Below are 57,671 nucleotides of genomic sequence, written 5' to 3' on the forward strand. Positions count from 1 at the left end.
CGAACATAATCACGACCTGCGCAATGGTGGCGCCGGCAATCTCCAACAACATACGCGCAAAAATGGTATCCAAAACGCGTACATTTCGGTGATACAGCAAGCTTGTATTGGCCGAAATCGAACCGATGGCACGATTAGAAGCATTACGCCACATCATCATCATCGGATAGCCTGTCAGCGTGAATGCAACGATATTCAAAGCTGACACGTTGTGCATGCGGAAAAATTTCCACATCAACACCATAACCAAAGTCAGCAGCAAAGGTTCGACAAACAACCACAAAAAACCAATGTTATTACGACCGTAGCGAGTAATAATTTCACGCATTAAGAGTGCGCCGATTACCCTTTTTTGAATAAGCAGCGACTCCAAAAACGATGTTTTATGTAGCTCTTTCATCAGTTTTTATGCTCACGGATACTTGCCGTCAGCAACACGGCTATGCCATAGACAATCAAACCGATGACAAACGTTGCCACGATGTTGTACAAACGGTTTGGCTCATGTGCCAAGTCAGGTTTGTTCGGCTGGGAAATCACTTCCAAATACAATTGCTGACGATCTGCTTCCGCTTTTGCACTTTCCAAAGAAGTCATCGCCGCAGCCAATTGTTTCTCAGCCAATTCGTTTTCCAAATACACGCGCTGATATTCCGCCGCCTGATTGGACAATGATCCCTCGCCACCGCCGGAAATCGCTTTCATTTGTTGCGAGATTTCTTTACGCAAGCTCTTCTCACGCGCAATCAAACCTGGAATTTGCGGGTTTTCAGGCGTAACAGCTTTTACCTGGTCAAGCTGGGTTTGAATGACAATCAACTCATCCTGCAATTTGGATACCAAACCCATTTGCACATCGGATTGCGCCTTCAAGTCGAAAATACCGTTGGAAACACGGAATTTTGTCAATTGGGCAGAAGCTTCTTTAACTTTCTCCTCAGCCGAATTGACCACTTCTTGAGCATAACGAATCGTATCCTGACGAGCACGTTCGTTCAGCTGGTTGATCAATACCTCGCCCTGTTTGAGCAAAGCATCATTGATCTTTTGAGATTCACCGGCATTGAACGATATAACGCTCAAATTGGAAATGCCTGAGACAGAGTCAAAATGGATGGATACCTTATCGCGGTAGTATTGATAAAACGCTTCATCCTCGCCACGCAGGCCAAAACCATTAAAACGGCTGAAGATGTCGCCTTCTTTTTCATAAAAATCACGAACGGGCATTTTCTTACGCAACGCGTCCAAAGCTGAACGCGACTGCATATATTCCTGCACGGTATAAATATCGTCTTGCGCACGAGAGAAACCAGACCCCTGCAAAATGGCACCCAAGCCGTTCAAAGACGATTGGCTCTTAGGAGAGCGCACCACAAAGCTGGACTGGGATGTGAACTGATCGGAAGCAAATATTCCGTAATACACACCGGAACACAAAGTCGGCACGATAACCGTTACCCAAAGCAACGGATTAATCTTACGTAACCAAGACTTTTTGGCCTTTTTCTTTTCGGGAGCCGGTTGTTCCGGTTTCACATCCACATTTGCAGAAACTTGCTCAGACATTATTTTCCCCATTAGTTCACTAAATTATTAATACTGTTCGCACTGCTCACCACAGGTGAGAACACAAATGACAAGAACTTGCGTACTTCAGCCATCGGCGCATTCGATACGTACACCACGTCCTTATCCTTCACAGGGAAACGCTGCATCCAAAACATAGAATTCGCATCTGCCAGGTTCAAACGGTAGACCACAGGAATCTCCGCACGATCGCCATAACCCTTTTCAACCCATTTAGATTGTTTCTCAGGAGGCAGCTCGGATAAAGGCGCATAACGGAATACAAATACACCGCGCGCATCTGCACGATAATCCTGCAAACCGCCCATACGTCCCACAGCCTCAGCCAAAGACAAGCCCTTCACAGAGAAACCAATCTGCTGCGTATGACCAACCGCACCCATAGACGTAAACGTGCTCGGATTTGTAATCATCGTGATCACGTCACCGCGACGCAACAAAATATTTTGACGCGGATGCGCCACCAAATCTTCCAGAGCAATCGTTCTGACAACATTACCGCGTGTCAGCTGTACGTTCGTATCCTGAACATTCGCAGTCGAACCGCCCACCGCAGCCACCGCATCCAACACACGCTCGCCTGCAGCCGTCAAAGGCATACGCACACTGTTGCCCGCACGGATAACCGATACATTCGCCGCATTATTTTGCACCATGCGCACCATTACCTGCGGCTGGTTCGCCATTTTTTTCAGACGGCCTTTAATAATGTTTTGCACCTGAACCGGTGTTTTACCAAGGACAGACACATCGCCGATAAACGGCACAGAAATCGTGCCTGAAGAGCTGACCATCTGTTCAGGCAGCTTCGTTTGCTGCGCATTACCCGAACCGGTAGACGACAAAGCTCCGCCGAACAACACAGCCGGAGGAGCTTCCCAAATCGTAATGTCCAGCACATCACCTATATTGATAGCCCCTATTGATGACGTACCATCGCCCAACTGAGCAAATGACTGATTAACTTGCGCTTGATATAGCGACTGAGCTACCGCACCATTCACATCAATCAATTCCACCTCCGGTACTTCGGCTGTAGCCTGCTGTTGCCCCAAAGCAACAACATTTCGTGTACTTGGGCCGGAAGTAGGAAGAGAAGAGCATGCAGCCAACAGACTGACACACAACAATAACATGCCCCTGCGGGTAAGACATTCTGCTTTCAACATTGATTAAATCTCACTATACTTTTAATTACGCACAGCCATTATAACACCTGATGAAATATTAGGCCGTCTGAAAACCTGACATAAGCATCAAAAGACATCACATTACAGCGAATACCGTCATGAGAAAACTTAAAAAACTGATTCGACAACCAGGTGTATTCTTCCGCGACTATCTCAACAAAAGATACCCTGTCCGAAACGCCGAACAGCGTACAACAGAGTCTGACGAACCGGTCATTATCGACAACAGCCTGTATTTAGCCGAAATTGAAAATAGTATCGACCTTCCCCCTATTAAAGTTGATGTCGTTTTCACATGGGTAAATAACCAAGATCCCAAATGGCAGCAACACCGCCGCCAATATAGCCCTACTGCCGAAAAAAACGCACTTCACAATAATGACGAAGCTCGTTTCAGCAACCACAACGAACTTTACTATTCACTTCACAGCGTGCGTACCTTCCTGCCGTGGGTTAACCATATCTACATCATTACCGACAACCAACGCCCCGATTGGCTCAACCCTGCCGACTATCCCAATGTCAGCATAATAGATCACAGTCAAATCATTGACCCGCAATACCTGCCCACCTTCAATTCGCATGTAATCGAAGCACACTTGCACAACATTCCCAATCTAAATGAGCACTTCATCTATTTTAACGATGATGTATTTGTTGCCCGACCATTACCGAAGGAACATTTTTTTCACGCCAACGGGATTGCTTCACTTTTTATTGCAGACAAAAGCCTAAAACAAATGTCCGAAAGAGGAACCGACACACCCACTCTTTCCGCCTCAAAAAACTGTATCGCACTATTACAACAGCACTACGACTGCCACATCGACCGTCCGTTAGTACACACCTATATCCCACTGCATAAAAGCAGCTTTCAATTTGCTTGGCAGCACTACCGTACTGAGATTGAAGCCTTTTTATCCAACCGTTTCCGTTCTAACCACGATCTCAACCTTGCCACCTTCCTCGTACCTTGGCTGATGTTTTTAAACAGGAAATCTACAGTAGGTAATGAAATATGTTATTATTTTAATATCCGCTCCAACAAAGCGCCTGCCCAATATATCAAGCTCTTAGAAAATAAAAAAAATGGGCGGCAGCCACACTCTTTTTGTGCCAACGATTTTCACAGCCAGCAACAGATTGAAAACTACCAGGACAAACTGATTCAAATGCTGGAAAATTACTTCAAAACCAAATAAAAATAAAAGGTCAAAAAAATGAACAATAAAAAATTTCGGAAGCTCTTACGAGACCCTAAACTCTTTTTCCGCGACATGTACGCCAAACGCGTAATGAAACTCAAAAAATACCTTCCCTTAAAATACGAAGGTAATAATCAATTTACAATCGTTTCAGCCGTTTATAACGTCGAAAAATACCTTGATGAATACTTTGACAGTATCGTCAAACAAAGCTTGAATTTCAAAAAACACATTCAAATCATTCTAGTAGATGATGGGTCAACCGACCATTCAGCAGAAATCATCAAACGATGGCAAGCCAAATTTCCTAAAAATATCCATTATTTTTACAAAGAAAATGGCGGCCAGGCCTCGGCACGCAATCTAGGTTTACAACATACACAAACGGAATGGGTAGTATTTACTGACCCTGACGATTATCTTCACCCTGACTACTTCAAATCAGTAGATACTCAAATTAGCCAACATCCGTCGGCAGTAACCGTAGCTACCAATATGATTTTTTTCTTTGAAAATCAAAATATTATAAAAGATAATCATCCTTTAAAATTCCGTTTTGATAAAACCCACGTTATTGATGTTGCTAAGCTCGATAAATTTATCAATATGTCAGCTGCCTCCACCTTTTTCAGAGTCAGCCATATTAAAAAACAGAATTTGGTGTTTGACCACAATGTTAAGCCAAACTTTGAAGATGGCAAATTTATTGCAGACTATTTATTAGATTTGCAGGATGCAAAAGCTGTGTTTGACAGAGATGCCGTCTATTTCTATCGCAAACGTGAAAGTGGCACATCCACTTTAGATACTTCTTGGCAAAAAGTAGAAAAGTTTTCTAATGTTTTTGAGTATGGCTTCTTGCCTATGCTTCAAAACTATAAAAACCGCTTAGGGCATGTACCCTCCTCAATACAAAAAACCGCATTATATGATATGGCTTGGTATATCCAAAAATTGCTTAATAGACCTGAACGTCTAGATTTGTTGGATGCCAAACAAAAATCACATTTTTATGATCTAATGCAGCAGGTTTTTAATTATATTGATCAAAAAAATATTATGGAATTTGGCTTAGCGGGAGTATGGCTATTCCATAAAGTTGGTATGCTTGGAATGTTCAAACAGAGCGAGCCACCATTCCAAATCGCCTATATTGAAAACATTGATCGTGAACGCAAACAGTTCCTTATCAGCTATTTTACCTATTTCGACCAGCCATATTCTGTGCAGGCTGATGGGCATGATCTTATTCCTGTCTATGTAAAAAGCGTAGTTAATAAGCTAAATGAACAATTATTTGTTTACGAAAAACGTTTGTGGGTTCCCTATGGGGATGTTGCAGACAACGCCAAAATTAATATTCTACTTAACAAAAAAGCAATGCGAATTTCGATTAAAGGTAAAACCTTTATGCACGGCATCGCATTAAATGAACTTATCGGTTTATTTACGCCGTCTGAAAAATACCTTTCAGACGGCAGTTGGCTCTTGATGGACAGGGAAACCAAAGCTGACGACAACGCTGAGCATTTTTATCGTTATATGATGCAGAACCACCCTGAACAAACTTGTTATTTCGCACTCAACAGAACCGCCTCTGACTGGAACCGTCTCGAACAAGAAGGCTTTAAACTTGTAGAATTTGGTGGTAGAGAATACGAACAACGTTTGCGTAAAGCTGAAAAAATCATTTCCAGCCATCTAGAAAAACACATTAACAATTATTTTGGTGATTTGTACGAACACAGCAAAAAATTCGTCTTCCTTCAACATGGAGTCACCCAAAACGACCTTTCTGCATGGTTCAATACTAAAACTAATCTACATTGTTTTATTACTACTGCCACCCCTGAATATCAAACAATCATAGCTAACCCTAGCCGCTATAAGCTAACAAAAAAAGAAACAGTGTTAGCAGGCTTTCCTCGTTATGATAGTTTAGTATCAAAAAATATTGATCAAAGTAGAAAAATCCTAATTATGCCTACTTGGAGAAACAATATTGTAGGACAAAATATTGGTCGCGGTAGCAACACACGTGCGTTAAATAGTGATTTTATGAAAACTTCCTATGCGCAACATTGGTTTAATTTTTTGCACTCTATAAATTTAAGACAATTAGCAGAAAAGTTTAACTATGAAGTTATATTTGCTCCACACCCGAATATTGAGCCTTATTTAGACTTCTTTGATATTCCTAATTACATTCAGGTTTGGAAAGGATCAAGTGCTATAGAAAGTATACAAACCTTATTTGGCCAATCATCAATTTTAATTACTGACTATTCCTCTGTAGCCTTTGATATGGCATATCTGAATAAATCTATTATCTATTATCAATTTGATCAAAAAGAATTTTTCTCTGGAGCCCATACCCTTCAAAGGGGATGGTTTGACTATGAAAGTTCTGGCTTTGGGCCAGTCACGTTAACTGAACAAGAAACATTTAATGAACTAGAAAATATTCTCAAAACGGGTTTAAAACCAAAATATCTTGAACGTATCCGTGCTACCTTCCCATTTCAAAAAGGTGGTAACTGCGAACGTGTGTATCAAGCTATTATCGCCCTTGATCATGCCGAAACTGTCGACAACCTACCGATTCTGGTCGATATGATTGAGCAAGCAGAAAATCATCAGGCATGGGATTTGGCTGCAAGCCGTATTCAAACTCTGCTTGATACAGGCCGTCTGAATGCGGAAGAAACAGCTGATTATCGCCATCGTTATCTGAACGCTTTATTTGAGAGCAAACAGTTTGATACTTTGCAAAACCTGTTACCTGATTATCCCGATACCGCAGGTTACTGGAATGCGAAAATGGACTTATATATCGGTAATGCCGTTAAAGGGGCGGAATTTTTTGCTGAAAACGAGCATATAGGAACGCAAAATGATTTACTTATAGCATTACTTGCAGCCTCGTTTCATCAAGCAAAAAGGCTGTCTGAAAAACTGTTTGCCCGGATAGGTACAGACTTATCCGACTCATATCAACCTTTGTTGACCGTAGCACAAAAGCTATCGGAGCAGAATTATTTTGTAGCATTGGCTTTACTGAAAACGTATATTGATAGCTTGGACGATCGCACAAAAGGTTATCTAAAACCCGAGCTATTGGCTTCTTACCTCTGCATGAAACTTGGTAACTTACAAGGCGCGCATCAGTATTTGGTTTCTTTTGAAAACCATACTCAGAATGATCCAAGTTGCCGTATCGCCATTGCAAGACTGGCAAAATTACGCGGTGATTCTGAAAAACTATTTACCCAGCTTAACCGTGCCTTTGAAGAAAATCTGCTCTTCATTCCTGAAGATTTAACAGTCGATTATCTGAAAAAAATGTACGCTACCGGCAACACTGACGGCGAAGGATATCTATTGGCTCAACTGCGCCAAAAATATCCTGAGAATCCGTCTTTGGCCTTGTATGAAGCTGAAAAACTAGCCCAAAACCAAGATTGGGAGTCTGTCACCAAAATATTGGCTGATTTTGCACAAACCTCACCGGAAACGATGTATCTTTATACAACTGCTTTATGCCGTCTGAAAAACCATCAAACAGCACAACGTTATTTTGACAGTCTCTCTCTACAAGACACAGCAGCATATTGGAAACTGGCAGCTGAAATAGCCGAAGCGAAAGGTGACAAGGCATTACAGGCTGAGTGTCTGAAAAAACAATTGGCTTGTTTAGAGTAATCTCTGTCTTATCTTAAAAAAGGCCGTCTGAAAACTTTTATGTTTTCAGACGGCCTTTACTATTAGATGCACTAATCAAGTTCTACTGTTGAATTGATATAGGTAACATGATTCATTTCTGCCAAATCCTTACCTTCATCTATATCTGTGTATAAAACATTATTGCGTTCCCAAAATACATCTTTGCGTATGACTTTAGCCGGCACGCCTGCAATAACACAGTTATTAGGAAAATGTTTTTTCACTACCGAAAATGCACCAACAATACTACCGCTACCAATCTTTGTACCACCCCAAATTGTTGCGCCATAGGCTACCCACACTCTGTCTCCAATGGTAACGTCTTTAGAAACATTTAAACGTTTGCCAGTATGAACATTATAAATCGGGTGTGCATCATCAGTACGGATTTGATTATTCGTGGCAAACATACAATCTTCACCAATGGACAAGGTTGTATGTTCGGCAACAGTAATATAAACCGGATTGGTACTGGTAGTTTTACTGCCGATGTTAATCGTACAGCCTACTCCCAAACACCATTGGCCTTGCATAGAAACATTCTCGCCAATATAGACTTTGCTGTCCTTGCCTAAAAATTCCAAAAACACATTACGCAAGTTTGCATTAGGGTGGATAACAACTTCATTCCCACCTCCTCCTAGAAATTGGAAATGACAGTTTCGCAGATTATCAGGTGCAGTAATTTTATTTCCGGAAGTATCAATATAATTGCCTGACATCACTTCTTTTTTACGGCTGTTAACTACTGGCCGTTCAGAAAAATATTGTTCCGCACGTTCGGCCAATTTGATAAAGACTGCACAGGTTTGGGCAAAATCCAAAGCACTGACATCATAAATGTATACATTATCCCCATCCTGCTTAGATAAACTGAAGTTTGGAAACATTTCTCCGATATTATCTATCTCACTTTTATTACGATAAAACAGGAAAATCTTCTGCCAAACTAAATTTAAACTGACAGAAAATGGTGTTTCACGGTCAGATTTGAAATTGCAGTACACATTCTGCTGATAATAAATATCAACAGACGTATTTTTTAATTTGATATTTTTAAGAATTTCTTGCTGAAATTCTTCAGTCGTTTTATCTATCATTACATTCCCCAAACATGATAAATATGGTTCAAATATTAAAAAAATAGACAGTAAATTTTAAACTTACTGTCTATTTACTTCGCATTTAGTTCAGATTAATGTCCGAATCAGTGATATGGATGTCCAACAGCAAATTATTGATAATGGTATTGGACAAGAATACTGTGTTGCCTGAAAAATCTATGTGCTTTTGAATTTTTTCAAAGTCAAATTCACATAATACAACTGTAGGCAATGCTTCTTTCAGCTCTTTAATATCCGGATAAAACTCTGATACCTTAGCCGATGAAATGACCACTTGATTTTCAAGGTTATGATCAATTACATCCGGTAGCTTTTTGAAAGTCTCCAAAATCGGCGTACGGATAGAGTGCAGATACAATGGATCTTTGCCACCATAGTATTTATGGTTGCCCAAAAATGGGTCGATTGCAAAGGTTTTGTACCCACCAATTAAGCCGTGATATACCGCTCCTGTACCGCCTGATGATGCACCGCAAATGACTACGTTTTTCTTATCTACGCCATAAATATTCATCAGGCTCTTAATGAAACGCTGGATATTGTCTTCGATATTTTCATCAAACTTTGTATTCAACCCGTGACTGCCAAACGCGTCTGATACATCAGCCATACGGATGATATAAGTATTTGGCATAATGCTGTTGCTGATAAATGGAAATGGGTGGCTATAATAACGGTCAACCATATTCTCATTGCTCTTATTGGTATAAGAGAACAACACCAATAGATTTTTCTTGTTGGCACTCAATACTTTCGGTGCTTCAACAGTATAAATAACATTTTCCAACTCATGGAAAGAGTCTGGGAAATAAGCCAAAAGATCTTTATAACTGTGCTTGTTCACACGACGGAACACACTTACACCCATTTTGTGTTCAACAGCTAAAAAGCCTCTATTATTTAGCTCATAGACATAATCACTTAGACCATGATTCCGAGCATAGCTTAGGAAAAACTCATTACTGTCGCCTTTAACACCAATGTATTCAACTTCCGGCTTATCCAAGTACTCGGCTAAATTAATGCCTTTATTTTTTTCAACATTCAGGATGTAGCACAGTTCGCTGCCAAGATAAATGGAAGTAACTTCTAAAATCTCACTAAATTTATCCTCAATTTTTGCCCAATCGGCTTCAGCAAATTTAAAAGACAATACTGTCTTTTCTTGATTAACCGATTGCGGGTAACTTCCATAGACTTCTGAAATATATTTCAAAAATTTTGGAAAACCAGAAATTTGAGAAACCTTGCTCTTATTACGCTCAATAAAGTTAAAGGTTTGTCCTACTACCGTATAACTGACGCTGACAAAATAGTCGTTCAACAGAAAATCAAACACTATACTTTGATTGTTATAAATCCAAGCGTTAACCTTTTGAGGATCAATCTTGGCTTTTCGTAAGATGTTTTGCTGAATTTTATATAAATCCATTTTATAAACCCTGTTGATATTTTTCCAACAATGCTTTTTTGTCGGTTTTGTGGTTGGTGCTGACTGGAATTTCATCAATGTGAATAAATTCAGACGGCATCATGTAAGACGGTAAATTTTGTACTAATGCGTCTTTGATCGCCTGAGTATCTGCACTTTGCTTGGCTGTATAGAAACACACCAAACGCAATACTGCGCCTGTGTTGCGCTTCAACGCCACTACTGCCACATTATCAAAGGCAAATTCCTTAAGGTTAAGGATTTTTTCTTCAATTTCTGAAAGTTCGATACGGTAGCCATTGAGCTTAATCTGCTCGTCTTTACGGCCTTGTACATAGAACAATCCATTTCTTTCAAAACCGTAGTCACCTGTTTTATAAGTGCGGTTATCTGCACTGTGTACTACCAAGCGTTTGGCATTTTCAGTTTCGTTGTTCAGATAGCCACGCATCACATGATTACCACTAATCCAAATCTCTTCGTCAACAATCTCTAATTTGGAATTAAGCACGGCAATGCCTACAGGCAACTCTTCTTCTGCCGCCAGCATATCAGGCGTAATATCAACGTAAGTTGTTGCTACAGTAGCCTCAGTCGGACCATAGGTATTGATAACACGGACACCGGGAAATTTTTGAAAAATCATATTTACTACAGGTTTGCCAAGTTTTTCGCCACAGAACAAAAATTCCTTCAAACTCGGTAAAGTAGCCTGACTACATTTAGGGTTGAGCAGCTGCTGCATGGCAAAAGAAGGCGTGGAAACCCAAGTAGTAATTTGTTGTTTGACCAAAAAATCAATCCAGGTGGCAGGATTAGAAATAGCATCACGACTGTTCATGACAATGCAACCACCGTAAGCCAAGTTGCCAAAGATTTCGTACATTGACAAATCAAACGCAAACGGAGCCTGATTCATAAACACATTAGGTGCGGCTAAATTAAGCTGCTCTTTCATCCATTTCATCAGGTTGAATACAGCTTCACGACCGATTTGCACCCCCTTAGGTGCGCCGGTTGTTCCTGAAGTAAACATGATGTAAGCCAAATCTTTTTCAGCCAACTCTACTTCTTCATCAGTCTGCTTTTCAAAAGTTTGCGTTGCCGAACGGTACACAAAACGTGCTTTCGACAGTTGGCAGATATTGTTCAAACGGCTTTCAGGATAAATACTATCCACCGGAATAAAAGGGATTTTGTTTAATAAGCAGGCATAAATTGCCACTGCAAAATCAATTTCTTTATGGCCGTGCAACACCAAAGGAATGTTTTTGGTAATATCTGCTATGCTTTTGTAAGCCTCGATAAATGCGGCTATTTTTACGCGCAACTCTTCCCAAGAACATTCCTGAGTATCATTAACTAACGCTTTTCCCGAAGTTTGGCTGAAACGGTATTCCAAAAAATCATCAAGATTTTGGAATTCATTTAATTGTTTCATGATTTAGCCTTTGTAATTATTTTCAACATATTGAATGATATTGGCTGAGTTTGCCAAAATATCAACCAGTTGCTCAAACGGCAAATCAACATCAAATTTTTGTTTGATGGCCATAACCAAATCCATTGCGCTCACAGAATCAATAAGTCCCGTAGACAACAATTCTTCATTTGCTGACACTTGTTTTTGTGCAACTTGTGAAATCAACGCCAAAACTTCGTTAGATACTGACATGGTAAGATCCTTTTATTAAAATTGAAATGATAACGCTTTGCACCCTGTGCATAACATTGTGATTATCCCATATTTTTTTACTTTTCAGGTAACTAAATATACAATAACCAAATAAAGCAATCCCTCTTTGACAACACTTACACCAAGCCATCTGAAAGCGTTTGTATTTTCAGCCAACCGGTTTCACGACTTCCAAACACAATTTTAATTAAGGAAAACCAATGACTATTCTTATCACCGGCGGTACCGGTTTTATCGGCTCGCATACCGCTATTTCGCTGATTGAAGCGGGCTACAATGTCGTAATTCTTGACAATCTGTGCAATTCCAGTATCAACATTCTGCCACGTCTAAAAAAAATCACTGGCAAAGATATTCCTTTTTATCAAGGAGATATCCGAGATCGCGCTATGCTGCAAAAGATTTTTGCCGAACATAAAATCCAAACTGTGATGCACTTTGCCGGTTTGAAAGCGGTAGGCGAAAGCAATACACTACCTATGAAATATTACAATTACAACGTATCGGGTAGCTTGATTTTGGCAGAAGAAATGGCTAAGGCAGGAGTATTTAGTATTGTATTTAGCTCATCTGCTACAGTATATGGTGACCCTGCACGTACGCCAATTACCGAAGATATGCCAGTAGGAGGTACAACCAATCCTTACGGCACATCAAAATATATAGTCGAACGTATTTTGACTGATATTCAAAAAGCCGACCCACGCTGGAGCGTGATTCTGCTACGCTATTTCAATCCTGTAGGCGCACACAAAAGTGGTTTAATCGGAGAATACCCAAATGGTATTCCAAATAACCTCTTACCGTATATCTGCCAAGTCGCTTTGGGTAAACTGACAGAGTTGTCAGTATTCGGAAACGACTACCCTACCCCTGATGGCACAGGTGTGCGCGATTATATCCATGTTGTTGATCTGGCCGATGGCCATTTGAAAGCTATGCAAAGCCATTCAACCAAGTCCGGTGTACATATATTTAATTTAGGCACAGGTAACGGCTATTCCGTACTAGATATGATCAAAGCCTTTGAAACTGCTTCAGGCCTGAAAGTTCCTTATCGAATTAAAGACCGTCGCCCTGGTGATATTGCTGTTTGTTACGCCGACCCTGCCTACACCAAAGCGCAGACCGGTTGGGAAACCAAACGCAATTTGGCGCAGATGATGGAAGACTCATGGCGTTGGGTCAGCAACAACCCAAATGGCTACGACGATTAAGTTGACTTAATACAGGCCGTCTGAAAGAGATGTTTTCAGACGGCCTCTTTATCTGAAAAACACACATTCTGTCTGCTATAATCCGTTTATATTATTTTGACTATCCTATGAAACTTATGAAAAAAATCCTTGTTACCGGCGGTGCGGGCTTTATCGGTTCTGCCGCTGTCCGTCATATTATCCAAAACACCCAAGACTCTGTCGTCAATGTCGATAAGCTGACTTATGCCGGCAATTTGGAATCTTTGACTGAGGTAGCCAATAATCCTCGCTATGCTTTTGAGCAAGTAGATATTTGCGACCGTGCAGAACTCGACCGCGTATTCGCACAACACCAGCCAGATGCCGTGATGCACTTGGCTGCGGAAAGCCATGTCGACCGCTCTATCGATTCGGCAGGCGAATTTATCCAAACCAATATCGTCGGCACATTCAATCTGCTTGAAGCGGCCCGCGCCTACTGGCAACAAATGCCGTCTGAAAAGCGCGAAGCCTTCCGCTTCCACCATATTTCTACCGATGAAGTCTATGGCGATTTGCACGGTACGGACGATTTGTTCACCGAAACCACGCCATACGCGCCGTCCAGCCCCTACTCTGCTTCTAAAGCGTCCAGTGACCATCTCGTCCGCGCATGGTTGCGTACTTACGGTTTGCCGACCATCGTAACCAACTGCTCCAACAACTACGGCCCTTACCATTTCCCGGAAAAACTCATTCCGCTGATGATTCTGAACGCGCTTGACGGCAAACCGCTGCCCGTTTACGGCGACGGTATGCAAATCCGCGACTGGCTGTTTGTCGAAGACCACGCACGCGCGCTGTATCAGGTTGTTACCGAAGGTGTTGTCGGCGAAACCTACAATATCGGCGGCCACAATGAAAAAGCCAATATTGAAGTCGTCAAAACCATCTGCGCCCTGCTGGAAGAGCTTGTTCCTGAAAAACCGGCCGGCGTGGCGCGTTATGAAGATTTGATTACTTTCGTACAAGACCGTCCCGGCCATGACGTGCGCTACGCCATTGATGCAGCCAAAATCGGCAGGGAGCTGGGCTGGAAACCTCAAGAAACATTCGAATCCGGCATCCGCAAAACAGTGCAATGGTATTTGGACAACAAAACCTGGTGGCAAAACGTATTGAACGGTAGCTACCGTTTGGAACGTTTAGGCACCGGAAAATAAGTTTTCAGACGGCCTGTTCCCATATTAGGCCGTCTGAAAATCATGCAAACACACACTACTCAGGAGAAAACCCATGAAAGGCATCATCCTTGCCGGCGGCAGCGGCACACGCCTCTACCCCATCACGCGCGGCGTATCCAAACAACTGCTGCCCGTGTACGACAAGCCCATGATTTACTATCCCCTGTCCGTATTGATGCTGGCAGGAATCCGCGATATTTTGGTAATTACCACGCCTGAAGACAACGCCTCTTTCAAACGCCTGCTCGGCGACGGCAGCGATTTCGGCATTTCCATCAGTTATGCCGTGCAACCCACTCCGGACGGCTTGGCACAGGCATTTATCATCGGTGAAGAATTTATCGGTAATGATAATGTCTGCTTGGTTTTGGGCGACAATATTTTCTACGGCCAATCGTTTACGCAAACATTGAAACAGGCCGCCGCCAAGACCCACGGCGCAACCGTATTCGGTTATCAGGTCAAAGACCCCGAGCGTTTCGGCGTGGTTGAATTTGACGAAAACTTCAACGCCCTGTCTATCGAAGAGAAACCGCAACAGCCAAAATCCGATTGGGCGGTAACCGGCTTGTACTTCTACGACAACCGCGTCGTCGAGTTCGCCAAACAAATCAAACCGTCCGCCCGCGGCGAATTGGAAATTTCCGACCTCAACCAAATGTATTTGGAAGACGGTTCATTGTCGGTACAACTTTTGGGACGCGGTTTTGCATGGCTGGACACCGGCACTCACGAGAGCCTGCACGAAGCTGCTTCATTCGTCCAAACCGTGCAAAACATCCAAGACCTGCAAATCGCCTGCCTGGAAGAAATCGCTTGGCGCAACGGTTGGCTTTCCGATGAAAAACTGGAAGAGCTGGCGCACCCGATGGCGAAAAACCAATACGGCCAATATTTGCTGCGCCTGTTGAAAAAATAATGTTTGAGGCCGTCTGAAACTTTTCAGACGGCCTTTAGATGAAAGATAAAACGATGAACATCATTGATACCGCCATTCCTGACGTAAAACTGCTTGAGCCGCAAGTCTTCGGCGACGCGCGCGGCTTTTTTATGGAAACCTTCCGCGACGAGTGGTTCAAAACCCAAGTCTGCAACCGCACCTTTGTGCAGGAAAACCACTCCAAATCCAGCAAAGGCGTATTGCGCGGCCTGCACTATCAAACTGAAAACACACAAGGCAAACTCGTGCGCGTGGTTGTCGGCGAAGTATTCGACGTAGCCGTCGATATGCGTAAAGGCTCCCCCACTTTCGGCAAATGGGTAGGCGAGATCCTGTCCGCAGAAAACAAACGCCAACTGTGGGTACCCGAAGGTTTCGCACACGGTTTCTATGTACTGAGCGACGAAGCCGAGTTCGTCTATAAATGCACGGATTATTACAATCCCAAAGCCGAACACTCGCTGATTTGGAATGATCCGACCGTCGGCATTGACTGGCCGTTGCAAGGCGAGCCGAACCTGTCGCCTAAAGACTTGGCAGGCAAAGTATTGGCCGAAGCCGTCACGTTTTAAAAAATAATTCGGGCCGTCTGAAAGAATGTTCCTCTTTTCAGACGGCCTACAATCCATTAATAACAATAATCGACGAAAACGCATTGTGAAAAACGCCTACATCCCCTCTCGCGGCATCCGCAAAATCCCCCATCTCTCCATCCTATTGCCTGAATTTCATATCTGCAAAGACGGAAAAGGAGCAGAGGCTGTTGTCGGCTGGGGTTTGCGCCCAACGACACACAAAGCGCGTGCTTTTGCCGCTGAACACCAGCTTCCCTTTATTGCTTTGGAAGACGGTTTTTTACGTTCGCTCAGCCTGGGCGTCGCCGGCTATCCGCCCTACTCCATCGTCTATGACGACATCGGTATCTACTACGACACCACGCGTCCTTCGCGTTTGGAACAACTGATTCTCGCCGCTGATACCATGCCGTCTGAAACCTTGGCTCAGGCGCGACAGGCGATGGATTTCATACTGCGACATCATCTATCCAAATACAACCACGCGCCCGAACTTTCAGACGATCATCCTTTGCGTTCCCCATCCAAACCCGAAACTGTCCTTATCATTGATCAAACCTTCGGCGATATGGCCATCCAATATGGCGGCGCAGATGCCTCTACGTTTGAACTGATGTTTCAGACGGCCTTGAATGAAAATCCGCAAGCCGATATCTGGGTAAAAACCCATCCCGATGTTTTGTGCGGCAAAAAACAAGGCTATCTGACCCAGCTGGCGCAGCAACACCGCGTCCATCTTTTGGCAGAAGACATCAATCCGATTTCTTTGTTGCAAAACGTCGATAAAGTTTATTGCGTTACCTCACAAATGGGCTTTGAGGCACTTTTGTGCGGCAAACCACTGACCACCTTCGGCCTGCCGTGGTATGCCGGATGGGGCGTGAGCGACGACCGCCATCCAAAAATCGACAGCCTTGTTCAAACCCAACGCCGCGCCCGCCGCAACTTGCTGCAACTCTTCGCAGCAGCCTATCTGCAATACAGCCGCTACCTCAACCCCAATACCGGCGAAGCAGGCAGCCTCTTTGATGTCATCGACTATCTGGCGACGGTCAAACGCAAAAACGACAAATTACGTGGTGAGTTATATTGCGTCAGCATGTCTTTGTGGAAACGCGCGGTTGCCAAACCGTTCTTTAACGTACCTTCATGCCGTCTGAAATTTATCTCCTCTACCCAAAAACTGGCAGGGGTCAAACTGTCCGATGATGCACGCATCCTAGCTTGGGGCAACGGCAAAGAGACCATCGTCCGTTTTGCCGAACAACACCACATCCCCCTGTTGCGCATGGAAGACGGCTTTATCCGCTCGGTCGGGCTTGGTTCTAATTTAGTCCCGCCGCTGTCGCTCGTTACCGACGATATGGGCATTTATTTCAATGCCGAAACCCCGTCACGTCTTGAACACATCCTGCAAAACCAAAACTTCAACGATCAAGACTTTCAGACGGCCTTGAAGCTGCAAAAAATGCTGACCGAAAACCACATCAGCAAATACAACGTCGGCAGCTCAGACTTCACCGCCCCATCAACCGACAAAACCGTAATCCTCGTTCCCGGCCAAGTTGAGGATGACGCGTCTATCCGCTACGGTTCGCCCCAAATCTATCGCAATCTGGATCTGCTCCGTACTGTACGCGAATGCAATCCCGATGCCTATATCATCTACAAACCGCATCCCGATGTAGTCAGCGGTAACCGTATCGGCCAGATTTTTCCTGAAGATGCTGCACGATATGCCGACCAAACCGCCGAACAAGCCGATATCCTGACCTGTCTCCAATACGCAGACGAAGTACATACCATGACTTCGCTGACCGGTTTTGAAGCCTTGTTGCGTGGCAAAAAAGTCAGCTGCTACGGCCTGCCTTTCTATGCAGGCTGGGGGCTTACCCAAGATCTGCTCCCCATTCCGCGCCGCAGCCGCAGGCTTGAGCTTTGGCAGCTGATTGCCGGTACGCTCATACACTATCCCGACTATATCCATCCCGAAACCCATCAGGCCATCAATGCGGAAACCGCTGCCCAAATCCTGATACGACAAAAAAATATGCAAAAAAACAACAACGGATTACATCGCGGGTACTTTGCTAAAAAATTAGGTAAAATCAAACAACTATATCGATCTTTCAAATAAACACCATCTAAATTAACGACACGTCATAAACTTGCCTCTATTGCGGCATCATTGCCTTTGCATCGTTAATTCTCTTGGCGTATGCTTGAAAGTTCAACCTAAAACTATTACATAAAAAACAAAACCACATTGCGACATGAAACAGACCGTCCTCAAAAACAACCTGCAAAACCTGCTTGAAAGCGCAGAAAATATCCTGCTGCTTCAAGGACCTGTCGGCAATTTTTTTCTGCGTCTTGCCAATTGGCTGACTGAAAATGGCAAAACTGTACATAAATTCAACTTTAATGCAGGCGACGACTATTTTTATCCGCCCACTCAAGCGCATACCGTTGTTTTTAACGACAACTACGATGCCTTTCCTGAATTTTTGCAAGAATACATCGTTCAACATCACATCCAGGCCGTTGTCTGCTTTGGTGACACACGCCCTTATCACGTCATTGCAAAACGCATTGCAAACGAAAACCAAGCCAGTTTCTGGGCGTTTGAAGAAGGCTATTTCCGCCCCTACTACATCACCTTAGAAAAAGACGGCGTCAACGCATTTTCCCTATTACCGCGCCGTGCCGACTTTTTTTTGGAACAATTCCCTAAGCTTGCCCAGCAGGAATACAAAGCGCCGACGCCGGTACGCGGCGGGTTTATGCCCATGGCCAAAAATGCCGTCCGTTACTATATCGAATTGTTCCGCAACCCGAACAAGTACCCAAACTACATCCACCACCGCGCATCCAATGCCGGCCATTACCTCAAACTGTGGTCAATCTCCATCCTCAAGCGTTTGAACTACTACATTGAAGACATCCAAATCGCCAAACGCGTGGAGGCGGGCAAATACGGCAAATTTTTTATTGTTCCCTTGCAGGTATTCAACGACAGCCAAGTCCGCATCCATTGTGACTTTTCCAGCGTCCGCAGCTTCCTGCTCCATATTTTAGCCTCCTTTGCCGCGCACGCGCCTGCCGATACCAACCTCATCATCAAGCATCATCCGATGGACCGCGGCTTTATCGACTACTCGTGCGACATCAAACGCTTTATCAAAAAACACCCCAAACTCAAAGGCCGTATCACTTACGTCCATGATGTCCCCCTGCCCGTTTTCCTGCGCCATGGCCTCGGTATGGTCACCATCAACAGTACCAGCGGCCTGTCCGGACTGATTCACAATATGCCAGTTAAGGTTCTCGGCCGTGCCTATTATGATATTCCCGGCATTACTGACCAAAATACCTTGGCGGAATTTTGGAATCATCCGACACCGCCTGACAAAGAGCTGTTCCATACCTACCGAATGTACCACCTCAACGTGACCCAAATTAACGGTAATTTCTACAGTCAGGTCTTTTTCCCTAACAAAAAAACCTCCGACTCTTCCACTCCAACAACCTGACTTAGCGAAAGAAAAGTTTAGGCCGTCTGAAATGTTTTTCAGACGGCCTGAAGCAATCAATATACCTTAGCTACTGCCATGTAAATAAAACACAAAAACCTGCATTTATCATTAACAATAAATTACAAAGACAGTATAATGACCGAGCTGTCATGAGCGCATACCGACTCAAGCTGAGCCTTTTGTAACACACAAAATATGGATGTATCCCTAGGCAAAACAATATAACAAGCCAAACATCCTAAAGATAAGCCAGCAAGACAATACACTCTACAAAACTATGCCGAGCAAAATTTTTACAAAGCTCTCAACCGGTATCGCCGCCCATATGCCGCAACATCCGTCTTCCACTTTATATCCGCCCGCAAACCATGACCGCTGCTCCTGAAATCCTCTACCGGCAAGCCGCCGCCCTTTTGGAACAATCCAATACTACCCAAGCCCTGCCCCTGCTGCAACAGGCCGCAGAGCAGGGATATACGGAAGCTGCTTTCGTATTGGGCGACCATCTGCTGCAAAACGGTCATCCGGAGCAGGCACTTCCATGGCTGGAAGCCGCCGCGGCCCAACGCCATCCCAAGGCACTCTTTATCCTGCTGCAACAACGCGAACGCAACGGTACCCCGACTGGACATCTTCTTAACGAATACGCCTGGCTGGGTGAGCAAGGTCACCTTGAAGCCCAATTAATCCTCATGCGTTACCATGCGCAACGCAACGATCCACAATCGCTCTACTGGGCAGAGCTTGCCGCCGCGCAATATGCCGCGCCTGCATATTACCATCTGGCACGTCATCATCAACGCCAAGGCGACGTTGCAACAGCCATCGAACAATACGAAAAAGCGGCCGCGCTCGGCGTGACTGTCGCCTACTGGCAACTCGGTCAAATTTACTTCTACGGCACAGGTGTCAACCCCAACCACGGACAAGCCGAACAATACCTCGAACAAGCCGCGCAAGCCGGCCACATCGCCGCACAAATCCTGCTGGCCGACCTTCTTGCCGCCCAACGCAAACCCGAAGCCTTAGAATGGTATCGTCGTGCCGCCGATAAGGAGCAAGCGGAAGCACAGGCCAAGCTGGCCCAATACGCCCTGACCGGCGAACTTTCCGAACGCGATCCGTTCCAAGCGGCACGATATGCCAAAGCCGCTGCCGAGAAAAACCATCCCGAAGCGCTGAAAATCATGGGCGACCTCTACCGCTACGGCCTCGGCATTAAAGCTGACAACCATGTCGCGCATGATTACTACCACCGTGCTGCCGCGCTGGGTTCTGCCGCTGCCGCACAAAAACTCATCAGCGACGCCGCGCTGTACCATCCGCAACAATACGAACAAATCAAAACAGCCGCCCTGCAACAGCAACAAACCGAAACCATCTACCATTTGGCAGAAGCACAAGCCCACGCCATCGGCCGTCCTGCCGACTACAATGCCGCGCGCAAAAATTACATGGAAGCGGCCGAGTTCCATCATAAAAATGCGGCGGCAGCCTTAGGTCGCATCTACCATTACGGCCTCGGTACGGCACAAGACCCTCGGGCGGCCGCCCACTGGTACGCCATCGCTGCCGAACAAAACCACCCTTCCGCCCAATACCACCTCGCCTGTTTTTACTATCACGGACAAGGTGTAAGCTGCCATGTTCCGACCGCCTGCTACTGGCTGCAGGCCGCCATCAGCAACGGCCACACTTCGGCCGAATCATTAACATCCCTATTAGAACAATGGCGCCACGAAGTGCACCATACCATCGGACAAAAGGCCGTCTGAAAATATTTACACTCGCATTTTTTGACAATCTTTAACTATTCCCCTAATATTTGCCAGTTATTTTTCACGGACACGTCATTGTTTTCATTTCTTTCTGAAAACGCCTTGTCCGCGCATCAATACCATGACACTCGGCGGATAACGCCAAGCGTTGAAACACACTACATCCGGAACAAAAACGGATGCTCGGAAAAACATTTCTAGGAGGTGAAACAACATGGAATGGGAATTCAACAGTTATTACACACTGATTGCCGCCACGCTCGTGTTGCTGGTTGGTAAATTTCTGGTTCAAAAAATCAAATTCTTAAGAGACTTCAATATTCCCGAGCCGGTCGCCGGCGGTTTGATTGCCGCTATCGTCCTGTTCGCCCTGCACGAAGCCTACGGCGTCAGCTTCAAATTTGAAAAACCGCTGCAAGATGCGTTCATGCTTATCTTCTTTACATCCATCGGTTTGAGCGCCGACTTCTCCCGTTTGAAAGCGGGCGGTTTGCCTTTGGTTATCTTTACCGCCGTGGTGGGTGCATTTATCATCGTCCAAAACTTTGTCGGTGTCGGCTTGGCGAGCGCATTGGGCTTGGATCCGCTGATTGGCCTGATTACCGGTTCGATTACCCTGACCGGTGGTCACGGTACCGCCGGTGCATGGGGTCCTGACTTTGAAAGCAAATTCGGCCTGACCGGCGCAACCGGCTTAGGTATGGCTTCTGCAACATTCGGCCTGGTATTCGGCGGTTTGATCGGTGGTCCTGTTGCACGCCGTCTGATCAACAAAATGGGCCGTAAACCTATCGTCAAAACTGCCAAATCCGACGACAACGATGCTACTGATGACATCTTCGAACAAGCACAGCGCACCCGCCTGATTACGGCTGACTCCGCTGTCGAAACGCTCGCGATGTTTGCCGCATGTTTGGCTTTTGCCGAAATCGTGGACAGCTACGACAAAGCCTTCTTCGACTTGCCTAAATTCGTATGGTGTCTGTTTGCAGGCGTGGTCATCCGCAACGTCTTGACTGCCGCCTTCAAAGTCAATATGTTTGACCGCGCCATCGACGTATTCGGTAACGCCTCCCTGTCCCTCTTCCTGTCTATGGCTCTTCTGAACCTGAAACTGTGGGAATTGACCGGTCTGGCAGGCCCTGTAACCATCATCTTGGCCGTACAAACCGTCGTGATGATTCTGTACGCCACTTTCGTTACCTACGTCTTCATGGGTCGCGATTACGACTCTGCCGTATTGGCAGCCGGTCACTGCGGCTTCGGTTTGGGTGCCACCCCGACTGCCGTTGCCAACATGCAGTCCATTACCCAAACTTTCGGCCCGTCTCACAAAGCCTTCTTGATTGTGCCTATGGTGGGTGCGTTCTTCGTTGACTTGCTCAACGCCGCCATCCTCTCCGGCTTCATCAGCGTCATCAAAGGCTGATACGTCTGACATAGAAAAGCACTTGCCGCATTTACTTGCTGCAAGTGCTTTTGTTATGATAAGCACGTCAGGCCGTCTGAAAGGCCGTCATCTTCAGGAGTACCCATGTACAAAAAAACCGCTTCCGTATTGATTTTAAGCACGATTCTTCTTGCCGCATGCAGCAAAGAAGAGCCGAAAGCCGCGCTTGATTGCGCCCAACCGGCCACACTGCAAAACATCCGTACCACCATCGAAGACACCCTCAAACAACAAGCGCGCTCCTTTGCCCGCAATGACAACCGCCAATTCGTCGATGCCGACAAAATCATCGCCGCCGGCCTCGAATTAGAAACCCTGCTTGAAGACCCCAAAGAAACCGAAGACGACGGCAAAGCCATCTGCCGTGCCAACCTCAAAATCCGCATTCCCGACACCATCCTCAAGACGGCCATAGACAACAGCCCGCTGATTTACGGCAGCACCCCGTTGTCCGACATGCTCGAACAAAAACTGATGGGCAGCAACCTGACCTTTGAAAACAACACGTTCAGCACCACCCTGCTCTACACCCCCGACAAAGACGGCAAACTGATTCTCGAAGACAACACCCTGAGCACCACCGCCCAAACCCTTTCCGCTACCCTGCTGCCCTACGGCGTGAAAAGCATTGTTATGATAGACGGCAAGCCTGTATCCAAAGAGCAGGCCATCAAGCTGCTGCAAAACCAAAACACGGAAGAGCCGCCGACTGTCAATCCGCAAGACATCCTTGAAAACAACGCCGCCAGCCAAGCTGCCGGCCTGACCGATGACGGCGACGATTCAGATTACGAAGTCCTGCGCCCCGACCATGAAACCCAACGCAACGAGCCGCCCGGCCTCAGCCAAAGCGAACTCGACAACGCGCGCGCGCAAAACCGTCAGGCGGACGGCGAAATCAACGACCTCTGGGGCGGCTTAGACAGCGATGTCAAACAACAAATCCTCGGCGAACAACGCGCCTGGATTCAAAGCAAAAAACTCAACTGCCAACAAGCAGCCGCGTCCGCAGACAACTCCGCACAAGCAGAATACCTGCGCCTGCAGTGTGAGACCCGCATGACCCGCGAACGTACGCAATACCTGCGCGGCTATTCCATCAACTAAAACCGATAAGGCCGTCTGAACATTCAGACGGCCTACAAGAAAGCACATCACATCATGCAATACCGAATCCACCGTGAAGGCAATGCCCAAAACACACCCTCTTCAGCCTCCACACCCGTCGACAACTGGGAGCGCAACACCCTGCGTGAAGTCCTCCTCGCCGCCTACCAAGAACAGCGCCGCGCCCGCATTTGGCGCAATATCTGGCGCGGTGTCGCCGTCCTCATCTTCCTCAGCCTGATCTTCGGCTTCGCAGAAGAAGAAGGAAAAACCACGAGCATCCAAGCCCGCAGCGAACACACCGCCGTTATCGACCTGACCGGCGAAATCGGCAACGACATCGACGACCAAGTCCAAATCCTGCGCGACAGCATGGAAGCCGCCTACAACAACGGCAACGCCAAAGCCATCATCATCCGTGCCAACAGCCCTGGCGGTTCGCCTGTCGTGTCCAACACGGCCTTTAACGAAGTCCGCCGCCTCAAAGCCGAACACAAAGACATCCCTGTCTACCTCGTTGCCGAAGACATGTGCGCTTCCGGCTGCTACTACATTGCCGCCGCAGCCGACAAAATTTACGCCGACCCTTCCAGCATTGTCGGCAGCATCGGCGTGATCGGCGGCGGTTTCGACTTTACCGGCCTGATGGACAAAGCCGGTGTCAAACGCCGTCTGAAAACCGCCGGCAGCAACAAAGGTATGGGCGACCCTTTCACGCCTGAAACCCCGGCACAAACCCAAATTTGGGAAACCATGTTGGGCGATATTCACCAAGAATTTATCAAAGCCGTCAAACTCGGCCGCGGCGCAAGGTTGAAAGACAAACAGTATCCTGACGTTTTCAGCGGCCGCATCTATACTGGCAAAGAAGCCAAACAGGTCGGCCTGATTGACGACTTCGGCAGCATTTACAGCGTTGCCCGCGATGTCGTCAAAGCCCCCGAGCTGGTCAACTACACGCCGCAAGACGATTTCAGCAAAATGCTCAGCCGCCGCTTCGGTGCGGAAGTGAAGGCTAAAGTCAAAGAAACTTTGTCTGAAATTTGGTAAACCAAAAAACCCAAAGACCGTCTGAAACCCAAAACATGGGGCTTCAGACGGCCTTTTTATATGGTTTTTAAAATAAAACGCTGATTATTGTCCAAGCATCCATCGGCTTCATCAAATCGGCAGGCAGATGCTCCCTGATGATGCTGTTACAGGAACACATTACGCCTGCGAACGATTAAACCTTCACGCTTCAGACGGCCTGCTGCATATTGTGCGCCATATCAAGCGCGGCACGAACGGCGGTAATCAAACTGCCGGAGTCGGCTTTGCCCGTGCCTGCCAAGTTCAAGGCAGTACCATGGTCGACGGAAGTGCGGATAAAGGGCAGGCCGAGGGTGATATTCACGCCTTCGCCGAAACCGGCGTATTTGAGCACCGGCAGCCCTTGGTCGTGATACATGGCGAGGACGGCATCGGCATCTTTGAGCAGGAAGGGTTGGAACACGGTATCGGCCGGATAAGGGCCGCGTGCGTCTATGCCCTCGGCCTGCAGGGCATGAAGTGCCGGAATAATGGTGTCAATTTCTTCGTGTCCCAAATGGCCGCCTTCGCCCGCGTGGGGATTGAGGCCGGTAACGAGGATGACCGGTTTGGCTATGCCGAACTTATGGCGCAGGTCGTGTTCAAGAATGCGGACAACCGACTCGATTAAAGGCTTCGTGATGGTGGCGGAAATATCTTTCAGCGGCAGATGGGTGGTGACCAATGCCACACGCAGGCCGCCGCCGGTTAACATCATGACGACTTGTTCGGTATGGCTTTTTTCGGCGAGGTATTCGGTATGACCGCTGAAAAAGCCGTTGCCTGCGTGGGCATCGTTGATGATGCCTTTATGCAGCGGCGCAGTAACCATACCGGCAAACAGGCCGTCTGAAATGCCTTGATACGCCGTATCCAGCAGCCGGAGAACATACGCGGCATTGGCAGGATTGAGTTCGCCTGCCCGACACTCGGCATCTAAAGGAATATGCAGGACTTCGAGTTCGCCCTTAGGCAACGGTTCAGCCGCTTGGGCTTGAAAGTCGCGCAGGATGACGGATTTGCCGAGCTGTTCGGCCCTTTGCGCCAACAGGTTTTTGTCGCACAAAACAACGGGGCGGCAAGGAAGGTCGGCGAAAGCCAAATCGAGGCAGATGTCGGGGCCGATACCGGCCGGTTCGCCGGAAGTGATGGCGAGAATGGGAGCAGTCATGGTGTTTCTCGGTATGGTTTACAGTATTTGGACAACGTCAGGCAAAATGCCTGCCCTACTTTTGCAGATTAACACAAATACAAAAAGGCCGTCTGAAAACAGTTTTTGCTTGGTCAAACTGTTTTCAGACGGCCTTGTCTGTTTACCGTTTTATACTTAAGAACGGCGGCCGATCATGCGGTACAAAACGTCGTGGCCTTGAATGCGGTGGACGACAACCATGGCGATATGGCCGGCGACAAGCGCGAAGAGCAGCCAGCCGAGTTTGCCGTGCGCCATATTGCCGAGGTTGGACATCCATTCGATTTTCTCTGGCGAACCCTGCATCACTTCGACACCGAATACTTTCAACGGACCGCGACCGCCGCCGTATTGGCGGATCATGCCGATAACGGGAACGGCGAGCATGAGAACGTAAAGGGCAAGGTGGCCTGCTTTGGCGGCAAAGCTGTCGGCGGCAGGGCGTTTGGACGCATTGAGCAAAGCCCAAACAATGCGCATGGCAATCACCAGCAGGGTGATGAAACCGATGGATTTATGCACGCCGAAGAGCGATTTGACCCATTCTTCGCCATCGTAGATGGTCCAAACGGTAATGGTGGAGAGGATGCCGATGAAACCGAGTACGGTCAGCCAGTGCAACGCGCGCGCGACGGCATCGTAGGTTTGTGGACGTGTAGCGGTCATAATGTTTCCTTGTTTTTGATTTGTTTGGTTTTTTGAATCGGCGGCATTGTAACAAAAATGTCCAACCAATTATGTTGCCTTTTTGAAGAGACTTCGTAAATGTTTGGAAAATTTGAAGAAACGGCGGTTTTATCCGTCAGGCTGCCCGGGCCGTCTGAAAACAAGGGCAGGAATACCACCTTCTATGCCGAACTCGGGCTAAAATAGGCGTTTTTATTCTCGGGTACGCATCGATGCAGGTTTGGATTCGGCGGTTTGCGCTGTTGCTTCTGCCTTTAAGTTTCTTAGCGGTCATGGTGGCCGCGCCTTTGCTGTCGCTGGCGTTTTACGACGGCGAAGGCGCTTGGGCGGAAATGGTGGCTGATGACTATATGCGCCTGCGCTTGGGCTGGACGGTGGCACAGGCGGTTTTGACCTGCGTCTTGGTCACGGCTTTGGGCGTGCCTGCGGCGTGGGTGCTGGCGCGGATGGACTTTGCCGGACGGCGCACGGTTTTACGCCTGCTGATGCTGCCTTTTGTGATGCCGACTTTGGTAGCAGGCATGGGCGTGCTGGCCTTGTTTGGCGCACACGGTATGCTGGCGGCAGGTTGGCAGGACACGCCGTGGCTGCTAATTTACGGCAACGTGTTTTTCAACCTGCCGGTTTTGGTGCGCTCGGCGTATCAGGGATTTGTGCGTGTGCCGCAGGCGCGGTTGCTCTCGGCGCAATCTTTGGGCGCGGACGCGTGGCGGCGGTTTGTCTGGGTCGAATGGCCGGTGGTGCGCGCGTGGGTTGCCGGCGGCGCGTGCTTGGTGTTTTTATATTGTTTTTCAGGCTTCGGACTGGCCTTGCTGCTCGGCGGTGAACGTTTTGCGACGGTGGAAGTGGAAATCTACCGGCTGGTGGCGTACGAGTTGGACATGGAACGTGCGTCGGTGTTGGTGTGGCTGGTGCTGGCGGTTACAGCGGCGGCAGGCGGTTTGTATGCGTATTGGAGCAGGCGCGTGACTGTGGATAAGTCGGTCTCGCCTTTGCCTCCGCGTGCGCCGATATGGGCTTGGGAAAAATGGCTGACGGCAACGGTATTGGCCATGTTGGCAGTATGCTGCCTGCTGCCTTTGGCGGCGGTGTGGCTCAAGGCGGTATCGGCAGGCTCTTCGTGGGCAGTCTTGCTGGAAGCGCAAACGTGGGCGGCGGTGTGGAATACCGTCCGTTTCTCTGCGGCAGCGGTGGCGGCGGCAACGGTTTTAGGCGTGCTGTATGCGGCGGCGGCACGGCAAATGGCGTGGTTGCGCGCGCTGATGTTTTTGCCGTTTATGGTGTCGCCTGTGTGCATCGCGTTCGGCGTATTGCTGCTCTATCCGCAGTGGACGGCTTCGCTGTGGCTGCTGACGGCGACTTACGCGCTGTTGGCGTATCCGTTTGTGGCCAAAGACGTACTGGCCGCGTGGGACGGTTTGCCCAAAGATTACGCGGCGGCGGCGCGCACCATGGGCGCAAACGGTTTTCAGACGGCCTGTTATGTAACCGCGCCTTTATTGAAACCGGCCTTGCGGCGCGGTCTGACTTTGGCTTCGGCAACGTGTATCGGAGAATTTGCGGCCACATTATTCCTGTCGCGCCCCGAATGGCAGACGCTGACTACTTTGATTTACGATTATCTCGGGCGCGCCGGTGCGGACAATTACGGACGGGCGATGGTGTTGACGGCGGTATTGACCGCTTTGGCTTTGACGGCATTTTTGCTGGTGGACGAAGCGGAAGGGCAAAAGGCCGTCTGAACGTAGTCGGCTCAAATTCCCTTCACTTTCACTACACTATTGCCGCGCCTTGTGTCGAAAATTGATTGAATCCGCTATATAATTTGTTTTTAACCGCACTCAACACGACCTATCATGACCGACTTAGAAACCAAACGCCTTGAAACCCAAGCCATGCTGGACAATGCCGACTTGCTGTTTGACCAAGAACAATGCCGCGCGGCCTTGCAAAAAGTTGCCGACGACATTACCCGCGACTTGGGCGGCAAATACCCCCTGCTCTTGCCTGTCATGGGTGGTGCGGTGGTGTTTACAGGGCAGCTGCTGCCGCTGTTGCGCTTCCCTTTGGACTTTGACTACGTCCATGTTTCCCGCTACGGAGACAAACTCACAGGCGGCGCGTTCAACTGGAAACGCATACCCGACCCCGAGCAAATCAAAGGCCGTCATGTAGTCGTTTTGGACGACATCCTGGACGAAGGCCACACCATGGCCGCCATTCAGGAAAAACTGTTGAAAATGGGCGCGGCAAGCTGCCGTGCGGCTGTGTTTGCCAACAAACTGATCGACAAAAAAAAACCAACCAAAGCCGATTATGTCGGTTTGGACGTGCCCAACCGCTACGTCTTCGGTTACGGCATGGATGCCGCCGGCTGTTGGCGCAACCTCGGCGAAATCTACGCCTTAAACAATAAATAAAACAAAGGCCGTCTGAAAAATCTTCAGACGGCCTCAACCCCAATAATAGGAACACATCATGATAGGTTTGTTAATCATTACACATGAAACCATAGGTGAAGCCTATCGCGGTTTGGCCGACCATTTCTTTCCCAACGGCTTCCCCGAAAATCTCCACATCCTCGGCGTACAGCCCGACGAAGATCAAAACGACATCATCAACAACGCCATCGCCGCGTTGCAGGAATTTCCCGACAACCGCGGCGTGCTGATCATGACCGACATCTTCGGCGCAACCCCGTGCAACGCCGCACGCCGGCTGGTGCGCGAAAACAAATCCGCCATCCTGACCGGCCTCAACGCCCCGATGATGATTAAAGCCATCCAATACTCATCACAAGCCGAAAACCTCTCCGACTTCACCGAAACCGTCAAAGAGGCCGCCATCCGGGGCATTTTCGCCATTACATCCGCACCTGAAGACCTGGTGTGCAAAGAACACGGCTAAGGCCGTCTGAAAACATTCACTTTACGAACATTACATTTAGGGGACATTCATGCTCAAACAAGAAATCGAAATCATCAACAAACTCGGCCTGCACGCGCGCGCTTCCAGCAAATTCACCCAAACTGCCTCCCAATTCCAAAGCGAAGTCTGGGTCACCAAAAACGGCAACCGCGTCAACGGCAAAAGCATCATGGGCCTGATGATGCTGGCCGCAGCCAAAGGCACCGTGATTGAGCTGGAAACAGAAGGCGCAGACGAAGCCGCCGCCATGCAGGCGTTGACCGACCTCATCAACGACTACTTCGGCGAGGGCGAATAATGAGCATCGTCCTACACGGTGTAGCCGCGGGCAAAGGCATTGCCATCGGCCACGCCCACCTCATCACGCGCGGCACAACGGAAGTTCCCCAATACGACATCGATCCCGACAAGCTCGATGCCGAAGTTACCCGTTTCGACAACGCCATCAAAGCCACGCGCAAAGAATTGGAACAGCTGCGCGGCGCGATTCCCGAAAATGCCCCGACCGAATTGGGCGCGTTCATCTCCCTGCACCTGATGCTGCTGACCGACGTTACCCTCTCGCGCGAACCCATCGACATTTTGCGCGAGCAGAAAATCAACTCCGAATGGGCATTGAAACTGCAAAGCGACAAGCTCGCCGCCCAGTTCGACAGCATCGACGACGACTACCTGCGCGAACGCAAACAGGACATGCTCCAAGTCGTCCGCCGCATCCACAACAACCTTGTCGGTCAGAGCAACGAAATCAACCTCGCCGGCAACCTGTTTGACGACACCGTCCTCATCGCGCACGACCTCTCGCCTGCCGATACCGTATTGTTCAAAGAGCAGCACATTACCGCCTTCGTGACCGATGCCGGCGGTCCGACCAGCCACACCGCCATCTTAGGCCGCAGCCTCGACATCCCGTCCGTCATCGGCCTGCACAACGCCCGCAAACTCATCACCGAAAACGAAATCGTCATCGTCGACGGCATCAACGGCGTCCTCATCATCGATCCCGACGAAGTCGTCCTCAACGAATACCGCCGCCTCGCCCGCGAATACCGCAGCCACAAGCGCGAACTCAACAAAATCAAAAAAACCGCCGCCACCACGGCCGACGGCATCAACATCGAACTTTTGGCCAACATCGAATCCGCCGAAGACATCAAAGCCCTGCACAACTTCGGCGCAGACGGCGTCGGCCTGTTCCGCAGCGAATTCCTCTACCTCAACCGCGACAACATGCCGACCGAAGACGAACAATACGAAGTCTACGCCGGCATCGTCAAAAAACTCAAAGGCAAAAACATCACCATCCGCACCGTCGATTTGGGTGTCGATAAAAATCCGCGCTGGTTCGGCCAAAACAGCACGCCCAACGGCAGCCTCAACCCCGCGCTCGGCTTGACCGGCATCCGTTTGTGCCTCGCCGAGCCGGTCATGTTCCGCACCCAAATGCGCGCCATCCTCCGCGCCGCCGCCCACGGCCCCGTGCGCATGATGTGGCCGATGATTACATCCATTTCCGAAGTGCGCCAATGCCTTATCCATCTGGACACGGCCCAACGCCAGCTGACCGAACGCGGCGAAATCTTCGGCCCGGTCAGCATCGGCTGCATGATTGAAATCCCGTCCGCCGCCATGACCGTCGGCAGCATCCTCAAGCTCGTCGATTTCGTTTCCATCGGCACCAACGACCTGATTCAATACCTCCTGTCGGTCGACCGCGGCGACGACAGCGTCAGCCACCTCTACCAACCCGGCCACCCTGCCGTCCTCAAAACGCTGCAACACATCATCCGCACGGCAAACCGTATGGAAAAAGGCGTCTCCATCTGCGGCGAAATGGCCGGCGATACCGTCTTCACCCGCCTATTGCTCGGCATGGGCCTGCGCCGATTCTCCATGAACCCCAACAACCTGCTTTCGGTTAAAAACATCATCCTGCACAGCCACACCGGCCATCTTGAAAACGATGCCGCCAAAATCCTGCGCTGCGAAGACCCGGAAAAAGCCGAGAAACTGATTAAAATCCTCAACCAAAGCGAACAGGCGGAATTACAGGCCGTCTGAAAAATATAGGGCGCAAGTGAAATAAAACTTTTATGCCTCCACCAAAGGCCGTCTGAACCCTGATTGCAAGGTTTCAGACGGCCTTGTTTTCAACCAAATACCTTTTATTTTTTTGCAATAAAAAACCCTTTACCGATCCATTCCAGCTACTGCCCACTATGGCTTTAGGTACCCCATATCATTCCTTTTTACTAGGTCTTCAGTATACCCAAGCCCTATATAAACACTATCCCTTCGTTTTAATGATGAAACTTTTTATTTCGAAATATGTCTATCCCTACATTCACTTGAAAAAAGATTCAATACCTTATAAATTTATAAAAAGATAGTAATTATCATCATATTTTAAAGGAATGATTCATGAGATTTACGCAACTTTCTGCTTTGGTTGCCGCCGCCGCTTTATCAGTCGGCTCCGTATCCGCTTTTGCCAAACCCGTTCAGCTGACCGATATCCTCGGCCGTAAGGTAACTGTCGACCTGCCTGCCAAGCGCGTGGTGTTGGGCTTCTACTACCAAGACTACATGGCCATCGGCGGCAAAACCGCGCTGGACAACGTCGTTGGTTTTTCCAAAGCAGTTTGGGCCGACTGGGCACCACCAAGCTGGGCGGCATTCAGCAAAGCCGTGCCTAAACTGAATCAGCTGACCGACGTGGGCGAAGTGGAAGTCGGCACTTTCTCGATTGAGAAAGTATTGGCGCTGAAACCCGATTTGCTGGTTTTGGCCGAATGGCAATACAAGGCTTTGGGTTCCGATCTCGACCGCATCAACAAAGCCGGCATCCCCATCGTCGTGTTGGACTACAACGCGCAAACAGTGGCCAAACACGTTCAATCGACCAAGCTCATCGGCACGCTGACCGGCCAGCAGCAAAAAGCCGACAAACTGGCGGCAGACTACAAACGCGTTGCCGACACCATCCAGGCGCGCGTGAAAAAAGCCAACCTGCCCAAGCCTAAAGTCTATATCGAGTTCGGCAACAAAGGCCCTGCCGAACACAGCGTTACCTTCGGCAAGAGCATGTGGGGTTCGATGGCGACACTGGTCGGCGGCAACAATATCGCCGCTTCTTCGGTCGAATTCTACGGCCCGATCAATCCTGAAAAAGTCCTCGCCGCCAAACCCGACGTGATCGTAATTACCGGCCGCGAAACCGAATTGAAGAAAAACCCTGCCGCCATGGTCATGGGCTGGGGCATTCCAAAAGCCGAAGCGGAAAAACGCCTGGCAGGCTTTGCCAAACGCGCCGGCTGGGCAAACCTGCCTGCGATTAAAAACAACCGCCTCTACGCCGCCTACCACGCTAACTCGCGCACGCTGTCCGACAGCGCATCGATTCAGTTTATGGCCAAAGCGATTTATCCGCAGTTGTTTAAGGATTTCAACCCTGAAAAAACCTATTTGGACTTCTACCGCCAAAACCTGCCCGTCGTACCGAACGGCACGTTCTACCTCTATCCGAAAGGACAATAAGGTAATTTAGATTTTCAGACGGCCTTTTAAATCGGAAGGCCGTCTGAAATTTTTGCGGAAGAAAAAGGCAAACCTGTTCTCCCCTTTCACAACACTCTTTTTTAAAGGTTTGAAACATGAATGATTCGGTTGTCGCCGAGATTGTGAAAAACCAGCGCAAGTTGGAAGGCAAGCGTTGGTTGATTGTGTTGATGTTTTTAGTCATCGCAGCGGTCAGTTTCCTATTCGACATCGCCACCGGCCCTGCGATGACGGACACGCTGCCCGTCGGCGAAGTGGTCAATGTTTTGCTGGGCAAACCCGAAGTCGATGAAATGAACCGCCTGATTGTGATGGATTTGCGCCTGCCGATTGCGGTGATGGCCTTGGTGGTCGGCGCGGCTTTAGGTGTCGGCGGTGCGGAAATTCAAACGCTCCTGAACAACCCGATGGCCAGCCCTTATACGCTGGGCTTGGCGGCGGCGGCGGGTTTGGGCGCGTCGGCGGTGATTGCGTTCGGCGGTTTCGGGCTGCCTGAAACGGTCGCCGTTCCCATCGGCGCGTTTGTGATGACCATGCTGGCTTCGGGCATCTTGTTTCTGTTTGCCTCAGCGCGCCGTTTCAACTCGGCGATGTTGGTGCTGGTGGGGATTGCGCTGTTGTTCCTGTTTCAGTCGATTTTGTCGCTGATTCAATTTATCGCCGCGCCTGAGATTTCGCAGCAGATTCTGTTTTGGCTGTTCGGCAGCCTGACCAAGGCGACTTGGGAAACAGTCATCGTTACGGCGGCGGTTACGGCGGTATGCGTGTTTCTGCTTTCGCGCGATGTGTGGAAGCTGACTGCGCTGCGCTTGGGCGAAGAACGCGCCGTCGGGCTGGGCATCAATCTGCAATTTTTGCGTCTGAAAACGCTGGTGTTGGTGGCGGTAATGACGGCGACGGCCATCAGTTTTGTCGGCGTCATCGGCTTTATCGGCTTGGTTGCGCCGCATGTGGCGCGGATTCTTTTGGGCGAAGACCAACGTTTCTTCCTGCCCGGCGCAATGCTGGCAGGGGCGGCGTTTTTATCGGTAGCGAGCGTGTTGTCCAAGGTGATTATCCCGGGCGCGCTGTTTCCGGTGGGGATTGTTACGTCGTTTGTCGGCGTGCCGTTCTTCTTCTGGATTGTATTAACGAAACGATAGGCCGTCTGAAATGTTGAAACTTGAAAACGTACACATCCGGCGCGGCGATTATGTGGTCGCCGACAATATCGATTTGACGCTGGAACAAGGCAAAGTCTATTCCGTGCTCGGCCCCAACGGCACGGGCAAATCCTCGCTGATGAAAACGATTTTCGGCGAAGTGGCGCACAAAGGCACCATCCGCTACGGCGACGAAGTGTTGAGCAAAATCCACCTGCAAAGCTGGCGCAAACGCATAGGCTATATGCCGCAGGACACCGCCGCCGAAGCCTCGCTGACCGCGTTGGAAGTCGTGTTGCTCGGCCGCATGGACGCGCTGCACATGCACGTCGGCGACGAACTGCTGCACGAAGCCGCAAGTATCATGGAGGAGCTGGGCATCGGCCATCTGGCGCACCGCGACGTCATGCGGCTTTCCGGCGGACAGCGGCAGCTCGTCATGTTTGCCCAAGTCATGCTGCGCCGTCCCGAAATCCTGATGCTGGACGAACCAGTCAGCGCGCTGGATATGCACCACCAATTGAACCTCTTGGAGCGCGTGGCGCAATACACGCACGAACACAATCTGGTTACGCTGATGGTGTTGCACGATTTGAGCCTCGCCGCACAGTTTTCAGACGGCGTTATTCTGCTCGGCGAAGGCAAAGTACAGGCGCAGGGCGCGCCGCAGGACGTGTTGCAGGCGGACATGATAGGCAGGCTGTACAAAGTGGACATCGAACTTTTATACGACAGCAAAGGCCTGCCCGTTATTCGCCCGATGCGGCAGAGTGCGTAACTTGACCGCTCCTGAAATGTCGGATTTGAGCATCCGGCCTGCGTTCTCCCTGCAACTTATCCCCTCTCCCGCGGCAGAGGGTTAGGGAGAGGGCGGTAAGCCCAAGGCTTACCTCTTCGACTCATCAGCCCGTCCCATATTTTTTATCCTTAGAAAGGACTCCCCCATGAAAAAATCCCTCTTCCTCCTCATGCTGACCGCTTCCCTTAGCGCATACGCCGCCAACCACGAAATCAAAATGCTCGACAACGGCAAAGACGGCAGCATGGTGTTCGAACCCGGCTACGTCAACGCCAAAGTCGGTGACACCGTAACCTTCAAAGCCGCCAACAAAGGCCACTGGGTGCAAAGCAAAGCCCTGCCCGACGGCGTTGCCGACTTCCTGTCCGAAGACGGCAAAGACTTCACCCTCAAACTCGACAAAGAAGGCGTGTACGTCTATACCTGCCCGCCGCACCGCATGATGAACATGAGCGGCGTGATTCAGGTCGGCAAACCGGTGAACAAAGCCAAAGCGCAAGCCGTTGTCGATGAAATGGAAAACCGCGCCATGCAAAGCAAAGGCCGTCTGAAAAAATACATGGCGCAAGTGAAGTAAACGCGTTTATGCCTGTATTAAAGGCCGTCTGAAACCTTTCAGACGGCCTGTTTCCTTTGCGTAAAACACGCATTAAAGCTATATCTTCCGTTTCAGTTTCCGATAAAATAGGCCTATTCCGACACAAGATCCGTAAGCATGATACGCCGCCTTTACGCCACGCTGTGGCACCTTGCCCCCTTCCTGATCCGCCGCCACCTGCGCCGCCGCGCCCTCAAATCCCCAGCCTATCTCGAGCATTGGGGCGAGCGTTTCGGGCAGGCGTATCCCAATCCCGTGCAACGCCCGATTTGGATACACGCTGTATCCGTCGGCGAAACGCGTGCGGCCGAACCTTTGGTGCAGGCATTGTGCCGTCATTTTCCCGACTCACCGTTTCTGATTACCCAAATGACGCCGACCGGCCGCGCCACCGCACAATCCCTGTTCCCCGATGCGCAATGCCGTTACCTGCCCTACGACAAATCCAAATGGGTCGCCCGATTTTTAGCCGAACACCGCCCCATCTGCGGCATTTTGATGGAAACCGAAATCTGGCCCAACCTGATGCACGGCTGCCAAGAAGCAGGCATTCCCCTCTTTTTGGCCAACGCGCGCCTCTCCGAAAAATCCCAACGCGGCTACCTCAAAATCCGCAAGCTGGTCGAACCTGCCATGCAGACCCTCTCCGGCTGCTTTGCCCAAACCGCCGCCGATGCTGAACGCCTGCACCTCATCGGCGCGTCCAACGTCCACGTCTGCGGCAACACCAAATACGACATCGCGCCCCCCAACGACTCGCGCCCGCTTGCCGCCGCCTTTAAAGAACGCATCGGCGCACGAGCCGTCGTCGTCTGCGCCAGCACGCGCGTGTACAAAGGCACAGACGAAGCCGAGCTGCTCCTCAAAGCATGGCAGGGCTACCGCGGCAATGCCTTGCTGGTCATCGTCCCGCGCCACCCCGAAAATTTTCAGACGGCCTACGATACCGCCAAATCGCTTGGTTATACCGTGCAAAAACGCAGTGACGGACAACCCGTTTCCCCCGATACACGGGTTTGGATAGGCGACAGCATGGGCGAACTTGCCGCCTACTACCTCAGCGCAGACATTGCCTTCGTCGGCGGCAGCCTCGTCGATGCCGGCTGCCAAAACATCATCGAACCCATCTCCTGCCGCGTCCCCACCCTCTTCGGCTACTCCAACTACAACTTCGCCCAAGCCTGCAAAGGCGCAGTCGAAGCCAAAGCCGCCGTCCGCGTAGAAACTGCCGAAGCCTGGTATAGAACCACGCGCCAATATCTCGACGACGAAACGCTGCGTCAACAGCTGATCAGCCACACCGAGCAATTCATTTCGCAACACCAAGGCGCCAGTGCCAAAATTGCCAAAGCGATTGCAGATTGTTTGAATCAGCGTTAAACAATAAAAAACCGCCTGTTCATGACAAACAGGCGGAAACTGAAAAACAGTTTTTTGTTTTCAGCCGTTTAATTGACTAAGAGCAGGAACAGGGTTAAGATAATCCTAATGACTGTTCGCAGTCTCAGCCATGAACGACCCGTGCGAGTGGTATGTTTCATGATTGAAACCATCCTTTCTAGGGCGGTTTCAGCACAAAGCCCCACTGCAATGGGGCTTTTTTGCTACCAGCCCCGCGATAATTACACCCAAACTTCCTAAAATCATTCCAAACAAATTTCCACTAAAAAGGCCGTCAGAAACCCAAAAATTGGGGTTTCTGACGGCCTTTTCTCAACCTACAAACTTAACGTCCTGCTTTCAACACGCGGCGTGCAAACACGAACATACCGAAAACAAAAAACGCCAAGCCAAGCCATTTGGCGGCCGTATCCCAGTTTTCCAGGTTCAGGGCCAAAGGCGCATCCGAACCGCCGTTGGTTACGGAGAAGGCGATGATAAACGCCATAATCACACCAATCAGGCTCTCGCCGACAATCAAACCGGCGGAGAACAGCGTACCGATACGCTCCGCATTTTTCAGACGGCCTTCACGGTTTTCTTGACGGCGGGCGATGACGGATTTCAACACAGCCGCCAATACCGCGCCGATCACAATCGGCATATTCACAGACGGTGGCAGGTAAATACCCATGCCCACGGCCAATACTGGCAAAGCACGCTTGCCGCCGGAGGATTTGCGCAATGTGAAATCGACCGCAATCAACGCCACACCAATGGCCACGCCGGTGAAAATATAATCCCATTGCAGATTGTGCGAGAAAATACCTTGGGCGATGGTAGTCATCAAAGTTGCCTGAGGCGCGGCAAGTGCTTGGGCCGCATCCATGCCTTCACGCGGCATTGCGCCGGTAAAGCCGTAGGCTTCATACAAAAGCTCCAACACAGGCGAAATCACCAATGCACCGACAACGCAGCCGATAATCAGCGCAACCTGCTGTTTCCAAGGCGTCGCTTTGACCAGATAACCCGTTTTCAAATCCTGCAGGTTGTCATTGGAGATCGAAGCCACACAAATCACAGATGCGCCGCAAAACAGCGTCAATGCCAGCAGGAATTTGCGGTTTGCCTCATCAACCATCAAGCCGCCGGATTCGCCGACCAACAGCAACACCAGCGAAATAATGACGATAGAGACGATGCCCACACCCGAAATCGGGCTGGAAGACGAACCGACCAAACCGGCCATATAACCGCAAGCCGCGGCCACCAAAAAGCCGATAATCGAAGCCAGCAGCGTACATACAACCACCAACAGCCAAGCCAAACCGCCGGAAATATGCGAGTCGCCGATAAAGTGGAAGAAAGACACGCCCAACACCAGCATCATCGCCAACACCCAGGCAATCATCGCCTTAGGCGACAAATCCTGTTCCGTGCGTTCGGTCATCTGCGCACCGCCGAAATTGCGGAAAGACAGGCGCATACCCTCGACCATCGGTTTCATCAAAGTCAACAGCGTCCAAATAGCCGCAATACCGATCGTACCCGCGCCGATAAAACGGACTTTTTCCTTCCACAAAGACATCGCAAAAGGAATCATCTCCATATCGGCAGGTTGCGGAATATGCGCCGACAGATAAGGCACGGCCACACCCCAGGCAATCGAGATACCCAGCAAAATCGCGATACCGCCGGTCAGGCCGACCAAATAACCCGCGCCCAACAAAGCCAGCGAAAAGCCCATCGGCACTTGGAACACCGACGCGCCGCCTTTAAACCAAAAGCTCGCGCTGTCCGCCACCACGCGCAAACCGCTTGCACAGAAGCTCATCAAACCAGCCAATGCGCCGCCCGACACCAATTCCTTGATACCGCTGCCGCCTTCCTGCTGGTCCGCATCATGGTCGCCAACCTTCAAAATCTCAGCCGCCGCCACGCCTTCCGGATAAGGCAAATCGCTCTTCACCACCATCGCATAACGCAAAGGCACAGTGAAAATCACGCCCAAAATACCGCCGGACATACACAGCAGCGTAGTCTGCCAAAACGGGAAGCCCGCCCAATAACCGGCCATCAGCAAACCCGGCAAAATAAAAATAATACTGGAGAGCGTACCCGCAGCCGAAGCCTGAGTCTGCACCATATTATTTTCCAGAATATTGCTGCCTTTAAAAAACTTCAAAACCGCCATCGAAATCACCGCAGCCGGAATCGAAGACGCAAAAGTCAGGCCCACCTTCAAGCCCAAATACACATTGGATGCCGTAAAAATCACCGTAATCAACGCGCCGAGTATCATCCCCCGCAGCGTCAGTTCACGGAAACTCGCATAAGGATCAACCGCCTGTTTCATAAAAATATTCCTGTATCAGGTAAACAATCAAATCAAAACTTTTCAGACGGCCTTTTGATACATCCATCAGGCCGTCTGAAAAGCCTCTCTCTTACCATTTTAATGAACTATCCGACTACACGCAAAAGCCCTATTTATTTTCATTTGACGCCAAACCATAAAATCATATCGATACAGACGTTTGGGGCAGTTTGACGGTTTCAGGTAAAATAACGCCAAATTCATCAACCGTTCAGAAAGCCGCCGCCATGTATTCACTCGTCCGCCCCATCCTGTTCCGTTTCGATGCAGAAAAGGCCCATCATTTCACGCTCAACAGTTTGCGTTCCATCGAGAAACTCGGCCTGCTGCCCAAAGTGGACAGCCACACCCGACCAACCGAGCTGATGGGTTTGCAGCTGCCCAATCCGGTCGGCTTGGCGGCAGGGTTGGATAAAAACGGCGAGTGTATCGATGCGTTTGCCGCTTTGGGTTTCGGCTTTGTCGAAATCGGCACGGTCACGCCCAAGCCGCAGCCGGGCAATCCGCAGCCGCGCCTTTTCCGCGTTCCCGAACACCAAGGCATCATCAACCGCATGGGTTTCAACAACCACGGCATCGACGCGATGATCCGCAACATTGAAAACAGCCGCTTTAAAGGCATTTTGGGCATAAACATCGGCAAAAATGCCGTTACGCCGATTGAAAACGCGGCCGACGATTATCTGATTTGTTTGGAAAAAGCCTACGCCCACGCGAGCTACATCACGGTCAATATTTCCTCCCCCAATACGAAAAACCTGCGCGTCTTGCAAGGCGGCGACGAGTTGAGCGCATTGTTGGAAGCCTTGAAAAACAAACAGGCGCAACTGGCGGCCGCGCATGGCAAATATGTGCCGCTGGCAGTCAAAATCGCGCCGGATTTGGACGAAGCGCAAATCGACGACATCGCCCATGTGGTCAAATCCGTAGAGATGGACGGTATCATCGCCACCAACACGACCATCGACAAATCAAGCTTGGGCAGCCATCCGCTTGCAGACGAACAAGGCGGCTTGAGCGGCTTGCCCGTACGCGAGAAAAGCAATCAGGTGTTGAAACTTTTGGCGGAACGCATTGACGGCAAGCTGCCGATTATCGGCGTCGGCGGCATTATGACCGGCGCGGACGCGGCAGAAAAAATCCGCTTGGGCGCCAGTGCGGTTCAGGTGTACAGCGGTTTGATTTATCGCGGCCCCGAATTGATTAAAGAGTGTTTGGCTGCGTTGAAATAATACTTTTCCAAAAACAAGGCCGTCTGAAATCTTTCAGACGGCCTTTTGATATGCTTTCATTCTTCAAACAGATTGCCTTGTGCCAATAAGGTTTTGACCGGTGCGAAATCGCGGCGGTGTTCCGGCAATACGCCGTATTGTTTCAATGCAGCCAAATGTTGAGCCGTGCCGTAGCCTTTGTGACGGTCAAACCCGTATTGCGGATAGCGTTTTGCCAATTCATACATTTCCGCATCACGCGCGGTTTTGGCCAAAACCGAAGCGGCGGAAATCTCGATGATTTTGCTGTCGCCTTTGACCACGGCTTCGGCAGGGACATTCAAATCTTTCGGCACGCGGTTGCCGTCTATCCACACTTTGTCGGGTACGACCGACAGCCCCTCGACTGCGCGCTTCATCGCGGCCATGGTTGCGTGCAGGATGTTCAGTTGCAGGATTTCATCAGGATCGGCAAAGGCAATGCTCCACGCAACCGCCTGCTCCTTAATCATCTGCGCCAACATATCGCGCTTTTTTTCGCTCAGCTTTTTTGAGTCGGTCAAACCCGGCAGGTCAAAATGTTCCGGCAAAATCACTGCCGCCGCAAATACGCTGCCGACCAAAGGGCCTCGTCCCGCTTCGTCCACGCCTGCGCTTAAAACCGTCGCCATTTCTTCACCGCCTGTCTGATTCAAAGCCGCCATTATATCTGCTTGCGGCAGAGAAATTCTGCAATAGTTCAAACCGTTGGAGAGCAGTTCAAATTTCATCTGCTTTACCAATCAGTTATAATTTACATCCCCACATACCGATACGTCTTACAACATGCCTGCCCAATCCGAACGCCTCCATTTTTCCGAACGCTGGCTCAACGCCTACGAACGCTACCGCTATCGCCGCCATATCCACGCCTTCCGCCTCAGCTTGGCAATCATGTTCTCCACCCTGTTGGCCAAAGTCTTCCACCTGCAACACGGCGAGTGGATCGGCATGACCGTCTTTGTCGTCCTCGGCATGCTGCAATTCCAAGGCGCGATTTACTCCAAAGCGGTCGAACGCATGCTCGGCACGGCCATCGGTTTGGGCGTTGGTTTGGCCGTTTTATGGTTGAACCAGCATTATTTGCAAGACGGCGTTTTCTTCTATCTGATTATCGGTGTCGCCAGCGCAGTGGCCGGTTGGTCGGCAGTCGGCAAAAACGGCTATGTCGCCATGCTTGCCGGTTTGACCATGTGCATGCTCATCGGCGACAGCAGCCACCACTGGCTCGACAGCGGCCTGATGCGCGCCATGAACGTTTTGATTGGTGCCGCCATCGCCATTTCTGCCGCCAAACTCCTGCCCCTGCGCTCCACACTCATGTGGCGCTTCATGCTTGCCGACAACCTCACCGACTGCGCCAAAATGATTGCCGAAATCAGCAACGGCAAACGCATGACGCGCGAGCGTTTGGAACAAAACATGATTAAAATGCGCCAAATCAACGCTCGCATGGTCAAAAGCCGCAGCCATCTGGCCGCCACATCCGGCGAAAGCCACATCAGCAACAATATGATGGAAGCCATGCAGCATGCCCACCGCAAAATCGTCAACACCACCGAGCTGCTCCTAACCACCGCCGCCAAACTTCGCGCGCCCACGCTCAACGAAAGCGAAATCCGCCTGCTCGACCGCCACTTCAACCAACTCCAACGCGAGCTTCGGCTGACCGTCCGCCTCATCAAAGGCCATTACGCCCGCCGCATCCGCATCGATACTTCGCTCAATACCGAACTAAGCAAACCAGCCGCCCGCCTGCATTACGACTGGCAAGGCTTCCTCTGGCTCAGCACCAATATGCGCAACGAAATCGCCGCATTGGTGATCCTGTTGCAACGTTCGCGCAATAAATGGTTGGACAAAAAAGAGTTGCAACGCCTGAAAGAACACCTGCGCAACGACAACAAGCCCAAATCGTAAGAGGCCGTCTGAAAAAAGGCCTGTCGTATTTTTACCCAAACCCCACCGCAAGACAGCAAAAGGCCGTCTGAAACCCAATGGTTCAGACGGCCTTTCCATCAATTCATCCGCAATTCGCAATAAATGCCGCATAAAGCAAAATCCCCTGCGATTGCAGGGGATTTTTATATTTGGTTGCGGGAGCAGGATTCGAACCTACGACCTTCGGGTTATGAGCCCGACGAGCTACCATGCTGCTCCATCCCGCGTCAGAAGTTGTAACTATACGGAAAGACGGAATCGCTGTCAAGCGTTTTTGACAGAAAATATCCAAACGTTGCTTTACAAAAAACCATCCGCATGGTTTAATTTTTCGTTAATAAAGAAACAGGGGTGCTGCTTTCAAACCGAGCGGCTGAGAAATACCCTTTACACCCGAACAGGATAATACCTGCGTGGGGAGTTTCGGCAAATGTGATTTTAGATGGTTGATTGAAGATATCCACAAGGCCGTCTGAAAAAAAGCAATGCTCCTGTTTCCATTTCATAACCGAGAAACAGGAGCAATTTTTTATGACTACCGCTAAAAAAACCGGCGATGAGGCGCGCCGTCTTTCCGACTTGAGCGAAGACATCGGCATCCGCTTCCAATATCCCAATTCCGACCGCGTCTATATCCCGGGCAGCCGCACCGACATCCGCGTGCCTTTGCGCGAAATCCGTCAGGACGACACCTACACAGCGCAAGGTACGGAAGCTAATCCGCCAATTCCGGTGTACGACACCAGCGGCGCATACGGCGATCCGGCAGCACACATCGACCTGAAACAGGGTTTGCCGCACGTCCGCACTGCATGGCTGGACGAACGCGGCGATACCGAAATCCTGCCCAAACTCTCCAGCGAATACGGCACTGAACGCGCGCACGATCCGAAAACCGCCCATCTGCGCTTCAACCAAATCACCCGTCCGCGCCGCGCCAAAGCAGGTCGCAACGTAACCCAGCTCCACTACGCCCGCCAAGGCATCATTACGCCCGAAATGGAGTTTGTCGCCATACGCGAACGCATGAAGCTGGACGAGCTTTTCAGACGGCCTGAATACGCCAAGCTCTTGAAACAACACGCAGGGCAAAGTTTCGGCGCGAATATCCCGACCCATCCCGACCAAATCACGCCCGAATTTGTGCGCCAAGAAATCGCCGCCGGACGCGCGATCATCCCTGCCAACATCAACCATCCCGAACTCGAACCGATGATTATCGGCCGCAACTTCCGTGTCAAAATCAACGGCAACTTGGGCAACTCCGCCGTCACTTCCAGCCTGACCGAAGAAGTCGAAAAAATGGTGTGGTCGCTGCGTTGGGGCGCAGACACGATTATGGACTTATCCACAGGCGCACACATCCACGAAACGCGCGAATGGATTATCCGCAACGCGCCCGTCCCCATCGGCACCGTGCCGATTTACCAAGCGTTGGAAAAAACCGGCGGCATCGCCGAAGACCTGACTTGGGATTTGGTGCGCGACACCTTAATCGAGCAGGCAGAACAAGGCGTGGACTATTTCACCCTGCACGCAGGCGTATTGCTGCGCTATGTACCGATGACGGCCGATCGCCTCACAGGCATCGTATCGCGCGGCGGCTCCATTATGGCGAAATGGTGCCTTGCCCATCATCAGGAAAACTTCCTCTACACACATTTCGACGAAATCTGCGAAATCATGAAAGCCTACGACGTGTCGTTCAGCCTCGGCGACGGCCTGCGCCCCGGCTGTATTGCCGATGCCAACGACGAATCCCAATTCGCCGAGCTGCACACCTTGGGCGAATTGACTGCCAAAGCATGGGAACACGACGTACAAGTCATGATCGAAGGCCCGGGCCATGTACCGTTGCAACGCGTGAAAGAAAACATGACCGAAGAGCTACAACATTGCTTTGAAGCGCCTTTCTACACCCTCGGCCCACTCGTTACCGACATCGCCCCCGGCTACGACCACATCACCTCGGGCATAGGCGCAACCAATATCGGCTGGTACGGCACAGCCATGCTCTGCTACGTTACCCCGAAAGAGCATCTCGGCCTGCCCGACAAAGAAGATGTGCGCACCGGCATCATTACCTACAAACTTGCCGCCCACGCCGCTGACCTCGCCAAAGGCTGGCCGGGCGCACAATTACGCGACAATGCCCTAAGCAAAGCGCGTTTCGAATTCCGCTGGCGTGACCAATTCCGCCTCAGCCTCGACCCCGAACGCGCCGAGAGCTTCCACGATGAAACCCTGCCCGCCGAAGGCGCAAAAATTGCCCACTTCTGCTCGATGTGCGGCCCCAAATTCTGCTCGATGAAAATCACGCAGGAAGTGCGCGACTACGCCGACAAGCAAAAAGCCCAACGGCAGGGTATGGAGGAAAAATCAATTGAGTTTGTCAAAAAAGGAGCGAAGCTTTACAGTTAAAACGTAAAGCAAAAAAGGCCGTCTGAAAATGTTTCAGACGGCCTTTTTAGTGATTAGTCTTTAAGCCAAGCTATACGCCCTCCAGCTGCTTATTTTTCCACTCTCCGGAAATGGTGCGGACGGAAGCCGAGCGCGGCGAGGGAAACAAAGTAGAGGCCGCCGCCCAAGGTAATCAGGATGCAGAGTTGTCCTGCTTTTTTAAAGCCGCCGACGTGTACCCATTCAAACGGCAGATAATATTGCGCCAGCCACAAACCGCCGCCCATGACGACCAAAGAGATGGCCATTTTAACTAAAAACGCTGCCCAACCTTTGCCGGGGCGGTAGATGCCGTGTTTGCGCAAAAGGAAAAACAGCAAGCCTGCATTCAGACACGCGCCCAAACCAATAGCGAGGGACAGACCGACGTGTTTGAGCGGCGAAATGAAGGCAAGGTTCATCAACTGCGTGCAAATCAGCGTGAAAATAGCGACCTTAACGGGGGTTTTGATGTTTTGGCGCGCGTAGAAGCCGGGAGCCAATACTTTAATCATAATCAGACCGATCAAGCCGAAGGAATAGGCAATCAGCGCATATTGGGTCATTTGCGCGTCGTGCAGCGTAAATTCACGGTACATGAACAAGGTCGTAACCAGAGGGAAAGACAACACAGCAAGGCCGACGGCGGCAGGCAGGGTCAGCAGCATACACAAGCGCAAACCCCAGTCGAGCAGGCCGGAAAACTGCTCGGTATCCTGACTGGCGGCGTGTTTGGACAAGGTAGGCAGCAAGATTGTACCGAGTGCCACACCCAAAACGCCGGTCGGCAATTCCATCAGCCTGTCGGCGTAATACATCCACGACACGCTGCCGGACTGCAAAAACGAGGCAAAAATGGTGTTGATAACCAAGGAAATCTGCGCCACGCTCACGCCCAAAATAGCCGGCCCCATCTGTTTCATTACGCGGTTGACCGCCGCATCTTTAAAGCTGAGTTTGGGCATTTTCAAGAAGCCCAGTTTCGCCAACCAAGGCAGTTGGAACACCAGCTGCAACACGCCGCCGACAAATACCGCCCACGCCAACGCCATAACAGGCGGATCAAAATACGGTATGAAAAACAGGGAAAAGACGATAAAGGAGATGTTCAAAAATGTCGGCGTAAAGGCGGGAATGCCGAATTTATGATAGGAATTAAGTATCGAGCCTACAAAAGAGGATAGTGAAATCAAAAAGATATAAGGGAACGTCACCCGCAGCAGGTCGATGGAAAGCTGAAACTTATCGGCATCTTTGGCAAAACCGGGCGCGGAAACATAAATTACCCACGGCGCGGCAAGTATACCCAGCGCGGTAACGATGACCAACACAAACGACAACATACCGGCCACATGACGCACAAACGCCTGCGTGGCTTCAGGAGAGCGGGTTTCTTTGTATTCCGCCAAAATCGGCACGAAGGCTTGGGCAAACGCGCCCTCTGCGAACACGCGCCGCAAAAGATTAGGCAGTTTGAACGCGACAAAAAACGCATCCGTCGCCATGCCTGCACCAAACGCACGGGCGATAATCGTATCGCGCACAAAGCCCAAAATGCGCGACACCATCGTCAGGCTGCCAACCTTGGCCAATGCTCCCAATAAATTCATGTATTTTCCTTACTTGTCTTTCAGGCCATCTGAAAATCCGGCTTCTTCCAATACTGCCGCCGCCGCCAATGCCGCCGTATCTTTTTTCAACAGCAGATGCAAGGCGTGGAAATCCTGTTCCAACGCGGCTACGGCTTCAGGGCAGTCATACCAGTCTGCCACGGCCTGCGCCAGTTTTTCAGGGACGGCGTCGTGTTGCAGCAACTCGGGAACGGCGGCTTTACCCAACAAAATATTGGGCAGACCGACATGCGGCACTTTGATTTTGTTTTTCACATACGCATAAGTCAGCGGCGAAATTTTGTAGCTGATGACCATAGGCCGTTTACACAAGGCCACTTCCAAAGTCGCCGTACCGCTGGTGACCAATACCACGTCGGCAGCGGTGCAAACCGTATCCGACTGCTTGTCGGTCAGCGTGATGGGAAGGGCGGCGAATTCAGGCTGCGCCAAAATTTCGCTAATGCGTTTGCGCGTTGCGGCCGTTGCCACAGGCAGTAAAAACCGTGCCTGCGGATAACGTTTCAGCAGCAATAAGGCCGTCTGAAAAAACACCGCCGCCATGTAATCGATTTCGCTCACACGGCTGCCGGGCAATATGGCAAACACGGGCACGTCCGCAGGCACGCCCAGCTTCTGCCGCGCCGCCGCCCTATCCGCTTCCACCGGCATGGTTTGCGCCATCGGATGGCCGACAAACTCGGCCTTGCCTCCGGCATCGATATAAAGCTGGGGCTCCATCGGAAACAGGCACAACACGCGGTTGACCTGATGTACGATTTTATTGACTCGTTCGCGCCGCCACGCCCACACCGATGGGCTGACGTAATGAATGGTATGAATGCCTGCCTGCTTGAGTTTTTCCGCCACGCCGAGATTGAAGTCCGGCGCATCGATGCCGATAAACACATCCGGCTTGAGGCGGATTAAATCGCTCACCAGCCCTTTGCGGATTTTCAAAATCTGCGGCAGGCGTTTGATAACTTCAACAAAACCGCGCACCGCCAGCTTTTCCTGATCGTACAAACTCTCGAAACCCTCCGCCTTCATACGCTCGCCTCCGATGCCGGTAAACCGCGCATTCGGGCAACGCGCCTTAATGGCACGGATTAAGTGTGCGCCGAGCAAGTCGCCGGAAGCTTCGCCGACGCTGATGGCGATAAGGGGGGAAGGATTGGGATTCATGTGTTAAGGTTCGGAAGCTAAAAGATTTTGGGGCGGTTATTTGTCCGCCCATTTTCAGACGGCATCGACAGCAAACAGACAGGAAAACTGCCCCAATGCGCGGATTTTTGCAATCCAAAGGCCGTCTGAAACAGTTTCAGACGGCCTTCAATCCATCAATCAACGGATAATACCGCGTGTGGATTGTGCAAAAAAGTCTTTAAATACTGCCAATTCGCTTTGGGTTTCGGCACGTTTCAGGATATCTGCTTTGGCTTCTTCAAATGGAATGCCGCGATGGTAAATGGTTTTATACGCATCTTTGACGGAGGCAATCTGTTCGGCAGTGAAACCGTTGCGGCGCATACCTTCGCTGTTGAGGCCGGCCGGTTCGGCGCGGTAACCTGCAGCCATAAAGTATGGCGGTACGTCTTTGTGTACGCCGGCGGCAAACGCGGTCATGGCGTAGTCGCCGATTTGGCAGAACTGGAACACCAGCGTGTAGCCGCCCAAGACAACGTAGTCGCCGATGGTAACGTGGCCTGCGAGTGAGGCGTTGTTGGCGAAGATGGTATGGTTGCCGACCACGCAGTCATGGGCGAGATGGCAGTAGGCCATAATCCAGTTGTCGTCGCCGATACGGGTTTCGCCGATACCGGTGACCGTACCGAGGTTAAACGTCGTAAATTCGCGGATGGTGTTGCCGTTGCCGATAATCAGCTTGGTCGGCTCGTCGCGGTATTTTTTGTCCTGCGGAATTTCGCCGAGGCTGGCAAATTGGAAAATGCGGTTGTTTTCACCGATGGTCGTATGGCCGTTGATGACGACGTGCGGGCCGATTTCGGTATTCGCACCGATTTGCACATTGGGGCCGATGATGCTGTATGGGCCGACTTTGACGCTGGAGTCGAGTTCGGCTTTAGGGTCGATGACGGCGGTCGGATGGATAAGGGTCATGCTGTCTCCTTGCTGTCTGATACAGGTATTGCCTGCAAGATGCCGTCTGAACTTTCAGACGGCCCGTCCCATTCTTACACCACGCGTTTGGCGCACATAATCACGGCTTCAACGGCAACTTGACCGTCGACTTTGGCAACGGCGTTGAATTTGCCGATACCGCGTTTGTTGGTCAACAGCTCGACTTCAAAAACCAGTTGGTCGCCAGGGATAACTTGGCGTTTGAAACGGGCGTCATCGATACCGGCGAAGAAGAAGAATTCGTTTTCTTTGCGGCCGCCTTCGCTGAGGATGGCCAGTGTGCCGCACGCTTGCGCCATGGCTTCGATAATCAACACGCCAGGCATCACGGGCAGGTCGGGAAAGTGGCCTTGGAACTGCGGCTCGTTCATGGTGACGTTTTTAATCGCAGTCAGGGTTTTCATCGGTTCGAACGCAGTAATGCGGTCGAGTTGCAAAAACGGATAACGGTGTGGGATAAGTTTTTGAATGTCTTTGGCTTCGATCGGGAGTTGTACGTCCATGATGTTCGTCTTTCCTTGTTTGTATTGGGTTTAAACGTATTCGGATGCGGGGCGCGGACTGTTTGCGCCGCCTTTAGGCTTCGTCGCTGTCGGCAAGCTGTTTTTCCAGCGTTTTGAGGCGTTTGTTCATTTCGCTCAAACGGTGGATATAAACGGCATTGCGCGCCCAGTCTTTGTAGCCCGACATCGGGAAAATACCGGCCAAATGCTGGCCGCTTTCGGTAATGCTGTGGGTAACGGATGTACCGCCGCCGATGGTGGTTTTATCGGCGATTTCGATGTGTCCGACCGTGCCGACGCCGCCGCCGATAATGCAATAATTGCCGATGGTGACGCTGCCGGAAATACCGGTTTTGGCGGCGATAACGGTGTGCGCACCGATTTTGCAGTTGTGGCCGATTTGGACTTGGTTGTCGATTTTGGTGCCGTTGCCGACGGTCGTGTCGCTCATTGCGCCACGGTCGATATTGGTGTTCGAACCGATTTCCACATCATCGCCCAGCGTGACTGCGCCGGTTTGCGGAATTTTAAACCATGAATCGCCGGCGAAGGCTAAGCCGAAACCGTCCGCGCCGATGACGGCGCCGCTGTGGATTTCGACACGGTTGCCCAAAGTGCAGCCGTAATAGATGACGGAGTTGGGATGCAACACGACTTCATCGCCCAACGTGCAATCGTGTTGAACAACGGCATTGGCCAAAATACGGCAGCCTTCGCCCAATACGGTATTCGCGCCGATATAGGCATTCGCGCCGATTTCGCAGCTTGCCGGCACTTTGGCACTGGCCTCGACAACGGCAGTCGGATGTACGCCACCCTGTGCTTTGACAATCGGCGAGAACAATCGTGCCACTTTGGCAAAATAAAGATAAGGGTCGGCAGCCACAATCAGGTTGCGGCCCGCAAATTCGTCCGCGGCTTTTGGCGACACAATCACTGCGCCTGCCTGACTGTCGTGCACTTCGGCTTTGTATTTCGGATTGGCCAAAAAGCTGATGTGTTCTGCCTGCGCCTGATCCAACGGACGGACGGCGGTAATGGCGATATCTTCGCCTTTCCATTCGCCGCCGAGTTGGGAAACGATTTGGGACAGGGTGTATGCTTGTGAAGTCATGATAATCTGCCGTCAAGATGTCAGGCCGTCTGAAAGATGCCGGTTTGGGTTTCAGACGGCCTTAGGTTTGTCTGTATGGTTACATTCGCTGCCGAGCAGGGTCAGTGTGCATTTAGGGCTTTGATAACGCTGTCGGTAATGTCGTAGCGGCCGTTGACGTAAATCACATCCTGCAAGATGAAGTCGTAACCTTCACGCTTGGCCAAATCGACGATGACGCGGTTGGCATTTTGCTGAAGCGCGGCGAATTCTTCATTGCGGCGCAAGTTGTAGTCTTCTGCCAACTCGGCCTGCTGCTTGCGGAATTTCTGTACCAGATTGCGCCATTTTTGGGTTTCCGCTTCCTTTTGGCTGTCGTTGAGCTTGTCGCCGCTCAGTTTTCGCTCCAAAGCCTCGCCTTCCTGTTGCAACTTTTGCAAGGCGGTTTGACGGCTTTTGAACTCTTTTTCCAAAGTCATCTGAATGTTTTGCGCCTGCTTGGATTCCTGATAAACGCGCTCGGTATTGATAAAACCGATTTTCTGCACGCCATCCGCCGCCGCTTGCGGCAACAGCACGAAACCCGGCAGGGCTACGGCGAGGACACGGAGGGTGTCGGCTATTTTACTCATAATAAAAATCCTTGCTTGAAAACAAACAGGCGGTTTGCAATAAGCTTGCCGCCAATCTGCCATGAGGCCGTCTGAAACGGACAAACCCGGTTTCAGACGGCCTAAACATCATCAGAATGTCGTACCGAGTTGGAATTGGAAGCGTTGGATTTCGTCGCCTTCTTTTTTCTTAATCGGATAAGCATAACTGAACTTCATCGGACCCAGCGGAGAGAGCCAAGTCACGGCAGCACCGGCAGAGTAACGCAATTCGTTTTTGAATGTCGATTTGTGCGTAGTGCCTACGCCATACACGTTTTGGAACGCGCCATTGGTGTAATAAGAATTGCTGCTGCTGTCATTGTAGGTTTTGTCGTCCCACACGCTGCCTGCATCGGCAAACAGGCTCAGACGGACAGTACGCGAGTCTTTAATACCCGGCATCGGGAAGAGCAACTCTGCGGAAACGTTGGCTTTTTTGTTACCGCCGTAGCTGATTTTTTCTCCGTATTCGTCATAGACTTTCGGGCCCAGCGTACCGCTTTCAAAGCCGCGGACAGAACCTAAGCCGCCGCCGTAGAAGTTTTCAAAGAACGGCATGGTTTTGGTTTTGCCGTAGCCGTTGCCATAACCGACTTCGCCACCCAGCATCAATGTGAAATCTTTGCTCAACGGGAAGAACCAAGTTTGGTTGTGGGTCAGAGTGTAGTATTGCAGGTCGCTGCCCGGCAAGGCGATTTCGCCGTTTACGCCGGTCAGGTAACCGCGGGTCGGCCACAAGGCATTGTCGGTTTTGTTGCGGCCCCAGCCGATGGTACCTTTGTACAACCAGCCTTTGAAGCTACCCACGCCGCTACCGTCGCCCTTACCGTATTGATTGATAAAGTCGGCATAGCGTTTAGGCGCGCCTTTGTAGGTGTTCACGGTCAAACGCTCTGCGGCCAAACCGAAGTTCACACGGTCATATTCGGTAACCGGAATACCGATACGCAAACCGCCGCCGAAAGTTGTGGTTTTATATTGTTTCGCGCTGGAAGAAGCTTTACGCGGGTCGTAAGTCTTACCATAAAGGTCGTAGCCCAAGCTTACGCCGTCAGGTGTGAAGTATGGGTCGGTAAACGACAATGAGCCGTTTACTGTGGTTTTACTGCGGGAAGCGCGCAGGGCAACGGATTTACCCGTACCGAACAGGTTGTCTTGAGCCACACCGGCAGACATTACCAAACCGGTATCCTGAACCCAACCTGCGCTCAAGTCGAGCGAGCCGGTAGAACGTTCGGTCAGGCTCATGTTCAGGTCAACTTGGTCGGGCGTATTGGCCACAGGAACCGCATCAAATTGAACGTTGTCGAAGTAGCCCAACAACTCAACGCGCTCTTTAGAACGTTGCAGTTTGGCAGAGTCGTAAGGCGCTGATTCCATTTGGCGCAACTCGCGGCGGATGACTTCGTCACGGGTTTTGTTGTTGCCGGTAATGTTGATTTCGTTTACATAGATTTTGCGGCCCGGTTGAACGGTCAGCACAAAATCAACAGTATGCGTTTCGGCATTTGGAATCGGTTGGACATTGATTTCGCTGAATGCGTAACCTGCCTGACCCATGCGGTTTTGGATGGCTTCGAGCGAATTGGACATTTGCGCGCGCTCGTACCATTTGCCCGGCTTCATGGTCAGCAGTTTTTCCAAATCTTCTTTCGGCACTTCCAGCGTATCGCCTTCGATGCGTACATTGCCCCAACGGAAGCGGTCGCCTTCGCTGACGGTTACTTTAATGGTTTGCTTGGTTTTGTCTTCGTTGGTTTGGATATCGGTATCCAAAATACGGAAGTTGAAGTAGCCGTTGTTTTGGTAGTAATTGGTAATTTTTTCCATGTCCTGAGCAAATTTTTGCTCATTGAACTGGTTGCTCTTGGTAATCCAAGTCCACATGCCGCCTTCGCTCAGGGACATTTGTTTCAGCAGGCGGCGGTCGGAATAAACTTCGTTGCCTTCAAAGGAAATATCGGTAATCTTGGTAGATTTGCCCTCTTCGATGGCGATATCAATAGATACGCGGTTACGGGCGAGTTTGGTTACAGTCGGAGTGATTTGGACAGACTGTTTGCCTCGGCTCAAATACTCTTCTTTCAAACCGGCAACGGCTTGGTTCAGCGTTGCTTGGTTGAAGTATTGGGATTGCGCCAAACCGAAGGCTTCAAGGTTTTTCTTGATGGCATCGTTTTGCAGCATTTTCGCGCCGGTAATATTGAGCGAGCTGATGGTCGGACGCTCAATCACGGTCAGCAGGACTTGATTGTCCATGGTTTCGACGCGTACGTCGTCAAAGAAACCGGTTGCATAGAGTTTTTTGATGATTTCTTCACTGCGTGCATCATTGAAATTATCACCGACTTTAACGGGCAGGTAGTTGAAGACGGTACTCGGCTCGGTGCGTTGCAGGCCTTCGACGCGGATGTCCTGAATGGTAAAGTCAGCCAATGCCATTGGCGACAGGCTCAATACCATTAAAGCGGAAGCAATCTGGTTCAGTTTCATAAATTATCCAAACAAACGGTTGATGTCATTAAAGAAAGCCACAGCCATCATCAAAAGCATGGCTGCCAGTCCGAAGCGCAGGCCGACTGCCTGTATGCGCTCGCTCAAAGGCTTTCCGCGTATCCATTCGGCGGTATAGAAAACCAAATGTCCGCCGTCTAAAACGGGTATGGGCAAAAGGTTCAACACGCCTAAGCTGATGCTGACCAAGGCCAGAAATTCGAGGTAGCTCTGCAATCCGAGTTTGGCGGACTGTCCGGCGACATCGGCAATGGTCAGGGGACCGGAAATATGGTTCAAAGAGGCATTGCCTGTAACCAGTTTTCCGAAAAATTTGAGGGTCGTCCACGAATAGTTGACGGTTTTGTTCCAACCCAATTCAAAGGCTTGGGCAACGGAAGGCGTATAACGGTAGCGGATGGTTTTATCCCACTCTTTATCCGCCTGAGCGGCAAGCCCTGCTCTACCCACCAGCACGCCTGCCGACTGCTCGACGCTGTCCGGTCGGATAGCGGTCGCCAGTATTTTGCCGTCGCGCTCGTAAGTCAGCTCGATTCGTTTACCGGGGCTGGCGCGGAAGAGTTCCGTCCATGCCTGCCAGCTCTCGATGGGCTTCCCATCGGCGGTCAGCAGTTTGTCGTTTTCCTTCAAACCTGCTTTTTCGGCCGGACTATTGGCCAAGACTTTGCCGATGCGGTTAGTAATTCTAAAAGGCAAAAGGCCGATGTTGCCTTGGCTTTTCGCAACTTTACCTGCTTCAGGCGTGCCGGCGGCATCAATTATGCGGATGGCTTGGGTATTTGAGGCCGTCTGAACAGCAACTTTTACAGGGCCGGCTTCAAGGTTCAGCACCATCTCGGTTTGCGCATCACTCCAGTCTTTTACGGAGATTCCGTTGACCGATACAATCTTATCGCCTGCCTGAAAACCTGCTTTGGCGGCAATACTGCTAGGCTCAACCATGCCGACATAGGGGCGCAACTCAGTTACGCCGAAGGAAAAGCTCAAACCATAAAGCAAAACGGCCAAAATCAAATTGGTCAAAGGGCCGGCGGCGACAATGGCGATGCGCTTGGCCGGATGCTGCTTGTCAAAGGCGTACGGCAAATCTGCCTCTGCCACCTCTCCTTCGCGCGTATCGACCATTTTAACGTAACCGCCCAGCGGAATCGGGGCAAGACACCACTCGGTATCGCCGCGTTTTCGGGTGAAAAAGGGCTTACCAAAGCCGACGGAAAAGCGCACGACTTTAACGCCGCACCAGTGGGCAACAATATAGTGTCCGAACTCATGCAGGCTGACCAAAATCAGAATGGCGACGATAAAGGCTAAAAAGGTTTGCAAAAAAATCCCCCTGAGTGGAATGTGATAATCAACGGATAAGGCCGTCTGAAAACCGATTATAAAGGCAGTTGTTCCATTTTGTCTGCCTAAATGCCAAGCGGTTGACGTTTCAGACGGCCTGTCATTGAAGCTTTATTGTTTGCCGATAAAGGCTTCTGCCTGTCTACGTGTTTGCGCGTCTTGCGCCAGCAGGCCTTCGATATCGTGACGGCCGTCTGAAAAATTTTGGGCAAGGCAGTGGGCAACGACTTTGGCAATATCGGTAAACTTGATGCGTTTATCTAAAAAAGCGGCCACGGCAACTTCGTTGGCGGCGTTCAGCACGCAAGGCGCGGCGCCGCCTGCATTCATGGCCTGATAGGCAAGTTTCAGGCATGGAAAACGGTCAAAGTCAGGTTTTTGGAAGGTCAATGCGGACAATGCGCCGAAATCCAGCTCGCCCACGCCAGAGTCGATACGTTCGGGCAGGCCCAAGCAATAAGCAATCGGCGTACGCATATCGGGATTACCCAACTGCGCCAATACCGAACCATCGCGATAACGCACCATGCTGTGTATCACGGATTGTGGATGGATGACGACTTCCAGTTTTTCCGGCGGACAGTTAAACAACCAATGCGCCTCAATCAACTCCAAGCCCTTATTCATCATTGATGCGGAATCGACGGAAATCTTGCGGCCCATGCTCCAATTCGGATGCTTGACCGCCTGTTCGGGCGTAATGCTGTCAAATGTACTTAAATCAGTGTTAAGGAAAGGACCGCCCGATGCAGTCAGGATAATCGAATTGATACCGTGCTCATTTAGACGGCCTGTGTAATCCCTTGGCAATACTTGGAAGATGGCATTGTGTTCACTGTCAATCGGCAAGACGGTAGCGCCGTTTTGACGGGCGGTTTCCATAAACAATGCACCGGAAACCACCAGTGTTTCTTTGTTTGCCAGATAAATGGTTTTGCCTTTTTTAGCGGCGGCCAAAGCCGACGGCAAGCCGGCCGCGCCGACAATGGCACACATTACGCCGCTGACTTCATCGGCAGAGGCGACATCAATCAGGGCTTGAGAACCATATAAAACCTGCGTACTGATGCCTTCTTGCTTGAGTTTCTTTTCCAGCTCGGCCGCATGGCCGGCATCGCCGATAACGGCATATTCCGGACGGAACTGTTTGCATTGCGCCGCCAGCTTGTCCACCTGCCTATGCCCTGCCAGCGCGAACACGCGGAATTTTTCGGGATGGCGGGAAACAACGTCTAAAGTGCTTTCGCCTATGCTGCCGGTACTGCCTAATATGGTCAGAACTTGTTGTGTCATGGTGTGTTCTTTGTGTGCTGTGCAAACGGTATTCATTGTGTTTGAAATAGATTTCTTTGCCGTTTCCAATTTTCAGACGGCCTTTTACCTCCCGGCTAAACAGGCCGTCTGAAAGAATTACTCAATGCCGTATTCGATGGTAACAACCAGTCGGACTTGTTTGCCGACGGTACTTTTATCGTAAGAACCGCCGTATTCGTCATCCTCGCTGCTGCCGGTGTCGGCATAGATGTTGAACGATCCTTGCGAAGCAGAACGCATGGCGCCCACTTTGCCACCGCCGGTTTTGGCAAATTCGGCCGCGCGTTTCTGCGCATCCTCAGTCGCCTGCGTAATCAAATCGCGTTTGATGGTTTCCAAATTGCCCAGCAAATATTGCGGATTGTCGAAGCGGATAAATTCGTTTTGCGCACGGAAATTCAAAATGGCGCGCTGGGCGGCTTGGATTTTGTCCAGTTTTTTGGTGTTGACCACAATATTGAGGTCGCCGTCGTAGCCGTTGGGCGTGCGGGTTACGTTGCCCAGTTCGTCTCGGGTTTCATTGAAAACGCGCGACACTTCGGGCAGGCCCACTTTCATTTCAGCCGCCGCAAAGCCTTGCTCACCCAAAAACTTAGACAGCTTCTTGCGTCTTGCCGTCAGCAAATCCAAAACTTCCTGATAGCTCTCGCCGTGCGCATTTACGCCCGTATTCCACGTCGCGCTGTCGGATTGGAAGTTTTTCTCCGCCAAACCTTTTACGGTAATCGTCCCCGGCTGACGCAGATTCTTAAACTGCACACCCAAAATAAACGCCGCAGCCATCAATCCCAGTGCCAACAATACGCCCAAGATTGATAAAGATGAAATCTGTTTTTGTTCGGACATAATCAGCTTCCTCAACCACGTCAGACAGGCGGTTTAAAACAAATATACAAAGGCGGCATAAATGCTGATAACGGCAATCAGGCTGTCCACACGGTCGAACACGCCGCCGTGTCCCGGCAACAGATTACTGCTGTCTTTGATACCAGCCGCACGTTTGAGCCAGCTTTCCAGCAAATCGCCGCACACGCTGACAATGGTCAGAATCAAGCCGATCAAAATAGTTTTTAACCAACCGGCTTCAAAAGCCAGCCAACCGGCTTTCCATACGATGGTCATGTACACGGCAACGCATAATGCGCCGCCGATCGCACCTTCCCAGCTTTTACCCGGGCTGATGGTCGGCGCAATTTTGCGCTTGCCAAACGACTTGCCGCAGAAATACGCGCCAATATCGGCCACCCAAACCAAACCCATAATTGCCAATAAAGACAGCGCGTCTTCAGGCTGAGGGCGCAGGTAAACCAGTGCGAACCAAAACGGCATCACCAACAACCAACCGACCGTGTAAGCCTGCCAGCCGCC

47 protein-coding genes, 1 tRNA gene and 1 riboswitch (2 of these 49 running past the window's edge) are annotated in these 57,671 nt (G+C 50.3%); of the genes, 25 read left to right on the top strand and 23 right to left on the bottom strand.

The window, feature by feature from the left end; translation table 11 throughout:
- The 3 genes in view from DBY95_RS07020 to DBY95_RS07030 are tightly spaced (at most 11 nt apart) and all read right to left on the bottom strand, a layout consistent with a single transcriptional unit that may run on beyond the window.
- On the bottom strand, positions 1 to 400 hold the 5' portion of the coding sequence (locus DBY95_RS07020; RefSeq protein WP_049323612.1) for an ABC transporter permease. 398 nt of this gene lie to the left of the window's left edge; the window shows 400 of its 798 coding nt (coding positions 1-400); its start codon is at positions 398 to 400; the stop codon falls past the left edge of the window.
- Positions 400 to 1,569 carry a capsule biosynthesis protein gene (locus DBY95_RS07025; protein WP_107723843.1) on the bottom strand — a complete coding sequence of 390 codons (1,170 nt, stop codon included), beginning with the start codon at positions 1,567 to 1,569 and terminating at the stop codon, positions 400 to 402. The genes DBY95_RS07020 and DBY95_RS07025 overlap by 1 nt, the downstream gene beginning before the upstream one ends.
- A gap of 11 nt (positions 1,570 to 1,580) precedes the next feature.
- The gene (locus tag DBY95_RS07030) at positions 1,581 to 2,759 is read right to left on the bottom strand and encodes a polysaccharide biosynthesis/export family protein (RefSeq protein ID WP_107723844.1); all 1,179 of its coding nucleotides are present in this window, start codon (positions 2,757 to 2,759) and stop codon (positions 1,581 to 1,583) included.
- A gap of 119 nt (positions 2,760 to 2,878) precedes the next feature.
- Between DBY95_RS07030 and DBY95_RS07035 the strand changes: the two genes are divergently transcribed.
- Together DBY95_RS07035 and DBY95_RS07040 are read left to right on the top strand one after the other, a co-directional pair.
- Complete coding sequence (locus DBY95_RS07035) at positions 2,879 to 3,982, top strand: stealth family protein (protein WP_107723845.1); 1,104 nt, start codon at positions 2,879 to 2,881, stop codon at positions 3,980 to 3,982.
- A gap of 18 nt (positions 3,983 to 4,000) precedes the next feature.
- Entirely contained in the window at positions 4,001 to 7,687 is a 3,687-nt protein-coding gene (locus tag DBY95_RS07040) for a CDP-glycerol glycerophosphotransferase family protein (protein WP_107723846.1), read from the top strand.
- Positions 7,688 to 7,758: 71 nt separating this feature from the next.
- On the opposite strand, the gene DBY95_RS07045 is transcribed toward DBY95_RS07040, so the two are convergent.
- The 4 genes from DBY95_RS07045 to DBY95_RS07060 all read right to left on the bottom strand — a co-directional run bounded on the left by DBY95_RS07045 (position 7,759) and on the right by DBY95_RS07060 (position 11,939).
- Positions 7,759 to 8,808 (bottom strand): acyltransferase, encoded by a 1,050-nt coding sequence (locus DBY95_RS07045; protein ID WP_107723847.1) that lies wholly within the window; start codon positions 8,806 to 8,808, stop codon positions 7,759 to 7,761.
- 85 nt (positions 8,809 to 8,893) lie between these two features.
- Entirely contained in the window at positions 8,894 to 10,264 is a 1,371-nt protein-coding gene (locus DBY95_RS07050) for an XcbB/CpsF family capsular polysaccharide biosynthesis protein (RefSeq protein WP_070765549.1), read from the bottom strand.
- Position 10,265: 1 nt separating this feature from the next.
- Entirely contained in the window at positions 10,266 to 11,705 is a 1,440-nt protein-coding gene (locus DBY95_RS07055) for an AMP-binding protein (RefSeq protein ID WP_107723848.1), read from the bottom strand.
- 3 nt (positions 11,706 to 11,708) lie between these two features.
- Positions 11,709 to 11,939, bottom strand: a complete 231-nt coding sequence (locus DBY95_RS07060) for an acyl carrier protein (protein WP_003747973.1) — start codon at positions 11,937 to 11,939, stop codon at positions 11,709 to 11,711.
- Between the two features lie 221 nt (positions 11,940 to 12,160).
- Here DBY95_RS07060 and galE point away from each other — a divergent pair, with 221 nt between their 5' ends.
- The 10 genes from galE (at position 12,161) to DBY95_RS07110 (ending at position 24,818) form a co-directional block, all read left to right on the top strand.
- Entirely contained in the window at positions 12,161 to 13,177 is a 1,017-nt protein-coding gene (galE, locus tag DBY95_RS07065) for a UDP-glucose 4-epimerase GalE (RefSeq protein ID WP_107723849.1), read from the top strand.
- 116 nt (positions 13,178 to 13,293) lie between these two features.
- Positions 13,294 to 14,361 carry a dTDP-glucose 4,6-dehydratase gene (gene rffG, locus DBY95_RS07070; RefSeq protein ID WP_107723850.1) on the top strand — a complete coding sequence of 356 codons (1,068 nt, stop codon included), beginning with the start codon at positions 13,294 to 13,296 and terminating at the stop codon, positions 14,359 to 14,361.
- A 73-nt stretch (positions 14,362 to 14,434) separates the two neighbouring features.
- A complete protein-coding gene (gene rfbA / locus DBY95_RS07075) occupies positions 14,435 to 15,301 on the top strand; it encodes a glucose-1-phosphate thymidylyltransferase RfbA (protein WP_107723851.1) in 867 nt (288 codons plus the stop codon).
- Between the two features lie 53 nt (positions 15,302 to 15,354).
- A complete protein-coding gene (gene rfbC, locus DBY95_RS07080) occupies positions 15,355 to 15,894 on the top strand; it encodes a dTDP-4-dehydrorhamnose 3,5-epimerase (protein ID WP_199903873.1) in 540 nt (179 codons plus the stop codon).
- A gap of 25 nt (positions 15,895 to 15,919) precedes the next feature.
- A complete protein-coding gene (locus DBY95_RS07085; RefSeq protein WP_107723853.1) occupies positions 15,920 to 18,034 on the top strand; it encodes a capsular polysaccharide biosynthesis protein in 2,115 nt (704 codons plus the stop codon).
- Positions 18,035 to 18,170: 136 nt separating this feature from the next.
- Positions 18,171 to 19,430, top strand: a complete 1,260-nt coding sequence (locus DBY95_RS07090; RefSeq protein ID WP_107723854.1) for a capsule biosynthesis protein — start codon at positions 18,171 to 18,173, stop codon at positions 19,428 to 19,430.
- 371 nt (positions 19,431 to 19,801) lie between these two features.
- Positions 19,802 to 21,208, top strand: coding sequence for a tetratricopeptide repeat protein (locus DBY95_RS07095; RefSeq protein ID WP_107723855.1), 1,407 nt, complete (start codon positions 19,802 to 19,804; stop codon positions 21,206 to 21,208).
- Between the two features lie 217 nt (positions 21,209 to 21,425).
- Complete coding sequence (gene gltS / locus DBY95_RS07100) at positions 21,426 to 22,640, top strand: sodium/glutamate symporter (protein WP_107723856.1); 1,215 nt, start codon at positions 21,426 to 21,428, stop codon at positions 22,638 to 22,640.
- 105 nt (positions 22,641 to 22,745) lie between these two features.
- Complete coding sequence (locus DBY95_RS07105; RefSeq protein ID WP_107723857.1) at positions 22,746 to 23,768, top strand: lysozyme inhibitor LprI family protein; 1,023 nt, start codon at positions 22,746 to 22,748, stop codon at positions 23,766 to 23,768.
- Between the two features lie 54 nt (positions 23,769 to 23,822).
- Positions 23,823 to 24,818 carry a S49 family peptidase gene (locus DBY95_RS07110; RefSeq protein WP_107723858.1) on the top strand — a complete coding sequence of 332 codons (996 nt, stop codon included), beginning with the start codon at positions 23,823 to 23,825 and terminating at the stop codon, positions 24,816 to 24,818.
- 190 nt (positions 24,819 to 25,008) lie between these two features.
- Here the strand turns inward: DBY95_RS07110 and pdxA are convergent, their stop codons facing one another.
- The gene (gene pdxA / locus DBY95_RS07115) at positions 25,009 to 26,010 is read right to left on the bottom strand and encodes a 4-hydroxythreonine-4-phosphate dehydrogenase PdxA (RefSeq protein ID WP_107723859.1); all 1,002 of its coding nucleotides are present in this window, start codon (positions 26,008 to 26,010) and stop codon (positions 25,009 to 25,011) included.
- Between the two features lie 156 nt (positions 26,011 to 26,166).
- The gene (locus DBY95_RS07120) at positions 26,167 to 26,697 is read right to left on the bottom strand and encodes a cytochrome b (protein ID WP_107723860.1); all 531 of its coding nucleotides are present in this window, start codon (positions 26,695 to 26,697) and stop codon (positions 26,167 to 26,169) included.
- A gap of 233 nt (positions 26,698 to 26,930) precedes the next feature.
- Between DBY95_RS07120 and DBY95_RS07130 the strand changes: the two genes are divergently transcribed.
- The 10 genes from DBY95_RS07130 (at position 26,931) to waaA (ending at position 37,123) form a co-directional block, all read left to right on the top strand.
- Positions 26,931 to 28,460, top strand: coding sequence for an ABC transporter permease (locus DBY95_RS07130; protein WP_107723862.1), 1,530 nt, complete (start codon positions 26,931 to 26,933; stop codon positions 28,458 to 28,460).
- Between the two features lie 114 nt (positions 28,461 to 28,574).
- Positions 28,575 to 29,138 carry a hypoxanthine-guanine phosphoribosyltransferase gene (locus tag DBY95_RS07135; RefSeq protein WP_107723863.1) on the top strand — a complete coding sequence of 188 codons (564 nt, stop codon included), beginning with the start codon at positions 28,575 to 28,577 and terminating at the stop codon, positions 29,136 to 29,138.
- Positions 29,139 to 29,196: 58 nt separating this feature from the next.
- Positions 29,197 to 29,625, top strand: coding sequence for a PTS sugar transporter subunit IIA (locus DBY95_RS07140; protein WP_049344952.1), 429 nt, complete (start codon positions 29,197 to 29,199; stop codon positions 29,623 to 29,625).
- 49 nt (positions 29,626 to 29,674) lie between these two features.
- Positions 29,675 to 29,944 (top strand): HPr family phosphocarrier protein, encoded by a 270-nt coding sequence (locus DBY95_RS07145; protein ID WP_003683718.1) that lies wholly within the window; start codon positions 29,675 to 29,677, stop codon positions 29,942 to 29,944.
- A complete protein-coding gene (gene ptsP / locus DBY95_RS07150; RefSeq protein ID WP_107723864.1) occupies positions 29,944 to 31,707 on the top strand; it encodes a phosphoenolpyruvate--protein phosphotransferase in 1,764 nt (587 codons plus the stop codon). Before DBY95_RS07145 ends, ptsP begins: the two co-directional genes overlap by 1 nt.
- A 360-nt stretch (positions 31,708 to 32,067) precedes the next feature.
- Positions 32,068 to 33,183, top strand: a complete 1,116-nt coding sequence (locus DBY95_RS07155) for an ABC transporter substrate-binding protein (protein ID WP_107723865.1) — start codon at positions 32,068 to 32,070, stop codon at positions 33,181 to 33,183.
- 116 nt (positions 33,184 to 33,299) lie between these two features.
- Entirely contained in the window at positions 33,300 to 34,346 is a 1,047-nt protein-coding gene (locus DBY95_RS07160; RefSeq protein ID WP_049332949.1) for a FecCD family ABC transporter permease, read from the top strand.
- A 10-nt stretch (positions 34,347 to 34,356) separates the two neighbouring features.
- Positions 34,357 to 35,124: an ABC transporter ATP-binding protein gene (locus tag DBY95_RS07165; RefSeq protein WP_107723866.1), complete on the top strand. Its 768-nt coding sequence runs from the start codon at positions 34,357 to 34,359 to the stop codon at positions 35,122 to 35,124.
- Between the two features lie 166 nt (positions 35,125 to 35,290).
- Positions 35,291 to 35,722, top strand: coding sequence for a plastocyanin/azurin family copper-binding protein (locus DBY95_RS07170; protein ID WP_107723867.1), 432 nt, complete (start codon positions 35,291 to 35,293; stop codon positions 35,720 to 35,722).
- Between the two features lie 138 nt (positions 35,723 to 35,860).
- Positions 35,861 to 37,123, top strand: coding sequence for a lipid IV(A) 3-deoxy-D-manno-octulosonic acid transferase (waaA, locus tag DBY95_RS07175; protein WP_107723868.1), 1,263 nt, complete (start codon positions 35,861 to 35,863; stop codon positions 37,121 to 37,123).
- A gap of 346 nt (positions 37,124 to 37,469) precedes the next feature.
- Here waaA and DBY95_RS07180 read toward each other — a convergent pair whose 3' ends face one another.
- Positions 37,470 to 39,479, bottom strand: coding sequence for an OPT family oligopeptide transporter (locus tag DBY95_RS07180; RefSeq protein ID WP_107723869.1), 2,010 nt, complete (start codon positions 39,477 to 39,479; stop codon positions 37,470 to 37,472).
- A gap of 248 nt (positions 39,480 to 39,727) precedes the next feature.
- Between DBY95_RS07180 and DBY95_RS07185 the strand changes: the two genes are divergently transcribed.
- Positions 39,728 to 40,732 (top strand): quinone-dependent dihydroorotate dehydrogenase, encoded by a 1,005-nt coding sequence (locus DBY95_RS07185; RefSeq protein WP_107723870.1) that lies wholly within the window; start codon positions 39,728 to 39,730, stop codon positions 40,730 to 40,732.
- Between the two features lie 56 nt (positions 40,733 to 40,788).
- Here DBY95_RS07185 and rnhB read toward each other — a convergent pair whose 3' ends face one another.
- Complete coding sequence (gene rnhB / locus DBY95_RS07190) at positions 40,789 to 41,382, bottom strand: ribonuclease HII (RefSeq protein WP_063068644.1); 594 nt, start codon at positions 41,380 to 41,382, stop codon at positions 40,789 to 40,791.
- 154 nt (positions 41,383 to 41,536) lie between these two features.
- Here rnhB and DBY95_RS07195 point away from each other — a divergent pair, with 154 nt between their 5' ends.
- Complete coding sequence (locus DBY95_RS07195; RefSeq protein WP_107723871.1) at positions 41,537 to 42,670, top strand: FUSC family protein; 1,134 nt, start codon at positions 41,537 to 41,539, stop codon at positions 42,668 to 42,670.
- A 171-nt stretch (positions 42,671 to 42,841) separates the two neighbouring features.
- Here DBY95_RS07195 and DBY95_RS07200 read toward each other — a convergent pair.
- Positions 42,842 to 42,918 (bottom strand) — tRNA-Met (locus tag DBY95_RS07200).
- A gap of 110 nt (positions 42,919 to 43,028) precedes the next feature.
- A riboswitch (TPP riboswitch) is annotated at positions 43,029 to 43,128 on the top strand.
- A 94-nt stretch (positions 43,129 to 43,222) separates the two neighbouring features.
- On the opposite strand from DBY95_RS07200, the gene thiC reads away from it, so the two are divergent.
- Complete coding sequence (gene thiC / locus DBY95_RS07205; RefSeq protein ID WP_107723872.1) at positions 43,223 to 45,112, top strand: phosphomethylpyrimidine synthase ThiC; 1,890 nt, start codon at positions 43,223 to 43,225, stop codon at positions 45,110 to 45,112.
- A gap of 89 nt (positions 45,113 to 45,201) precedes the next feature.
- Here the strand turns inward: thiC and murJ are convergent, their stop codons facing one another.
- The 11 genes from murJ to DBY95_RS07260 all read right to left on the bottom strand — a co-directional run.
- Complete coding sequence (murJ, locus tag DBY95_RS07210; RefSeq protein WP_107723873.1) at positions 45,202 to 46,740, bottom strand: murein biosynthesis integral membrane protein MurJ; 1,539 nt, start codon at positions 46,738 to 46,740, stop codon at positions 45,202 to 45,204.
- Between the two features lie 9 nt (positions 46,741 to 46,749).
- A complete protein-coding gene (gene lpxB / locus DBY95_RS07215) occupies positions 46,750 to 47,925 on the bottom strand; it encodes a lipid-A-disaccharide synthase (protein WP_107723874.1) in 1,176 nt (391 codons plus the stop codon).
- Positions 47,926 to 48,084: 159 nt separating this feature from the next.
- Positions 48,085 to 48,861 carry an acyl-ACP--UDP-N-acetylglucosamine O-acyltransferase gene (lpxA, locus tag DBY95_RS07220; RefSeq protein WP_107723875.1) on the bottom strand — a complete coding sequence of 259 codons (777 nt, stop codon included), beginning with the start codon at positions 48,859 to 48,861 and terminating at the stop codon, positions 48,085 to 48,087.
- Positions 48,862 to 48,935: 74 nt separating this feature from the next.
- A complete protein-coding gene (gene fabZ / locus DBY95_RS07225; protein WP_003681704.1) occupies positions 48,936 to 49,385 on the bottom strand; it encodes a 3-hydroxyacyl-ACP dehydratase FabZ in 450 nt (149 codons plus the stop codon).
- Between the two features lie 73 nt (positions 49,386 to 49,458).
- Entirely contained in the window at positions 49,459 to 50,499 is a 1,041-nt protein-coding gene (gene lpxD, locus DBY95_RS07230) for a UDP-3-O-(3-hydroxymyristoyl)glucosamine N-acyltransferase (RefSeq protein WP_107723876.1), read from the bottom strand.
- Between the two features lie 101 nt (positions 50,500 to 50,600).
- Positions 50,601 to 51,110, bottom strand: a complete 510-nt coding sequence (locus DBY95_RS07235) for an OmpH family outer membrane protein (protein ID WP_107723877.1) — start codon at positions 51,108 to 51,110, stop codon at positions 50,601 to 50,603.
- 111 nt (positions 51,111 to 51,221) lie between these two features.
- Positions 51,222 to 53,624 (bottom strand): outer membrane protein assembly factor BamA, encoded by a 2,403-nt coding sequence (gene bamA, locus DBY95_RS07240; RefSeq protein WP_107723878.1) that lies wholly within the window; start codon positions 53,622 to 53,624, stop codon positions 51,222 to 51,224.
- A 3-nt stretch (positions 53,625 to 53,627) separates the two neighbouring features.
- On the bottom strand, positions 53,628 to 54,968 hold the full coding sequence (rseP, locus tag DBY95_RS07245) for an RIP metalloprotease RseP (RefSeq protein WP_107723879.1): 1,341 nt from the start codon (positions 54,966 to 54,968) through the stop codon (positions 53,628 to 53,630).
- 132 nt (positions 54,969 to 55,100) lie between these two features.
- On the bottom strand, positions 55,101 to 56,282 hold the full coding sequence (gene ispC, locus DBY95_RS07250; RefSeq protein ID WP_107723960.1) for a 1-deoxy-D-xylulose-5-phosphate reductoisomerase: 1,182 nt from the start codon (positions 56,280 to 56,282) through the stop codon (positions 55,101 to 55,103).
- Between the two features lie 117 nt (positions 56,283 to 56,399).
- Complete coding sequence (locus DBY95_RS07255) at positions 56,400 to 57,149, bottom strand: SIMPL domain-containing protein (protein WP_003686550.1); 750 nt, start codon at positions 57,147 to 57,149, stop codon at positions 56,400 to 56,402.
- 33 nt (positions 57,150 to 57,182) lie between these two features.
- Positions 57,183 to 57,671: the 3' portion of a phosphatidate cytidylyltransferase gene (locus tag DBY95_RS07260; RefSeq protein WP_107723880.1), read on the bottom strand. It continues 306 nt past the right edge of the window; only the last 489 of its 795 coding nucleotides appear in the window; its start codon lies off the right edge, out of view; the stop codon is at positions 57,183 to 57,185.

The organism is Neisseria subflava, assembly GCF_003044935.1.
Taxonomy (GTDB): Bacteria; Pseudomonadota; Gammaproteobacteria; order Burkholderiales; family Neisseriaceae; genus Neisseria; species Neisseria subflava_E.

Bases quoted from the DNA above. Each gene is read 5' to 3' on its own strand.
- DBY95_RS07025 (WP_107723843.1), bottom strand. From the start codon at position 1,569: ATGTCTGAGCAAGTTTCTGCAAATGTGGATGTGAAACCGGAACAACCG.
- DBY95_RS07030 (WP_107723844.1), bottom strand. From the start codon at position 2,759: ATGTTGAAAGCAGAATGTCTTACCCGCAGGGGCATGTTATTGTTGTGT.
- DBY95_RS07035 (WP_107723845.1), top strand. From the start codon at position 2,879: ATGAGAAAACTTAAAAAACTGATTCGACAACCAGGTGTATTCTTCCGC.
- DBY95_RS07040 (WP_107723846.1), top strand. From the start codon at position 4,001: ATGAACAATAAAAAATTTCGGAAGCTCTTACGAGACCCTAAACTCTTT.
- DBY95_RS07045 (WP_107723847.1), bottom strand. From the start codon at position 8,808: ATGATAGATAAAACGACTGAAGAATTTCAGCAAGAAATTCTTAAAAAT.
- DBY95_RS07050 (WP_070765549.1), bottom strand. From the start codon at position 10,264: ATGGATTTATATAAAATTCAGCAAAACATCTTACGAAAAGCCAAGATT.
- DBY95_RS07055 (WP_107723848.1), bottom strand. From the start codon at position 11,705: ATGAAACAATTAAATGAATTCCAAAATCTTGATGATTTTTTGGAATAC.
- DBY95_RS07060 (WP_003747973.1), bottom strand. From the start codon at position 11,939: ATGTCAGTATCTAACGAAGTTTTGGCGTTGATTTCACAAGTTGCACAA.
- galE (WP_107723849.1), top strand. From the start codon at position 12,161: ATGACTATTCTTATCACCGGCGGTACCGGTTTTATCGGCTCGCATACC.
- rffG (WP_107723850.1), top strand. From the start codon at position 13,294: ATGAAAAAAATCCTTGTTACCGGCGGTGCGGGCTTTATCGGTTCTGCC.
- rfbA (WP_107723851.1), top strand. From the start codon at position 14,435: ATGAAAGGCATCATCCTTGCCGGCGGCAGCGGCACACGCCTCTACCCC.
- rfbC (WP_199903873.1), top strand. From the start codon at position 15,355: ATGAACATCATTGATACCGCCATTCCTGACGTAAAACTGCTTGAGCCG.
- DBY95_RS07085 (WP_107723853.1), top strand. From the start codon at position 15,920: ATGTTCCTCTTTTCAGACGGCCTACAATCCATTAATAACAATAATCGA.
- DBY95_RS07090 (WP_107723854.1), top strand. From the start codon at position 18,171: ATGAAACAGACCGTCCTCAAAAACAACCTGCAAAACCTGCTTGAAAGC.
- DBY95_RS07095 (WP_107723855.1), top strand. From the start codon at position 19,802: ATGACCGCTGCTCCTGAAATCCTCTACCGGCAAGCCGCCGCCCTTTTG.
- gltS (WP_107723856.1), top strand. From the start codon at position 21,426: ATGGAATGGGAATTCAACAGTTATTACACACTGATTGCCGCCACGCTC.
- DBY95_RS07105 (WP_107723857.1), top strand. From the start codon at position 22,746: ATGTACAAAAAAACCGCTTCCGTATTGATTTTAAGCACGATTCTTCTT.
- DBY95_RS07110 (WP_107723858.1), top strand. From the start codon at position 23,823: ATGCAATACCGAATCCACCGTGAAGGCAATGCCCAAAACACACCCTCT.
- pdxA (WP_107723859.1), bottom strand. From the start codon at position 26,010: ATGACTGCTCCCATTCTCGCCATCACTTCCGGCGAACCGGCCGGTATC.
- DBY95_RS07120 (WP_107723860.1), bottom strand. From the start codon at position 26,697: ATGACCGCTACACGTCCACAAACCTACGATGCCGTCGCGCGCGCGTTG.
- DBY95_RS07130 (WP_107723862.1), top strand. From the start codon at position 26,931: ATGCAGGTTTGGATTCGGCGGTTTGCGCTGTTGCTTCTGCCTTTAAGT.
- DBY95_RS07135 (WP_107723863.1), top strand. From the start codon at position 28,575: ATGACCGACTTAGAAACCAAACGCCTTGAAACCCAAGCCATGCTGGAC.
- DBY95_RS07140 (WP_049344952.1), top strand. From the start codon at position 29,197: ATGATAGGTTTGTTAATCATTACACATGAAACCATAGGTGAAGCCTAT.
- DBY95_RS07145 (WP_003683718.1), top strand. From the start codon at position 29,675: ATGCTCAAACAAGAAATCGAAATCATCAACAAACTCGGCCTGCACGCG.
- ptsP (WP_107723864.1), top strand. From the start codon at position 29,944: ATGAGCATCGTCCTACACGGTGTAGCCGCGGGCAAAGGCATTGCCATC.
- DBY95_RS07155 (WP_107723865.1), top strand. From the start codon at position 32,068: ATGAGATTTACGCAACTTTCTGCTTTGGTTGCCGCCGCCGCTTTATCA.
- DBY95_RS07160 (WP_049332949.1), top strand. From the start codon at position 33,300: ATGAATGATTCGGTTGTCGCCGAGATTGTGAAAAACCAGCGCAAGTTG.
- DBY95_RS07165 (WP_107723866.1), top strand. From the start codon at position 34,357: ATGTTGAAACTTGAAAACGTACACATCCGGCGCGGCGATTATGTGGTC.
- DBY95_RS07170 (WP_107723867.1), top strand. From the start codon at position 35,291: ATGAAAAAATCCCTCTTCCTCCTCATGCTGACCGCTTCCCTTAGCGCA.
- waaA (WP_107723868.1), top strand. From the start codon at position 35,861: ATGATACGCCGCCTTTACGCCACGCTGTGGCACCTTGCCCCCTTCCTG.
- DBY95_RS07180 (WP_107723869.1), bottom strand. From the start codon at position 39,479: ATGAAACAGGCGGTTGATCCTTATGCGAGTTTCCGTGAACTGACGCTG.
- DBY95_RS07185 (WP_107723870.1), top strand. From the start codon at position 39,728: ATGTATTCACTCGTCCGCCCCATCCTGTTCCGTTTCGATGCAGAAAAG.
- rnhB (WP_063068644.1), bottom strand. From the start codon at position 41,382: ATGGCGACGGTTTTAAGCGCAGGCGTGGACGAAGCGGGACGAGGCCCT.
- DBY95_RS07195 (WP_107723871.1), top strand. From the start codon at position 41,537: ATGCCTGCCCAATCCGAACGCCTCCATTTTTCCGAACGCTGGCTCAAC.
- thiC (WP_107723872.1), top strand. From the start codon at position 43,223: ATGACTACCGCTAAAAAAACCGGCGATGAGGCGCGCCGTCTTTCCGAC.
- murJ (WP_107723873.1), bottom strand. From the start codon at position 46,740: ATGAATTTATTGGGAGCATTGGCCAAGGTTGGCAGCCTGACGATGGTG.
- lpxB (WP_107723874.1), bottom strand. From the start codon at position 47,925: ATGAATCCCAATCCTTCCCCCCTTATCGCCATCAGCGTCGGCGAAGCT.
- lpxA (WP_107723875.1), bottom strand. From the start codon at position 48,861: ATGACCCTTATCCATCCGACCGCCGTCATCGACCCTAAAGCCGAACTC.
- fabZ (WP_003681704.1), bottom strand. From the start codon at position 49,385: ATGGACGTACAACTCCCGATCGAAGCCAAAGACATTCAAAAACTTATC.
- lpxD (WP_107723876.1), bottom strand. From the start codon at position 50,499: ATGACTTCACAAGCATACACCCTGTCCCAAATCGTTTCCCAACTCGGC.
- DBY95_RS07235 (WP_107723877.1), bottom strand. From the start codon at position 51,110: ATGAGTAAAATAGCCGACACCCTCCGTGTCCTCGCCGTAGCCCTGCCG.
- bamA (WP_107723878.1), bottom strand. From the start codon at position 53,624: ATGAAACTGAACCAGATTGCTTCCGCTTTAATGGTATTGAGCCTGTCG.
- ispC (WP_107723960.1), bottom strand. From the start codon at position 56,282: ATGACACAACAAGTTCTGACCATATTAGGCAGTACCGGCAGCATAGGC.
- DBY95_RS07255 (WP_003686550.1), bottom strand. From the start codon at position 57,149: ATGTCCGAACAAAAACAGATTTCATCTTTATCAATCTTGGGCGTATTG.